Genomic DNA, 51,725 nt, shown 5'->3' with positions numbered 1-51,725 from the left:
ATCCCGTACCAGATCCGCCGTGTTGTTGGATCTGCTGCCAGGTCTTGGCTAAATTTTGGGAATTTTGTTGCCATAAGTCCTTACTTTCTGTTGCGGGGACTTGGAAATTTAGGGTTTTGAATTTGACACCAACTGGTATCAAACCCAAAACCCAGAAATCGTTACTCGCTAACCACTCACAGAGATGATGCGAGCCAGGAAGAATGCCCAAGTTGTAGCAATTCCTCCCAAGAGGTAGTGGGCTACCCCCACAGCGCGACCCTGAGTGATGCTCAGAGCGCGGGGCTGAATAGAAGGAGCAACTTTCAGCTTGTTGTGTGCCCAGACAATAGACTCGATCAACTCTTGCCAGTAGCCGCGACCGCTGAACAAGAACATCAAGCTAAAGGCCCAAACAAAGTGAGCGCCCAGGAACAACAAACCGTAAGCAGACAGAGCCGAACCGTAGGACTGGATCACCTGAGAAGCTTGTGCCCACAGGAAGTCACGCAACCAACCGTTAATCGTGATCGCACTTTGAGCAAAGTTACCGCCGGTGATGTGGCTGATGGAACCATCAGGCTCCACCGTACCCCACACATCCGACTGCATCTTCCAGCTAAAGTGGAAAATCACAATCGAGATAGAGTTGTACATCCAGAACAGACCCAAGAACACATGATCCCAACCAGACACCTGACAGGTGCCGCCGCGACCAGGGCCATCGCAAGGGAAGCGGAAGCCCAAATTCGCTTTATCAGGAATCAGGCGAGAGTTGCGAGCGAACAAAACGCCCTTCAACAGAATCAGAACCGTGACGTGGATGGTAAAGGCATGGATGTGGTGAATCATGAAATCGGCTGTACCCAGCGCGATTGGCATAATGGCCACCTTGCCACCCACTGCGACCACATCACCGCCGAAGACATAACTAGCCGGAGCCAGAGCATTCGGAGCAGTGTTGCCTGCAGCTAAAGTGTGGATATTTTGTACCCACTGTGCGAACACCGGCTGTAGCTGAATACCGGTATCCGAGAACATATCTTGCGGACGGCCAAAAGCCCGCATCGTATCGTTGTGGACGTATAGCCCGAAGCTGTGGAAGCCCAGGAACATACACACCCAGTTCAGGTGAGAGATAATTGCGTCGCGGTGACGGATCATCCGATCCAGCAAGTTATTGACGTTCTTCGCTGGATCATAATCACGCACCATGAAGATCGCGCCGTGAGCACCGGCACCCACAATTAAGAAGCCGCCAATCCACATATGGTGGGTAAACAACGACAACTGCGTGGGGTAGTCTGTGGCGATGTAAGGATAGGGAGGCATCGAGTACATGTGGTGAGCCACGATGATGCTCAATGAACCCATCATTGCCAAGTTAATCGCCAATTGGGCGTGCCAAGAAGTTGTCAGGATATCGTATAAACCCTTGTGGCCTTCTCCCGTGAACGGGCCTTTGTGGTTGTCCAAGATTTCCTTCATACTGTGGCCGATGCCCCAGTTTGTCCGATACATATGGCCGGCAACGATAAACAGCACTGCCAAAGCCAAGTGGTGGTGGGCTGTATCAGTTAGCCACAAACCGCCTGTAACCGGGTTCAAACCGCCCTTAAAGGTTAAGAAGTCAGTGTATTGACTCCAATTGAGGGTAAAGAAAGGCATTACACCCTTCATAATTCCCCAATCAACCTTGGGATACAGTTCAGACATCAAGCTGGGGTTCAAAATGAACTCATGGGGCAGCGGAATGTCTGAAATCGAGGCGATTACCTTACCTCCCAGCGTCAGCGGTTTGCCCGCATCAATTGCGTCCATGCAAGCATTGATCGGCAGAGAAACGTGAATTTGTTGCCCTGCGTAACCTAAGCAGCCTAGACCCAGCAAACCTGCCAAGTGGTGATTCATCATCGATTCCACATTCTGGAACCACTCCAATTTAGGAGCGCGTTTGTGATAGTGGAACCAGCCGGCGAACAGCATCAAAGCTGCCATCACCAAGCCACCAATCGCGGTTACATAAAGCTGGTAGGAGTTTGTTATGCCGTTGGCTCGCCACCATTGGAACAGACCCGAAGTGATCTGAATCCCATGGAAACCGCCGCCCACGTCAGCATTTAAAATTTCTTGTCCAACAATCGGCCAAACCACTTGAGCACTAGGTTTAATGCCCGTCGGGTTCGTCAGCCAAGCCTCATAATTCGAGAACTTAGCGCCGTGAAAATAAGCACCACTTATCCAAATGAAGATAACTGCTAAGTGGCCGAAGTGTGCGCTAAAAATTTTGCGCGATACATCTTCTAAGTCACTGGTATGACTGTCGAAATCGTGAGCGTTGGCGTGCAGGTTCCAGATCCACGTTGTGGTCTTTGGCCCGCGAGCCAAGGTGCGATCAAAATGACCGGGTTTGCCCCACTTTTCAAAAGAAGTAGGAACGGGGTCTTTATCAACAACAACCTTGACTTTTGCCTCTCGCTCCGGAGGGCTTATCGTCATGGAGACTCTCCTCTCTCGAGACAAGGAACGAGAAAATACATTCCAATAACCTGAAATTTCTTTCAACTCATTGGTTTATGGGGTTGCCCCCATCGGATAAATTAATTTATCCGTTAAGCTTTGATTCCCGATAAAAGTTTCTTGCTCGGCAATCCATCTTTTGTTAAGTAGGACACCGGCTCTTAGAGAAACTTCAGGCAGGCTTCTTAACTTTTATAGTTTAGTGCAAGCTATCGCTTTGCGCGAACATTTTCGCTTTTTGCTCTTGCTGCTCTTCCCTATCAAGTTTCGGCAGGCAACATCCATTATAAATCCAAATAATTATTTGGACAGGGACATTCAACCTTATCGGGTGGCTGCTGTTGAAGCATTATATGCCTACCTTCGACAAGAGTTTCTATTTACTTAACAATAATTCAAAAACCCAGACCCTTGATGCTATCTTCCTTAGACATCCAAACATTCGCCAAAAGTCAAGAGGTAAACCCTTTAACGTAACAAAACTCAACAAACCGTTACATAAAGTCGTTGAAAGGTAAGCATTACTACCCCTAGTCTCGTTAACTCAAACCACGCTCCTCACAACGTTTTCTAAAGCGCCAAGACCTGGGAATATGGTTATTAGTCTCATTACGAACCAAACCACTACCCCTCACATCATTGAATCTTTCCCTAGGATTCAATTAAAAAATTCAATCACTCGCATAAGGAGGATCGCCTGCGTGTTTATCATCAACTGGCGGGGCACTGCACTCGCAGCACTCTCAACATTAATCGCACTTATTTTAACTATCAGTTTAGTTAGCTGTGGCAATCGAAATGAACCACCAGACCGGCTCAACCAACAAAGCGACACATTAACTCAATCAGCACCAAAAATATCCGAAGTTTCCCCACCCCCACTCATCCAACAACTGCGAGACAACCTCAATATTTATCGCCCTCAAGTGGCCATTTTAAGTCCAAAACCCGAAGAAATCCTAGCAGATACAACCGTCAAAGTCCGCTTACAAGTCCAAGATTTACCAGTTTTCAAAAACTCCGACTTAGGACTTGGCCCCCACCTTCACCTGATCCTCGACAACCAACCCTACATACCCATCTATGACCTCAACCAACCCATTACCCTAGAAAACATCACCCCCGGAACCCACACCCTAAGACTATTTGCCACAACTCCCTGGTACGAAAGTTTTAAAAACGAAGGAGCCTACACCCAAACAACCTTTCACATCCTCAGCAAAACCTTTGAAAACACCCCCGAAGTCAGCCAGCCCCTGCTCACCTACAGCCAACCCCAAGGTAGCTACGGAGCAGAACCAATCATGCTAGACTTCTACCTCACCAACGCCCCCCTACACTTAGTCGCCAACCAAAACCTAAACGATGAAATCGCCGACTGGCGGATTCGCGTCACCGTTAACGGCGAAACCTTCATCTTAGATCGCTGGGACCCCATCTACTTAAAAGGCTTCACCCCAGGCAAAAACTGGGTACAAATCGAATTTCTTGACGAACAAGGCAACCCCATCAAGAACACCTTTAACAACACAGTCCGACTCATCACCTACGACCCCAAAGGCCAAGACACCCTATCAAAACTCCTCAAAGGCGAACTCTCAGCCAGCATGGCCCGCGCCCTAATCGATCCAACCTTCAACCCACCGCCTGAACCCACACCGGCGCCCGAACCCGAACCCCCAACCGTAGAAACCCCAACCCTAGAAACCCCAACCGTAGGAACCCCAACCGTAGAAACCCCAACCGTAGAAACCCCAGCCTTAGAAACTCCAGCCTTAGAAACTCCAACCGTAGAAACCCCAGCCCTAGAAGAAAAAGCAACAGAACCCTCACCCATCCCAGAAGCTGAAGAAACAGCCACAGAAACCGACCCACCCGAACCAACAACCCTCGAACCAGCCGAAACAGAAACCCAAACCTAACAGCCAACATCAAAGGGAACCCTCACTTGATCCCCCCGTCACCAGACTCGAATGGATCAAAAGCCCTCGCAGTGACCATTCATAAATGAGGAGTGAGGAAACATCAAACAGAGGGTAATCTGCGATGCTCGAAAAACTACTACAAGCCGCTATCCTAACGTTCTTGCTCAACTTACTGATGAGCTTGTCATCCCCTTCTGGCAACCACACAACCCGCGTCGCCAAACCAAACCAAACACCAACCCTAACCTTTAATCTTCAGCCAGCCTTAACAAACAAACAAACCCCTCAAATGACAAAGCAACAAGACATTTTTCGCTAAAAAATCATCAACACAGCCTCATCACTCAAAAGCGCAGAGTTGTTAACCCCTCCAAAACATCTGCGCTTTTTTTTTAAACAATCTCAACATCAGCCCCATAGCTGAACTCCCACAAACCTACCCAAACAACCTATTAAACCAGATATTCTGGAGAAACCTAAAACCCATCAACTCAAAAACTCAGGCATCCCCAAAGTGTCTTATCGTTATTTACTCTTTTACAAACCCTACGGCGTTTTAAGCCAATTTACAGAACCCGATCCCCAGAACCCCCGACCAACCCTTAAAGACTATGTGCCGGTGCCATCCGTCTACCCTGCCGGTCGTCTCGATTTTGATAGTGAAGGACTGCTTTTATTAACCAACGACGGCAAACTCCAACACCGACTACTCGATCCCAACTTCGCTCACCCCCGGACCTACTGGGTACAAGTAGAACGCATCCCCGATCAAACAGCCCTTCAACAACTAAGGCAAGGCGTAACCATCCAAAACCAGCAAACCAGACCGGCTCTTGCAGAAATACTGCCGGTCGAACCCCAATTACCCCCACGCAACCCCCCCATCCGCTTTCGCAAAAACGTCCCCACAGCTTGGCTGCAACTCACCCTCACCGAAGGCCGTAACCGGCAAGTAAGACGAATGACCGCCGCCGTAGGCTTCCCCACCCTCCGCCTGCTGCGAGTAGCCATTGGCCCCTTAGAACTAGGAAACCTGCAACCTGAACAGTGGCGAGACTTAACCCCCGCAGAAATTAAACTTCTTCAGCAGCTTGTATCCAAACCGGCACCCTCAAAGCCTGTCGGCGGCGATTTTCTCAAAAAAAAAACCCCAACCTCAACAAGCGCCAAAACACTTCCCCTAAAAGTCGGGGCTGAGTCTCTCGAACGATACAATAAAAACTAATCACTCCGGGGCCGAAATTCCAGCCGTCGAATTGCCGCATATTTTAGAAAAAAGGTGCACGCAGAGGAAAACAAAGGCCAACCGTGACCGGCTCGCACGCTCCAAGCAAGCCGCTGAAAACGGCATTTTTTAATGCCCCGGCTGAAACGCAGTTACAATAATCGCAAAAACACATCCCAAAATGCTTGTCTGCCCTCAGTGTCATTTCCACAACCCGATCACAAACAACTTTTGTCAAAAGTGCGGCACCTCTCTAACTCAAAAAACTTGCCCCACCTGTCAAACAAAAGTGCCGCTAGACGCTCTCGACTGTCAAAGCTGCGGTGAAATGGTTGGAACCGTTTGGCTGGCAGTAATTTCCGGTGCGCCGGTGGCCACCTTTACCCAGCAGTTAGCCCCCGATGTGGCCCCCCTTACCTCTACGCCGGTCTTTATCTCCTTAGATACGGCACCCACCTCCACTCAAGAATTACCCGCCGTCTCTGATGCCGATGAAGTTGAACCGTTTTCGGCCTCGACACTGGAACTCGACAACATAGAACCAACAGCAGAAACCGCACCGCCAGAGGTAGAAACCGAGACTTCCCAAGAGCCGAGCGATTTTGAAGACGAAGAAACCACCGAAATATTAAACTTACCCGTTGTCACCACCGGCCAACCTACAGTCTTTCAACCCCGTTTTGCCGAACCCGAAGAATTCCAACTTCCTCAAACCGAGCCGGTAGAATCATCAGAGACAGAGCCGGTTTCTTCCCCAACCTCACCCTCTATTTTTAAACAAGAATTTTTAGACCCCCAACGGCGTTACAAACTTCTCGAAGTCTTGCCCCCCCAAGATGCCGCCGAATCGGAAATTGAGGTACGGGTTTTAGATTGTAAGCCCTACCTGCTTTCTCCTTTAGCTGCTGTGGTCGCTTCCCGCGTTTCCTTAAACCCATCACAACAACTTGCAAATAGTGTGGAAGTTTGGGCAATTCCGAAACTCGCTCAATCTTATTTATCTGCTTTACCCCAATTACAAAGAAACCTGCCAGTAATTCACGATGCTTGGACAGAGGAAGAAATTACAGTTTTGGTTCTCCAAGATCGCTCCCATTTACCCTTGCTTTCACAGGAGTGGGGCAATGACAAAAATGGGCCAATTAACCTTTTAGGCTGGCTTTATAAAATGATGGATCTTTGGGAGGCGCTTTCCCCCCAACACCGGCAAAGTTTACTCGAAATACAAAATCTCCGAGTCGATGAAGGCGGCAATCTTTGTCTGCAACGTCTGTATCCCGAAAAACCCCATACTGTTTTAACCCTACAAGAATTAGGCGGGTTGTGGGAATGGTTCTTTCAGCAGTCCCAGCGTACACAATTGGGCTCTGTAACAGCATTGCTTGCCGACATGACCGAAGGCAAAGTGCAAGACATTGATACATTGCGAGAAGGGCTTGATGCTATCTCAGATGAACTCGAACATACAGCCCCTCTGGCAATTGACCCTGACGATGATCTCGACGACGATATGCCTACTATTATACTACCATTGCAAGTGGTATCTATAGAAAGTGCTGGAGCTACAGATATAGGAAAGCAGCGCGACCATAACGAGGATTTTTTTGGCATCGAAACACTTATAAATACGTTGCAAACTCCTCAAAAACGCAATATTCACGCTCGCTGTCTTTATATTTTGTGCGACGGTATGGGGGGACACGCCGGGGGTGAAGTCGCAAGCGCAATGGCAACGGAGACTCTCAGAGGCTATTTTCAAGGCCAGTGCGGCGATCAATTCCCCAGCGAAGCGGAAATCAGTCTCGGTGTCAAACAGGCAAACCAGGCTATCTATGAAATTAACCAGAAAGAAATGAGTTCTGGCAGCGGGCGGATGGGAACTACCCTTGTGTTAGCTTTGGTGCAAGATTCTCAGTTAGCGGTGGCTCACGTTGGAGATAGTCGGCTTTATAGCCTAACCCGTCGGCACGGCCTCAAACAATTGACGGTAGATCACGAAGTCGGACAGCGGGAAATTAAACGAGGTGTTGACGCCCAGACGGCTTACTCTCGTCCTGATGCTTACCAACTTACCCAAGCTTTAGGGCCACGCGGAGAAGATTTTGTCCATCCTGATGTCCAGTTTTTTGAATTGCAAGAAGATACTCTGTTGCTTCTTGCTTCTGATGGACTCACGGATAATGATTTATTAGAACAGCACTGGCAAACACACTTGCAACCTTATCTCAGCCCAGATACCAGTCTGGAAACTGGTGTCCGGCAGCTTATTGATCTCGCTAACCAATATAACGGCCACGATAATATCACGGCTATTTTAATTCGGGCGCGAGTTCAGCCAGGGAAAGCTTAAGGTTTGTTTGTCTGGTTTTGGAGACGATAACAAATTAGTACCTTTGGATTGAAATCGGGCGCGTGCGTACTCTAACTCTTTTAGACCGGCCAACACAAAAAGTTATCCAGCAGTGGCATTTTGATAACGAGCCAGTGATTCGTATTGGCCGGTCACCAGATAATCAAGTGGTGATTGATGATTTGCTGGTTTCTCGTTTTCATGCGGAATTACGCCTAACGGAGGATGACAAATGGTTGCTGGTTAATCATGGTACGAACGGTACTTTTATTAATGGCAACCGGGTTTCTCAAAGCGTTGTTTCAGATGGGATTTTGATTGAATTGGCCAAGGGCGGGCCGATTTTGCGCTTGGAAATTAGCAGCCCTGGTTGCACTCATAGCGGCAACCCCCCTGGTAATTTATTTTGCATTCATTGTGGAGCGCCGGTGAAAGTAGAGCGCACCATTCACCAATATTTGATTTTACGAACTTTGGGAAAAGGCGGGATGGGCACTACCTATTTAGCCTGTGAGCGCCCCACCACTAAAGGCAAGCCGCCGCAGTTGTTGGTGGTTAAAGAAATGAATGCCGATATGGCAAAAATTGCCAAAGCCCGCGAACTTTTTGAACGCGAGGCTCGGATTTTGCAAGGGCTTAACCACGCCGGAATCCCTAAGTTTTTTGACTTTTTCGTGGAAGAAAATAAAAAATACCTGGCTATGGAATTAATTCATGGTCAGGATTTAGAAAGAAAAATTTATGAACGCGGGCCGGTTTTGCCGGCAATTGCCATTGAATGGATGATTCAAACCTGTGAGGTATTAGACTACATCCATAGTCAAATTCCCCCCATTATTCACCGCGATATCAAACCGGCAAATTTAATGGTGCGCCACATCGATAATCGCGTTGTGGTTCTTGATTTTGGTGCAGTCAAAGAAATTGGCACTCCTTTAGGGACGCGCATCGGCGCTCCTGATTACAGCGCCCCAGAACAAAACAGAGGTCAACCCCTTACGCAGTCTGATTTATACGCAATTGGCCCGACACTAATTTTTTTACTAACCGGCCAAAGTCCTCACCAGTATTACGGACGGCGAGAACAAGAATATCGGTTTAATGTGGAGAAAGTCCCCACGATTACACCACAACTGCGAAGCGTTATTGACCGCGTAACAGAACCTAAACCTAGCAATCGCTACCAAACAGCCCGCGAACTTTCTAAAGCTTTAGCGGCGTGTTTGTAAAGGCTTAAGCTGTGCAAAGGCTCTGGGCAAGCTTTACTCTTCATCTTCCCAAGTTTCAACCGCCAGCAACATACTAACGGGATCTTGCATAGAGAAGTCAAATTCTTGCAATTCGTTTTTCCAATAGGGCCATTCATCCCCATAGAGTAGAGAAATTTTCCAAAGACTATCCGTTGGCTTCAGAATCTTTTTTTCAACGAGAGAGCGCACCTGACGCTGAAACTTCTCCATCGGGTGAACAACCTGCTGGCTCATAAAAGCTTTAACCATGATTAAATTTTGCAAATACTTTGCAGACGATGCTTCTCAGTTCCACTTTTTGACAATAGCGTAGATGATCCGGTGGTCTGGAAGCTACCTTCTATTCTTTTATCGCAAAAGCTGTACTTTTGGCAAGTGGTTTTTGGTTGGGATACCCGCACAATAACCGAAATACCATAACTTTTGCGCCTCACCCTCTCAGCCAAGAAAAAATTGAGTGCCGCCAAAATAAGCGGAAACCTCAAATCCCCGTTATAGAGGGGGTGGGTTCCAAAACCTGCTAATTAGACTAGAGCAGAAAAAGCAAATCTGCATCTAATTGACTGCCAGGTAACTTATCCCAAACTACAACAAGCATAGCGCTCTCGTAGGCAATGGGGGAGATAGCTAAGGTTGGAGGACAGAAGGTAGCTGGGAGGTAAACTGCCCTAGAGTTGCTGCTCCGTGCAGGCAGGTAAATTAAAGATAAGCTTTTTGCCGGCCTTCGCTATTAGATCAAGATATTAGCATATTATCAAAAATAACTTAGTTTTTGAAACGAGCTCCGGCATAAGTCAGGCATAAAACCCTTGGTAGGGCGGTCTGTGTTCGCTATGATCGGGTAGATTTTTATATTGTGTCTGGGGGATTTGCCTATGGCTCGCTACACTGGTTTGTTTGTGGTTGCGGTTCCGATTGATCGCTTGAGGCAATTAGTCATCGATATTCTTGAATCCTGCCATTGTGGGATTATATACGACACTGGCGACTACCTGATGGCGCGTGAAACCCCCGGCCAAGTGACTTTTTCCAAGCTGGTGACGGTGGAAGTGATCATTGACCGGCCAGTGGATGACAATGAAGCCATAAAGATGAATTTTCTCTTAAAAAACGAAGAATTGCCTTTGCACGCTGACAATCACTGCCGGCAAATGTTTAACCTGATCCAGTACGCTATCGAACATAACCGTCAATGGCATTTGGTCGAAAGTACCGTTAGTTAATCTTTGTAAATTTCTTCGCTCCCTCAAAAGCCCCCCATTTATTTGTAGCTTGTATGCCTTAACCATCAAGCAACAGAAACACAGGGGGCATTGTTGGGGATTTTAGATTTTAGATTTTAAAGTTCAGAAAACGGTTGTGGCTGAGATGCTAGTTCAATTTGAGCGCAAAAACAGAGAATTGCTAACCACACTGACGGAACTAAAGGCCATCAAAGCACCGGCAACCGATGGACTCAGGGAAAAACCAAACATCGGCAAAAGCACACCGGCAGCCACAGGAATCGCCAAAATGTTATAAATCAAGGCCCAGAATAAGTTTTGCCGAATTTTGATCAAAGTACGCCGGCTCAGTTGAATTGATTGCACTACATCCATTAAACAATCTCGCACCAGAACGATCCCAGCGGTGTCTACCGCAACGCCTGTGCCTGAATGTAAAGCGATCCCAACGTGGGCTGCTGCTAAGGCCGGTGCATCATTAATGCCATCTCCAACCATTACCACCCGCCGGCCTTGGGTTTGTAAGTTTTCAATTACGGCGGCTTTACCATCAGGACGAATACCTGCTTTGACTTCTGCCGGTGTTAGCCCTAACTGTAAAGCCAGTTGCAAAGCTACTTCTAAACGGTCGCCGCTGAGCAACATCACGGCTAGTCCCATTTGCTTTAAGGAGTCTACTGTGGTTTTGGCATCGCTTCTGAGTTGATCGCTACAGGCAATCAGGCCGGTGCATTCAGAACCAACGGCTAAATAAACGACGGTTTTGCCTTGTTTGGCTAAATTTTCGGCATTTTTTTCGGTTTGGCTGGAAATTGAAACGCCGTGTTTAGTTAACCAAGCGGCTGTTCCTAAAATGACTGGTTTTTGCTCGACAAATGCGGCTACGCCAAAACCGGCCTGTTCGGAAAAATCGACAGCGTTTAATAAAGGTATTTGCAAATTGCGGGCGGTGTCTAAAATTGCTTGAGCTAAGGGGTGGTTGGCCCCACTTTCGACTGTGGCTGCGAGTTGAAGGAGTTTTAAGTTTTCGGGTGTGGGGAGAAATGAGAGATTGGCGGTAGGAAGGTTTTTTAAGTTTTCGATAAATTCTGGGCTGGGAATTAAATCATCTAAATGGGGGTGAACCGGCCAGATATCGGTGACGGTAAATTGACCGGTGGTGAGAGTGCCGGTTTTGTCAAAAATTACGGTATCGACTTGATGGATTTTTTCTAAAACATCGCCACCGCGTATCAAAAGACCGCGTTCTGCACCGGTGCCGGTGCCAACAAGTATAGCGGTTGGGGTGGCTAGTCCTAAAGCACAGGGACAAGCGATGACTAATACGGCGATGGCTAGTTTTAAACTTAATAAAAGTGGGGAATTGTCAAGGGTGGGGTGTGTGTGGGAAGCGTTAATTTGAGTGGCATGATGGAGAACTTGGGGCCAAATTTTTGTACCGGCCAACTCCCAAAATAGAAAGGTGAGGGAAGCGGTGGCCATGACGGCGTAAGTAAAATAGCCGGCGACGGTATCGGCAAGTTTTTGGACGGGGGCTTTTCGGGTTTGGGCTTCTTCGACTAGCTGAATGATTTGGGCAAGGACTGTATCGGTGCCGGTGTGTGTGGCAACAATGGTAAGGGGAGATCCTTGGTTGAGGGTGCCGGCGGTTACGGTACTTCCTGGTTGTTTGAGGATGGGGAGTGATTCGCCGGTGAGCATTGATTCATTGACGGTGGAGGTGCCGGCTACGACTTGGCCATCAACGGGAATTTTTTCGCCGCTGAGGACTTGTACCCATTCCCCAACGCGAATACGATCAATGGGAATTTCTAGGGTTTCTTGAGTGCTTGTTTGGCTGGGATTGGTAATTAGTCTGGCGGTGGGTGGTTGTAAATTTAAGAGTGATTCAATGGCAGAATTGGCGCGTCTTCGGGCTGTGGCTTCTAGGGTTCGTCCGAGGAGGATAAAACCTAAAAGCATCACCGGCTCGTCAAAAAAGCATTCCCATCCTAATGAGGGAAATAAAAGGGCAATGCAGCTTGCCAGATAGGAGCCGGTGGCCCCTAAACCGACTAGTGTATTCATGTTGGGTGCTTTGCGCCAAATAGCTTTGGCTCCATCCAGCCAGATAGAACGTCCTGGGCCTAAAAGGGTGAGGGTGGCTAGTCCCCAGTGAAACCAGATGTTGTGGAAAAAAGGAATGTTCAGACCAATTGATTGTAAATGGCTGATTCCAGAAAGAAGGATTAGGAAACCGGCGGTTATGAGTTGATAAATTTGTTTTTGTATTTCTTTGCGGGTGCGGTTTTTGGTTTCGGTTTGGCTGGTGTGGGAGTTGGAGAGGCGGGGGTAGCTTTGAAAACCGTTTTGGGTTAGGGTTGCGGCTAAGTTTGTGGGGTCAATGGTGCCGGTGTGGACTTCAACACGGGCAATTTGCATGGCTAGGTTGACGTTGGCCGAAAGGACGCCTGTTTGTTGTGTGAGTTGGCGTTCTACGGCTTTGACGCAGCCGGCGCAGCGCATTCCGCTGACGTCGAGGGTGATAATTTCTGTTTGGTTAAGGTTTGGTTGTTTTGCCGGTTCGGTTTTGAAGGGTGTTTTTATAGAAATTGCCATAATGCTCTAAACGCGCTTGAAGTGAAGATGAAGCGTTGCTATTTAGAGGGTAGGCGATTTATTTGCTGGATTGGTTGGATTGTGGGAGTTTCTTTAGATTTTCTGCCTTTGGGAAGAATTTATGCCAGATCCGATTTAGTGGGGGTTTTTTTGTTGTTTTGCGGTTTGATACCAGATCCAATGGCGATGGGGTCTTTTTCTGGATGGGGGTTTTTTCAACCGCAGCCTTTAGGCAGGCAGGATGCCTGCCCCACTAAAGCGGAACGTTAAATTGGATTTGGTATGAGTGCAAAATTTTCAGAAAAAAGCAAATAAAAACGCGAGAAGCGGCCTTGCTCTCGCGGGGGATGTAGGGGCGGATTCACCGGCCTTTTTGCTGGTTGCACGGTTCTAGGAGAACCCGCTCCTACGATGCTGCGCCAGAGATTAAACTTTGGCAGCGATTTTAGCTTCTTTGGCGGTCAAACGCTCGTAGGTTGCTCGCATTTTCAGGCCGGTGAGCACTTGGAATAGGCCGGTGCCGTTGTTGGAACCCGGATATTCTTTGTGTTGCAGCAACAGGTGGGTCATTTCACCGTAGTATTTGGTGTTGGTGTTGCTGAGGTGGCCTTCAATATAAATGACTTCTTCGAGGTTATCGAATTGACCATCGACTTCGAGCACGGAGACTTCGTGGCCGTAGTAGGCATCGGGGCCGTAGTACATTTTGATACCGGGCCAAGAGCAGGTGAGTTTGCGTCCGCAGGGAGTCCAGTTGATGGTGGAGCCTTCATCAAAGAGGTAGACGGGCTCGAAGCCTTCGACACCAAATTTTTGCAGGAGACGAACGCGGAGGATTTTGCCTTCTTTGTCGTCAGAAATCAGTTGAGTGGGTAACACTTGGATGACGACATCGGCGTGTTCTCTTTGCGGTTCGATGTAGGCGCTGAAGTCGGGCCGGCGGGCGTTGATGGCGGCGAGTACGTCTTCGTAGCGGTGGCCGCGCTCTGCCATGTCGCGCTGGATTTTCCAGGCGATTTTTACGTCGTCGCTGATGTCGAGGTAAACGCTGAAGTCGAGCAAAGAGCGTACCCGTTCGTCATAGAGGGGATGCAGTCCTTCTACGACTACGATGTGGTTGGGTTCTACCACTTCGGGGGGGTCGATTTCGCCGGTTTCGTGATTGTAGATGGGTTTGTTGATGCTTTGACCGTTTTTGAGCGCTTTGATTTGCTCGTACATGAGGTCAAAGTTGTTGGCTCTGGGGTCAAGTGCGGTGATGCCTGTTTCTTTGCGCTGTTTGCGGTCTAGGCTGTGGTAGTCGTCAAGGCAAATGACGGTGACGAGTTCTTCACCAAATAGGTCTGTAATGCGGCGCAAAAATGTGGATTTCCCGCAACCGGAGTCTCCGGCTACGCCAATTAAAACCACGCGATCCGGCTTACTGGTCATAGATTCCCTCTGTCGATAAAGATTATTTCCTAACTTTGTCCCTAGCTCTGCAAGTACGAGTGTCTCTGCTGAGACTCCCGTTCCGCCGGTTGTGCAGCTTTGTTTGCTACAAGCTACGAAAAACTCAACCTTTTGGGATTTGCAGATGCCTATTGCAAGCAACCGCGCTTGAGCGCTATGGCTTTGCTGAAAAGGCTCTACTCTCCGCTAGTTAAGTATTTAATACTAAGTGGTGAGGTTGATTTTACCAGACGGGGGTTACGCCTACAAGGTGTTGGGTTTGTTAGTTATTTGAACTGCTGTAGCTATGGTAAGGTTAATTGCGTCTTAAAAATAATTAAAATTGACTCAATCGTTACATTAACAGAGTGAGTTACCCGTTAAGGTGAGGGAAGAGTAAGCGATGTTTAATCCAAATGCTGTGGGAGCCGCAGCCAATTCTGTGTCTGGTAGCCGCTTCTATGTCTACGAAGTGGTAGGTCTGAGCCAGAATGCGGTGTCGGATAATATGGTTCCCCCTATCCGCCGCAGTGGCAGTGTGTTTATCACTGTGCCTTATGACCGCATGAATCAGGAAATGCGCCGTCTTACTCGGCTGGGTGGCCAGATTGTCAGTATTCGGCCCCTAGGTGCTGTTAGCGAGGGAAATGGTCAATCACAACCGGCATCAAAACCGGCTGTTGAGGCTAATTTGCCAGAGGAAAAAACCAAGCCTATGACTCAAGCGAAGCATAAAGCTGATATTCCTGTTAATCTCTACAAGCCGAACAATCCCTACCTGGGTAAGTGTTTGTCTAATGAGGAGTTGGTTCGTGAGGGTGGGGAAGGTACTGTCCGCCATCTGAAGTTTGACCTCTCTGCTGGAAATTTACGATATTTGGAAGGTCAAAGTATTGGCATTATCCCGGCTGGTACTGATAAAAATGGCAAACCTCACAAGTTAAGGCTGTATTCTATTGCCTCGACTCGTCATGGGGATGATGTGGATGATAAGACGGTTTCTTTGTGTGTCCGTCAGTTGGTGTACAAGCATCCTGAAAGTGGCGAGCCGGTTTATGGGGTTTGTTCTACTTATTTGACAAGCCTTAATGTCGGCGATGAGGTGAAGATTACTGGGCCGGTTGGTAAGGAAATGTTGTTGCCGGAAGACCCGGAAGCTAACATTATTATGATGGCTACTGGCACGGGGATTGCTCCTTTCCGCGCTTTCTTGTGGCGGATGTTTAAGGAACAACACGAGAATTACAAGTTTAAAGGTTTGGCTTGGTTGTTCTTTGGTGTGGCTTATACTCCAAATGTTCTTTATAAGGATGAGTTGGAGGAGTTGCAGTCTAAGTACCCTGATAATTTCCGCTTGACTTATGCGATTAGCCGCGAACAAAAGAATGCTCAAGGCGGTAAGATGTATCTGCAAAATCGCATTCAAGAAAATGCTGATGAGTTGTGGCAGTTAATTCAAAAGCCGAATACTCATGTCTATATCTGCGGTTTGAAGGGTATGGAAGGCGGTATCGATGAAGGTTTATCGAATGCTGCTGGTAAGTTTGATGTGAATTGGTTGGATTACCAAAAACAAATGCGGAAGGCTGAACGTTGGCACGTTGAAACTTACTAAGTAAGTTTTTTGTTGATGTTTAGTTTTTGAGTTTTTAGAGCGGGGTTTTTTATGCCTCGCTCTTTGTTTGTTGGGGTATGTATGAAAGAGCGCTGAAGCGCAACTACATACTGTCTACCGGCGCTATTCCTGCCATGTCTAATATTTCTGGGATTAAGTCTTCGCGTTTAATTACCATCAAATGTACGCCTTGACAAAGTTGTTTTGCCATTTGTATTTGTTCGGCGGCTATTTTCATGCCTTCTCGGAGGGGATCTTGGGCTTGAGCTAGGCGATCTATGATGTCTTGGGGTATGCTGATACCGGGGACGTTTTTGTTTAAAAATTGGGCGTTTTTTGCGGATTTAATTAAGAAGATGCCGGCTAAAATTGGTTTGTCTGAACCGGCTGCTATGTAATTCATAAATTTTTCGAGCCGGTCAAAGTCACAAACTAATTGACTTTGGAAAAATTGGGCACCGGCTGTTATTTTTTTCTCAAACCGGCCTTTTAATCCTGACCAACTTGGACTTTGTGGATCGATGGCGGCACCGGCAAATAAATCTAGGTTTCCATCAGGCAGGATTTTATCGTTGCTATCAAAGCCTTGATTGAGTTTATCTATTAATTTTAATAAACGCACTGATTCTAATTCAAAAACAGGTCTAGCATCGGGATGATCTCCTGCTTTTACGGGGTCGCCGGTGAGGGCTAATATGTTGCGAATTCCTAAAGCATGGGCGCCCATTAAGTCGGCTTGTAATGCAATTTTATTGCGGTCACGGCAGGCAAATTGACAGATGGGTTCGATGCCGTGTTGATGTAAAATCGCGCAGGCGGCGAGGGAAGACATCCGCATGACTGCCCGGCTTCCGTCGGTGATATTGACGGCATGGACGCGATTTTTGAGGGGTTTGGCGACGGTTATTGTATGGGAAAAGTCGCCGCCTTTTGGGGGGGTAATTTCGGCGGTAATCAGGAATTCTTTGTTGCGGATGGCTTGACGAAATCGATTTGTGGGTGCCGGTGGTGTTTGTATCATGGAAATTTTAGGTTTTTTTACGGTATAGGGATTTTACCGAGTTTTGGTTCAACGAAACTTACAGACGTTGAAATCATAAACGGGGTTTCTTTGTAGATTTCTGTTAGATATTTCCAAAAAAGCCGATCAAAGGCAGGCAAGATGCCTCAATCAAAGGCAGGCAAGATGCCTCAATCAAAGGCAGGCAAGATGCCTGCCCCACTTTGGTTTTTTGGGTTACACCGGCAAGGAATATCCCATTGCTTTTTTGACTTTGGTTAGGGTTGCGTTGGCGACTTCGGCGGCTTTTTCTCTGCCTTCTTTTAAGATGTTTTCCAGATAGCCTTTTTCGTCCATTACTTCTTTATATTTCTGCCGAATTGGTTGGAGGGCTTGGATGGTGGTTTCTGTTAGTAATGGTTTGAATTGTCCCCATCCCATGTCTGCACATTCGGCGCTTACTTCCTCTTTTGTTTTGCCAGACAATATCATGTATAATGTTAGTAGGTTTCTCGCTTCGGGCCGGTCTGGGTCATCGAAGGTTAAGCCGCGTATGGGGTCGGTTTTGCAGCGTTTAATTTTTTTGGCGATTTCGTCGGGCGTGTCGAGTAAGTTGATGCGGCTTTGTTCGGAAGGATCGGATTTTGACATTTTTTTGGTGCCGTCTGTTAAACTCATTACTCGTGCGCCGTCTTTGCGTATTAAGGCGTCGGGTGATTTTAAAACGGGTTCTTTTGGGGTGGCGAATAAATGGTTAAATCTGTCTACAATATCGCGGGTTAATTCGATGTGTTGTTTTTGATCTTCTCCAACCGGCACTTTATCGGGTTCATATAATAGTATATCAGCGGCCATTAAGACGGGATAATCTAGGAGGCCGGTGTTTACGTTTTGCCCTTGTTTGATGGCTTTTTCTTTGAATTGGATCATGTCTTCCAGCCAGTTGATGGGGGTGATGCAGTTGAATAGCCAGGTTAGTTCTGCGTGGGCTGGAATGTGGGATTGTATGAATATGGTGGAGTGTTGTAAATCGATGCCACAGGCGAGGTATAGGGCGGCGATGGTGTAGGTGTCGCTGGCGAGGGTGGCGGGGTTGTGGGGGGCGGTGATGGCGTGTAAGTCTACGACGCAGAAGTAGTTGTCGTACTGGTTTTGTCCGTCTACCCAGTTGCGGATGGCGCCGAGGTAGTTGCCTAAATGTAAGTTGCCGGTGGGTTGTACGCCGGAGAGTACACGCTGTTTTGCCATTGTTGTTTGTTTCTGGTTTTTTCGTTTTTTTAGTATATCAATAATGGGACATTGGGAATTTCGCGGGGGGTTTTAATTGCAAGGAAAAATGTTGCCGGTTTTAACCTGCTGATATTCACCCCGGCTTTTATCTGATATCTGGGTATTTTGAATATTTAAAATTCGGGAATTTCTAGGGTAAAGTTGGGGAGGGTTTCTTCTCCTGATAAAGTTGTGGGTAATTGGCGAATTTCGGTTTGAGTGTTGGGGCGATAAATTTCTACTTGTTGCTGTTGAGGATTGATTAGCCAGCCTAGTTTTAAGCCGCTGTTTAGGTATTCTTGCATTTTTTCTTGGAGGGGTTTAAGGCTGTCGGTTTTTGAGCGTAATTCTATGACAAAATCGGGGCATATTGGGGGGAAGCTTTCTTGTTGTTGGGGGGTTAAGGTTTGCCATCTTTCTAGGGATATCCAAGCGCAATCGGGGGAACGATCACCGCCTTTTGGTAAGCGAAATATGGTGGAGGAACTGAAAACAATTCCTAGTTTTGTTTGGTCATTCCATAACCATAATTTTGCTATAAAACCGGCTTCTCTTCCGCCGCTAATTCCGCCTACGGGTGACATGATGATGATTTCTCCTTTTGCTGTGCGTTCGAGTTTCCAGTTTTCGTTGTTTCGGCAGATTTTGTAAAATTGTTCGTCGGTTAATTCGACGTTTTCTAGGTTGAGGATAACTGGGTTCATGGTGGTTTTGGTTGGGGTATTTTTAAATAAAAGCTAGAATCGGCATTTACACGATAACAACCACCGACACAAATCGGCAAACCCCCACCGGCATCTATACGATAACAACCACCGGCACAAACCGGCATCTACACGAAAAACCCACCCCAAAAACTCAACTTATGCAATAATTAATATCATCCTGGTGCCGGTGTCACTATGAACAACAGTGAAGAATATCTTATATTGATTGCAGACTTGCTGGAATGCCAAAGCGGAGAAGGAGAAAAACAGCTTTTGCAGTCAAAACCAGAATTGCTAGATACCGATTTTTTGCAAGCAATGAAAGCAGTAGCTCAACTGATGGAAAACCGGGGAAATACAAATGAGGCAATTAGGTTAAGAAATTTAGCAGGGCAATTAAATAATTATACTCCCGTATCGGTGGAGGATAAGTTTAACTTTTTGATGCAGGTATGGCAGACAACTTTAGATAGTAGTGGAGATAGTAGTGACAATCGGCGGCAAATTGTCTATCCTATACTGAAGGCAAATTTGGATAAATTAGATTGGGTTTTACTGAAGATTTGGCGCTCGTGGAGTCAGGAAACACTAGGCAAGGAGGAGCAAAATAAAGCGGTATTAACTGCTGTATATATTTTGAATTTTAGTACCTTAATTGACCAATTCCCGCTAGGCAACCGAGCTATTAATTTAGAGATAGCAATTGCCGGGTATGAAAATGCTTTAACGGTTTTTAGCCGCGAAGCCTATCCTGTACTGTGGGCAATGACGCACTGTAATTTGGCGGGTGCTTACATTGACAGAATAGAAGGCAAGCGCAGTGAGAATCTCGAAGAGGCTAGAAAATGCTGTCAAGCTGCTTTGGAACTCTACACCCGTGATGCCTATCCTGAAAATTGGGCAAATACGCAAATTATTTTGGGAGCTGCTTACAGTTACAGAATAGAAGGCAAGCGAAGTGAGAATCTCGAAGAGGCTAGAAAATGCTGTCAAGCTGCTTTGGAAGTCTACACCCGTGATGCCTATCCTATACTGTGGGCAATGACGCAAAATAATTTGGCGGGTGCTTACATTGACAGAATAGAAGGCAAGCGCAGTGAGAATCTCGAAGAGGCTAGAAAATGCTGTCAAGCTGCTTTGGAACTCTACACCCGTGATGCCTATCCTGAAAATTGGGCAAATACGCAAATTATTTTGGGAGCTGCTTACAGTTACACAATAGAAGACAAGCGAAGTGAGAATCTCGAAGAGGCTAGAAAATGCTATCAAGCTGCTTTGGAAGTCTACACCCGTGATGCCTATCCTGAAAAGTGGGCAATGACGCAACATAATTTGGGAGCTGCTTACAGAAACAGAATAGAAGGCAAGCGCAGTGAGAATCTCGAAGAGGCTAGAAAATGCTATCAAGCTGCTTTGGAAGTCTGCACCCGTCATGCTTATCCTCAAAACTGGGCAATGACACAACAGAATTTGGGAAATGCTTATAGAGATAGAATAGAAGGCAAGCGCAGTGAGAATCTTCAAGAGGCTAGAAAATGCTATCAAGCTGCTTTGGAAGTACGCACCCCTCATGCCTATCCTGAAGATTGGGCAATTACTCAAGAAAATTTAGCATATACTTATGGATATTTAGGAAAAATTGACTTACTAATTCGTGGCTTACACTCAGCCCTAGAAATCTTCACCCCCATCGGCTATCCTCTTGATTGCCTCAGAGTAGGGCGAAATTTAGGAAACACCGGCTTTGAAAATCAACGCTGGGAAGATGCCATAAAAGGTTACGGCGATGCCATAGAAGCCGTTGAAATTCTCCGTAATTGGGAAAAAACAGAACAAGATAAACAGAAATTTTTAGAAGATTCCCTCTATATCTATAACAACATGATTCAAGCCTGCATCAATGCAGGTAAAATAGAACTAGCCATCGAAACTATTGAACGCAACAAAGCTCGCAGTTTAGTTGAATTACTTGTTAACCGCGACGTTTACCCCAGAGGCGACTTTTCACCAGAAATCCTCAAAAAACTCGACAACTTACGCGGGCAAATTGTCAGTGAGCAACAGCGACTCAGCCAAACTTTCCGCACAGAATTATCAAACCCCACCACAGACGAAAATAACCCCACCGGCAGCCGGCAACTCAGCGCTACCACGCCACAACAAACCGAAAATCCCCAACAAATTTTAGTTGCCCTCCAACAAGAATTACAAGACTTTATCCAGCAAGAAATCACCCCAAAAGATCCTGAATTTATCCTCACCCAAAAAGTCGCCCATATCAAGTTTGCAGACATCACCGCTTTACTGGATGATTCCACAGTGATTTTAGAATGGCATCTCAGCAATGAAAGTTTTCACGTTTTCATCATTACCAAAAACCACGCACCCCGTCACTGGCACTCATCCACTGAAGAATTACAAGCCTTAAATGCCTTTAAAGATGAGTATCTCGACGCTTACAAAAAAGATAAAAAACAATGGCTTAACAATTTAGATCAACGCCTGGAAACCCTCGCCAAAACTATCTGCATAGACGAGATTTTAGCCGAGATTCCAGAAGAAAACCCGCAAAAACCCAAATACACCCAAGTTATTTTAGTGTGCGACAGTTTCATAAATATGTTTCCGTTGCACGCCTTAAAACTTGCCAACAAAAACACCGCAGAAAATAAAATAACTTACTTGATAGATCGTTTCCCGCAGGGAGTACGCTATGCACCAAGCTGTCAAATTTTGGCTGTCAGAATCAAAAACCAAAAACAGCAAAATCAAACTCAAAATTTTGCCCTACAAAACTTATTTGGCATTGCTAACCCCACAGAAGATTTAGACTATACGGAGGTAGAAGTAAGCGCCATTCAAAGCAAATTTACGCCCAGAGAAGTGCTATTGCGGAAAGATGCCACAAAAAAAGCGATAACAAGGGATCGTTTAAAAGATAAAGAGTGGCTGCATTTTTCTTGTCACGGCAGTTTTAGCTTTGAAAACTGGCAAACTGCGATTATTTTAGCCGGTGCCGTTTTGCGAGCCGGTGGGGGTGGCTTAAAATCAAGTGAACACCGGTTTATGGAGTGGCGAGATGGCACAACAGTTGACTTAGAAAAATGTATCCGTCTCTGGGAATTGTTTAACTATGACTTGCGAAAATGCAATTTAGTGATGCTTTCTGCCTGTGAAACCGGCTTAGGTGATTTTAGCTCTAAAACCCAAGGATACATTAGTTTAGCCACAGGTTTTTTATATGCCGGTTCTGGTAGTGTTGTCAATACTTTATGGGCGGTTTATGATTTTTCTTCAGCGATTTTAGCTATCAGGTTTTACGATGATTTGGAGAAAAACCAAGGTAATAAGCCGGTTAATTTGGTAATGAATGAGGCGCAGAAATGGCTAAGGGATGTGGAGACAAAAGATTTTTTGGAATGGTTAGAGAGGGTAGATATAAATCCTGAAATCAAAAATCCTATGATAGACAAACTCTATCGGAACTCTGACACTTACAAGCCTTTTAGTAAATCCCAATATTGGGCTCCTTTTTGTGCCGTTGGCTAAAACATCCCCGCATCGGCACTTCAACCAGAGGAGCCGGTGCTTGTTTGGTAAAAATGATATAATTAAAATCAAAGACTTCTAGTTTTTTCCAACTATGAACCCCAGAACCCAAGCCGTCATCAAACAGTTTTTACAATTACTGTTAGCCGAACCCCCTATTTTAACCTCGGAAGAATTACAATCATTAAAAGCCTTATTTCAAGAAATTGCCGTTTTATCTGTCAACGATATCGACAATGCTGTAACAAAAATTCAACAATGGAATGATAATCATGGTGATATTTGGGCTAAGTTTGATGGTTTAAGGGACATAACAACACCGGCACCAGACGAAAAAGAAGCAACACAATTCCCCAATTTTAACATAACAGCACCGGCACCAGACAAAGCTGCCGAAATTCAACCTTTAAACTCAGCAGAATCAACGCCTAAACCTATCATCACCTACTTGAAAGAAGCCCTAGAAAAAATCATCAAAACCCTAGAATATGAATAAAGTTTCTGCACCCAACCTCCATTTATTTGCCTATCAACTGCGAGACAGCCTCACCGCAGAAAATAAACCTGTTGAGGGTGCAGAAAATTTGTGGCATAAATGCAATGAAATTTTAAACAAACTAAAAACAAACCTAACTCGTCTAAGAATTTATGGCTATGAAGAAGAAGCGGCAGATAGCCCCCTCAAAAATATCTACATTCCTAGAAATGAACCAGAAGGCGATATCATTAACCTTCATAAAAAAGAACTTATTGGATTTGAAAAAAAGGTAGAAATTGAAGAGGAAAACAGCGAGAAAAAACCCATAAAAATCACGGCTATCATTCAGCCACGCCGCATCTATGACAGTTATTTGCTTTACTTTAATATCCGCCGGCCCGAAAAAGATGGAAATACGCCCATTTCAATCTTTGAAAAACTTAATCCAGACGGAATTTTTCTCTCTGAAAATATCCAAAGTACCCTTGGGCAAACTCTGCTGATCACCGCCGACATCCCCAGCGAAGAAAAAGCAGAAGACATCGCCAAACTCTGCCTAGAAAACCTCATTTCCGCCCCCGAAAAACGCCCACCTTTAAAACATAAAGGCAGATTATTCGGAAGCCTAATTTTTGAATACGAAAGCCTCAACCCCCGCGAACATATTTTAATCTGGCTATTTTCCGACATCAACCACCGGAAAAAGTTTGAGGAATGTTACGGAAAATTCCAAAAATTATTTTGCTACCGAAACAAAATCATCACCAGCTTTAAGCAATATCAAAAACATTACGAAGCAACTTATAAAAACTACGGAGAAATAGAAAACACTATTACAGAAATTAATAAATTACTAAGCCCGAACAAAGGTGAAATAGAAAAGGCTATCCCACAGAGTAATAAGTTGGTAGCCCCGAACAACAGAAACACCAATTTATCGGAAAATCTGCTATCCGGCTTAAAAGAAAAAGTAAAAAGCTTACCAAAATTGGCGCTAGAACAAGCACAAAACCTGCGGGATTTAGAACACGAAAAAAACACAATAATTATTAATACAAAAAACTACCTCCTAACCCTAGAAGAAATCCGCAAAATGCTGCCGGAAAACACATTTTACACCGATTTAAGTTTTTTAGAAACCTTTGGCAAAGAAACCGCACCCTACTACCAACAAAGAATCCAATACAAAAGCGATTATTTTGTACATGGAAAAAGCTTACTAGATCAATCCCTGGCCTCAATTCGTGGTATCGTAGAAATAGAAGAAGCCGAAAGAGATAAAAGCCTACAAAACCAAATTCAAGCCTTAGCAGCCGGTATTGGTGTTGCTTCTACAATTGCCGGTAGTTCAGGACATTTACCCATAGATAAACCAGTTATAATCCCAGTTTTAAATACTCCTTTAAGATATCCTTTTCTCCCTAAACCTATCCATCCCTTTGTTAACTCAGTGATGATTAGTTTACTAGCCGGCTGGTTAACTTATTTGGCAGTTTCGCGTATAATTAACAAAAAAAATAGACCTAAAAAATGAAATTTATCGGCCTAGATTTCGGATGGACAACCGGCCCCACCGGCCTATGTTCCCTAACATTCCAAGCACAAACCCTGCAAATAATAGACATCACCAGAATAGCAGAAATCGAGAATATCTTAACATGGATAGACACCCAAACCCCCACACCAGAACCCGCCCTAATAGCAGTAGACGCCCCCACATTAATCTACAATCAAACAGGGATGAGACAAGCCGATAAACTAGCCCATAAACACTTCGGAAAATATCACGCCGGCTGCTATCCAGCGAACTTAAATAGCCGTTTCGCCACCCGCACAATAGCCCTAGGAATAGCCCTAGAAAACAGAGGATTTATACACGCCCCAACCATAGAACCACAAAAACCAGGCCGGTATCAAATCGAAGTCTACCCCCACCCAGCCATAGTCAACTTATTTGGATTAAACAAAATCTTAAAATACAAAAAAGGAATCCTAGAAGAACGCAAAAAAGAATTGACAAAACTGCAAAATCATGTATTAAAAACCTTACCAACATTAGAACCAAAACTCGACCTAAACCAAACAACAAACCCCCTAGAAATCTTCAGCGACCTGACCAAACAAACCGGCCCAAAACTCAAAGCCATAGAAGACCAACTAGACGCCCTAATCTGCGCCTACATAGCCGCCTATTGGTGGTACTGGGGACACCAAAAAAACCTCATATTAGGCGATCAAACCACCGGCTACATAGTCATCCCAAACCCAAACAACCAAACCAACCCCTAACAAAAAAAACCACAGACAAACACAAAAGAACCATCCGCGTTCATCTGCGTTCATCTGCGGTTTAAAAACCTACTCAATCAAACTAAGCCCACAAAATCAACCCCATTTCAAAAGGATTACTCAAAAGAGGATTGTGAGGCAAAACGCGCAGAGAAAGACCCTGCAAACCCGACGAAGTATAAGTAACATTCGCCGTATAAATTCCCAAGCCACTATTATCCTTACCTTGGAAATTCATCACAACCGGCACCCCATGTACAATTTGACCAGAAGCATCAATAGCCCCCTGATACAACTGCACCTCCAGATCATTAGGAGTCAAACCGGCCAAATTAATCCGCGCCTTAACCGGAATAGTTTGGTTAACCAGTAAATCGCCCGGTTCAGCAATATCGATATCCTCAATCTTGAGATCATACCATTGCTCAAACACACGCTTCTTCCACTTCGCCAACTCTTGAGCAGATTGATATTGATTTTCAACAATTGCCCCATAGCGATCACTAGCCGCAAAATAAGCACGTTCCGCATATTCTCGCACCATACGAGCCGTATTAAAATGCGGACAATTTAAACGAACAGCATCCTTACTTCTTGCCACCCACTTACGAGGAATACCCTCCTCATCGCGGTCATAAAACAGAGGAATAACCTCTTGCTCTAGCAAATCATAAAGCGCATTCGCCTCAATTTCATCCTGATAATTCGGGTCATCATAAACCTCACCATTCCCAATAGGCCAGCCGGTGCGAACATAATCCGCCTCATCCCACCAACCATCAAGAATACTAAGATTTAACAACCCATTCATCGAAGCTTTCATACCCGAAGTACCAGAAGCTTCACGAGGCCGGCGTGGCGTATTCAACCAAACATCACAACCCGAAACCATCATCCGCGAAACATTAATATCATAGTTCGGGATAAACACAATATGCCGGCCTAACTTATGTTCCCGAACAAAATGAATAATCTCGCGGATCACCTTCTTACCAGGGTCATCTTTCGGGTGAGCTTTCCCCGCAATCACAAACTGAACCATCCGTTTTTTATGACCCAGCATCCCCCCCTTCAGGCGGTCATTATGGAAATCCATTAAAATGCGAGTAATACGCTCAACATCCCGCAAAAACAACGTCCCGCGCTTATAAGTTGCAAACCGGCGAGCAAAACCAATCGTCAAAACCCCCGGATCTAAAACCTCTTGCGCTTCCGTAATTTCTGCCGGTGAAGCACCACGTTCCCGCAGATATTTTTGCAACCGTTCCCGCACAAAAACAATCAACTCAGACCGGCAACGGTCGTGATTCCGCCAAATTTCCTCATCAGGAATTGAATCAAGACGACTCCACACAGAACTTTCAGAACGAGCACTAGACCAAGTGGGGCCCAAATAACGGTCATACAACTCTTGCGTAGGTTTAGATACACAACTGCGAGCATGAACGCCATTAGTAATAGAAGTCACCGGCACCTCAGTTACAGGCAAACCCGGCCACATATTCTGAAACAACTCCCGCGAAACCACCCCATGCAATTTTGCCACCCCATTAACAAAACCGGCCATTTTAATTGCCAGAGTTGCCATATTAAAAGGAGCTTGTAACTCGCCGGTGCTTTCGCGTCCTAAAGCCAGAAACTCTTCACGAGACAAACCGAAAACATTAGCATAGTAGCCGACATAATACATAATTTTGTCAGCCGGGAATAAATCAAAACCAGCCGGCACAGGGGTATGCGTCGTAAAAATATTACTAGCCTTCACAACCTGCACAGCATCGTTATAACTTAACCCCTTTTCCTGCATTAATTCGCGGATACGTTCAAGAGCCAAAAACGCCGAGTGACCCTCATTCATGTGATAAGCAGTCGGTTGATATCCCAACGCCTTCAACATTTTTGCACCACCAATTCCCAGCATAATTTCTTGGTGCATCCGCATATCAAGATCACCGCCATAAAGTTGATCAGTGATATCTTGGTCGTAGGCATTATTTGGCTCAATATTCGTATCCAGCAAATAAAGCGGCACGATTCCCACCTGTACACGCCAGACCCGCGCATAAACCTGCCGGCCCGGATAATCCACCGCAATTCGCAATTCCTGACCCTTCGCATCGCGTTCAAGATGCAAAGGCATATTGTAGAAATCATTAAGTGGGTAACGTTCTTGTTGCCAGCCATCGGCATTGAGATATTGAGAGAAATAACCCTCTTGATACAATAAACCAATACCAACCAAAGGCAAACCCAAGTCAGAAGCAGACTTGAGGTGATCACCGGCCAACACCCCCAAACCACCAGAATAAACTGGCAAACATTCCGTTAAGCCAAACTCCATCGAAAAATAAGCGTAACATTCGGGCACAGGAGGATTAGGCCGGTGTTTGCGATACCAAGTGCGCTCCTTGAGATAATTATCTAACTGGTTAGCGGCGCGCTCCATGTGAGCCAAAAACCCATCATCCTCAGCCACCTCTTGCAAACGTTCTTGAGAAATCGTTCCCAACATCAAAACCGGATTATGCTTCGTAGACTCCCACAAATCGCGGTCAAGCCGGCGGAAAAGGTCTTTGGTTTCTACGTTCCAGTCCCAATGAAGATTATAAGCAAGCGTGCGTAGAGGTTCCAGTTGCTTAGGTAAAGACGGGGAAACGTTAAAAGTGCGAATTGGCTGCATCAGCCGAGCCTCCTTTGGACTAAAAAACTAGAATAAGCGTTCCGTAGGGCCAATAAACCCGACGTTTCGGCAATCCTCTCGTTTAGGTTAGTTTATTTTCTCTTGTGTCATCCAAAAATTCCGATCCTCTTAATACAAGTTTTCGGATTTAGCCGCTGAGTTTGTCCCAACGTTTGAGGGCCATCATCATTTTTTACCTGATTTGAGAACTTTTCGGGGTTTTTTTCGGCTTGGGCTGGCAAAGGCTAGGATCAATTGAAAAGCTTTGCAGGGCCAGGGTGTTAGACTAGATAAGAAAATCGTGGGACTTTACCGAACATTCCTCGACTTACTCCGCCAAAATTTTGCAGGCCATCTCCATAAAAAAATTATGATAGTCGTCGAAAAGTATTACCTAAACCGGCACCATTTGTATTTTAAACAGTTTGGTAGCTTATTTTTCCTATCTCAAATCCTCTACAATCAAGCTTTTTCTCACATCATGCAACACTTTTTAAAATTTGACTGTCCTGGCAAGAATAATTAAATTTTGTGAACATAGAAACAAATGCTGGAGCAGATTAGGCAAAAATTAGAAACCGAGCAACGATTTCGGGCGTTGCTGGAAAATGGCACAGATTTAATTGTTGTTTTAAATACCGATTGGGTTTGCCGGTATGCCAGTCCTTCTTTAAGGCGGATTTTGGGGTTTGAACTTAACGAAGTCCTGGGCAAAACCCTATTTGAACTGACACACCCAGAAGATTTGAAAATTATTTTACCTGTGTTTGAGAAAGCCAAACAAACTCCACGAGTGAGAATACCGTTACCAGAGTACAGGATACGTCATTCTACGGGAGAGTGGTGTATTTTTGAATCGGTGATTACAAATTTATTAGAGCATCCGGCGGTCAAAGGTTTTGTCCTAAATTGCCATGAAATTACAGAGAGAAAACAGTCAGAAGCCGCTTTAAAAAAAGCAAAAATTGCCGCCGAAGCCGCCAGTAAAGCCAAAAGTGCTTTTTTAGCAAACATGAGTCACGAATTGCGAACACCCCTCAGCGTCATTATCGGCTACAGCGATATGCTTTTGGAAGAAGCACAAGCCTCTGGAAATAGCGACTCAGTTGATGATTTAGCCCAAATAAAAACCGCCGGCACCCATTTATTGAGTTTAATTAATGATCTGCTGGAAATTTCTAAACTAGAAGCCGGTCAAATGAAATTTTACAGAGAAACTATAAATATTTCTCTATTGGTTAATGACATCGTAAAAACTATCAAGCCGGTCTTAGAAACAAATGGCAATATTTTAAAAGTTGAATTAGATTGCCCGACAGAATCTATCACGGCTGACCCCTCAAAACTCCGCCAAATCTTGATAAACTTGCTCACTAATGCCAGCAAATTTACTCAAGAAGGAACCATTTTATTAAAAGTTGAAAAAATAGAAAAAGAAGATTTTAACCTTAAAGAAAAACAAAACTTAAATTCCTTAGAGTCTCCCTTTTTCGTTTTTTCAGTCGCCGACACCGGCATCGGTATTCCCGCCGAACACCTACCCTATTTATTTGAAGCTTTTACCCAGGTTGATGATTCCATGACGCGCCTCTACAGCGGAATTGGTTTAGGTTTAGCAATTTGCCGCCGGCTTAGTGAAATAATGCACGGCACAATAACGGTGGAAAGTCAAGTAGGAATTGGTTCAAAATTTAGCGTTTATTTGCCGGTAAATGTGCCCGATTTTGGGCCGGCAATAAGTAGCGAAGATTTAGACGATCTCGAATAAGGCCGGTGTCTTAAAAAAACCTTTAATTAACCGCTTCTTCTAACAATTGTCCGTAATGATTGACCGTCACAATGCGGTTATTTTCATCAACTAAAACCACCGTTGGCGAGTGTTCTTTCAACTCCTCCGCAGTGAATTGTGCGTAAGTCATAATTATTAGCGTATCGCCTTTCATCCCCAGCCGCGCCGCCGCGCCGTTGAGTTCGATGGCTCCACTATTGGCCGGTGCCGGTATAGCATAAGTAATCAAACGTTCACCATTTGCCTTATTCACCACCTGCACCTGCTCAAAAGGTAAAATGCCGGCGGCATCCATTAATGTGCGGTCAATACTAATGCTGCCAATGTAATCTAAATTGGCTGCCGTAAGCGTGCAATTATGAATTTTGGCTAAAAGAAACGTTCGCTGCATGAGAGCACCAAAGTGATTATTTATATGGTAAGGCTTAATTTGTTAAAAGTCATTTGTCACAAGTCCTTTGTCATTAGTCAAGAATCCGGCCTGTACTTTATCGCTTGACCCTTAACTCTTGACAAAGGACTTTTAAGAGTCAGTTGTCATTACTGGTTTATTGTTCCGAATAACCAATAACCACTGGCTTTTGACAAATGACTGCTGGCTATTTATTTATATGCTGCTATGCACTTTTCGACTAAAGGCATAACTTGGTCAACATCCAGCCAGCCGCGAATTTCTGTGACTTTTTTCTCTAGGTTTTTGTAAGTCTTGAAAAATTCGGCGATTTCATCGAGGCGATGTTGAGATACATCCTTTAACGATTTGATGTTTGCATAGCGGGGGTCTTTGTCGGGCACGCAGAGAATTTTTTCGTCTCGATCTCCGCCATCGATCATTTCCAGCATACCAATCGGACGCGCTGCAATGACGCAACCAGGGAAGGTTGGCTGATCCATCATCACCATTCCATCGAGAGGATCGCCATCATCGCCTAGAGTGTTGGGTACAAATCCATAATCACAAGGATATTGTACCGATGAATACAGCACCCGGTCGAGGGCGAAAGCTTGCATATCTTTGTCAAACTCGTATTTGTTTTTGCTGCCTTTGGGAATTTCAATCAAAACGTTGATTAAACCCTGTTTAGGTTGTGCAGGAATCCTCGATAAATCCACTTCGCGTTTTCTCCAAGCTAACAATAAGGGAATGCCTTTTAGCGGCTTTGTCCCGAATAGCATTTTAGGGGATTCTAGCGACACATTGATTATTTTTTCTTGAGCAGGGGTTGTTTGTGCTCACCAATTCCCAGCCTGGGGCGCAGCCCAGGGCAGATACCCTAAACCGGCCCCCACTCAAGAGTTGCTATTTTCGTAATATTTGCATTGGTTGAGCCACCGGCGCAGCGACTTTGAGACTGCTTGAAGAGTAAGATCCGATGATCCACAAAGGTACAATCAGGGTGAATAATGCAATTAAAGTTCCGACCCTATTTCCCCAAATCTGGGGAGGGGGTTCAGAAGAATTAGCTGGTTGAATACTACCAGAGTCCATGAGTCAGTTTGTTTGATAGAGTAGGTCGCGGTCATTTTCACCAGGGAAAAAATTTTTATCCCTGATAATATCATTTTAACGATTTCACCAGGGAATGCTGTTATCTATTAAACAATTGCAACCCAAGATAGATTTTTTTGGCAATGTTAAGAGAAATTAGGAGTTATGCCCGGTATTTTTACTCATCTCTCCAGGCTTAAGACTTCAATTTCCGGGCCAGCAGCCGTCCCACTCTACATCGTCTGGGGGTGGAGTTTTGAGCCAGTGCTGGCAGCGTTTTAGCTGAATAGCGGCGGCTTTATCATTGCTTTCGAGTTCCATCACTTTGGCAAATTCTCCCATCGCCAGGGCAAATTTTCGATTAAGATAGTGTTCTCTGCCTTTTTGATAATGTTTTAATGCTGCTTGTTTGTGGTCAGAAATGGTGTCTGAATCTAACCCCAAATATTCATAAATTGTCACCGGCCTAATTTCGCCCGGTAAGCGGATAAAATCCAATTCTCTAACTCGGATTTTTTCTTTACAAAGTTGGTAGGTTTTTTCACTAATAACAATATTACAGCCATATTGCTTACAGATTCCTTCGAGGCGGTAGCCAACATGAACATCGGCACCAATTGCCATAAAATCCATGCCTTTTGTGGCGGATAAGTTGCGAGAAGGAACGCTGTCGGAATGAATGCCGATGCCGATTTTAATGGCCGGTTTATTGCTGGCGAGGAGGTTGTTTTTAAATTCTCCTACCCGCCGGCTCATTTGATTAGCGGTTTGCATCGCTAACCAGGCATGGTCTTCTAACTGTAAAGGAGAACCAAACACAACAATAATGCGGTTGCCAATACAAGCAGATAAAATTTGATGCTCGCGGTTTTCTTTAAACTTAGAAACTGTTTCTCCCATCATCTCGAAATATTCATTCAGCAAGGCGCTGAGATCAGAGGCGCTTAATTTTTCGGTTAAGGTGTTGTAGCCGCTGATATCACAAAACAAAACTGAAACATATCTACGTTCATCTAGGCTGCCCACTTCCATAATCCCCAGCAAACTTTAATTGATTGTGGTGCAAAAAGTCAAAAGGGTGAGTTGCGGGTATTGCCACTTCTGCCTTTTGACTTCTGAGTTCAGCATACTACTTTTCTGTAAGTACCCAGACACCATTCCAGTCATCGGGGGGTGGACTATCGAGAAAATGCGTACAGCGTTCGATGTGCAAAATTGCTGCTTTGTTTTTCTTGTCAATTTCTTGGACTTGTCCAAACTCAGCCAAGGCTTGAGCGAATTGCCGGTTGCGGTAACATTCGCGGCCTTTGTTATAGTGCTCCATGATTGAGAGTTTGCTGTCTTCGATGGGTTCATCGCGCAAGCCAACCAATTCGTAGATGACAACCGGCTCGCTTTTGCCTTTAACGGTGATAAAGTCGAGTTCCCGTGCATATACCTTATCTCGGCAAGGTTCGTAGGTTTTATCGCTGATTACGATATCGGTGCCGTACATTTTGCTGGTGCCTTCTAAACGCGAACCCAGGTTTACACCGTCACCAATGGAGGTTAACTCCATGCGTTTGCTAGAACCGATGTTTCCGCTGACGACTTCATCGGAGTGGATACCTATGCCGATGTTAATTGCTTTTTTGCCAATTTCAAGGCGCTCTTTGTTAAAACTGGTGAGCCGGTGGCGCATTTCGACGGCGGTTTGGACGGCGCACCATTCGTGATCGGCCAGAGGTAAGGGTGAGCCAAATACGGCCATGATGGCGTCGCCGATGTATTTGTCGAGAGTGCCTTTGTATTTAAACACGGCATCGACCATGCGCTCGAAATAATCGTTAAGCATTTCGACGACTTCTTCAGCAGTCATGCCTTCACTGAGGGTTGTGTAGCTGCGAATATCGGAAAATAGCACGGAGACTTTTTTGCGTTTACCACCGAGGCCGGTGTCACCAGAGGCAAGCAACTGTTCAGCGACTTCTTGAGTCATGTAGCGGTACATAGTGCTCTTGAGTCGTTTTTCGTTGCTGATGTCTTCCATGACAACCAAAACGCCGTTGACGGTGTTGTGGTCGATGGCATCGGCCATAGTGTTGATCGATAAGTTAATGCTGTGCTGTTCTTCTTTGGTGGAAATGAGGGTTTGTTCTGGGTAATATTGTTCTCTTGATTTGGGGTTTTGACCGGCCAGGCCATCGCTGAGCCATTTACAGAAGTCGCCTTTTTCTAGTAGCACCAAGTCTTTAATATCTTTGCCTTCTATTTTTTGTTCTTCTGCGAGGCCGAGTAATTTTCTGGCACTTTCGTTGGCGGCGATGATATGACCGCTTTTATCGGTAGAAATAATCGCGTTTGAAATACTCCGCAAAATGTCTTTTTGCATTTGTTCTTGCTGTTTAACTTCGGCAAAAAGTTTGGCATTTTGCAAAGCTACTCCAGCTTGAATATTAAACGCTCTCATAAATTCCAAGTCGGCGCGGTTAAAGCTGGCTTTCCAACATTCGGGAGCATTCGGCCATTCTTCGGGGTTATAGGCGGGGTAATCTCCTTGTTTTTTCTTATTAATTAATTGTGTGACTCCGATTAAGTGACCATCGGCATTAAACACTGGCATACATAACATACTGCAAGTGCGGTAGCCGGTTTTTTGGTCAGTTTTTTTGGCTTGTTCTGAGCCGGCTTGTTCGTAGGCATCAAAAGGAATTAACAGGGGTTCGTGAGATTCTGCTACCTGGCCGGCAAAGCCGCCGGTACGGGGAATGCGAATTTCTGTTAATTTGCCTTGAATGGGAATTTTTGTCCACAGTTGGTCTTTTTCGTGGTCGAGTAACCAAAGGGTACTGCGGTCTGCATTCATCAATGTTTTTGCCTCGTCCATCACCTTTGAAAGGGTGTCTTCGAGGTCTAAACTGCTTTTTGACAGCGATTCGATGGCTGCCATTAAGGCGGAGGCGGCGCGTTGTTTTTGAGTTGCTTTATAAAATGAGCGTGACGATTCGAGAATTAACCGAATTGAGGGGGCAAAATCGGCAAATACGGCTTCATCTTCTTGTGTAAAACCTCTTGTATCAATTCGTTCTATGAGTGCGGCTTCTGGGTCGTTGACTTTTTTTAATTTATTGATTAACTGAACTACTGCAACTAAATCGCCGTCTTCAGTGAGCAAAGGTAGCACCAACATTGTGAAGGTGCGATATTTGTTTTTCTCATCGAATTTTTTAGCGGCGGTTGAGCGGGGATCGTCGTAAAAATCAAAGGCAATATTAACGATTTTTTTTGTGGTGGCGACTTCACCGGCAATGCCTACAGTAGAAGGAAATCGTAGTTCGAGGTTATTGCCTTTTTCGTCTTTGGCGACGATAGACCACAGTTCGTTTTTTTCTTCGTCAAGTAAATAAATGGTGCTGCGATCTGCGTTGAGCAGTTCCCCGGTTTTGAGGGTGATCGAGCGCAACATCTCGTTCAAAATTGAGTCAAACCCTTGGGAGTCCAGCATACTATCGAGCATGGACAGGGTTTGATTGACAACCTCAAGTTTTTTTTCTACATCGGTGACTACCTGTTTAAAGGTGTCTTTCGTCAAGGGCGCGAGGAACTCGGAGAAGGTTCCTTTGGTTTGAACGATGGCAGTGTTAGAGGATGAGTTCTGGGGACTGTTCGATGCACTGGTTAAAGTTACAGGCTTGGATGGGGGTGTTTTTTTACCCTCAACCTGGGGGGTGACGTCTATCACCTGGCCCGTTTCCCAATTTGGTTTGTGAGATGCCGCTGTCATAGCTCTTTTCTCTTTGAAGATGCCTGGAGTCAGGGAACGACTTCGACTGTGTGAGTATCTTGAGGGGCAAGGTGTCAGGGATGTGTTGCATCCTTGGTGCGCCGGTTCAAGATTACTACTCAAGTTTACTCTGTTGTTTGGTTGAGGACTTTGATTTTATGTTGTTGATGTTAAATTGATAGCACGTTTTGAGGGGTGGTAGGTTTTGGTTGTTTGGGGGGGTGCTCGGATGCTAATGGCCCTTTTCTAGTTTTCCACATTTTCTTAGGAAATATTTGTACCCATTTCTACCAATTTTTGCTTTTTTTAGTGATGGGGGAGATAACGGGGATGTGGGGGGGGCTAGGGATGGCTGTTTGGGGGAGGTAAAATTTTTTTTGGGAAATTTTTCACTTTTTATTTTTTACTTAAGGTCTGTTTCTGACGCTTTTGGCTGTTGTTGGCAGTTTTTTTTGTCTGAGGCTGGCTGCTTGGACGAGCAGGGAGTCGGCAAAGGCGATGGATTGTTGGGCTGATTGTCCACCGGCCAGGGTGGCGAGTTCTTCTCTTCTTTCTGTGGTATTTAGGGGGCTGACGCGGACGACGGTTCGCACGTCTGAGGAAAATTCTTCTTGACTTTTTCCGGTTTGTGTGCTTTGCAGTTCGAGGTCTGGGTTAATGACAAATTTGCTGACGCGGTAATGATGGTCTGCCATTGCGGCGACGAGGGGTTGGTGGGTGACGCAGAGGACTTGATGGTGGTGGGAGAGTTGGTTGAGTTTTTCGGCGATGGCTTGGGCGACTCTTCCTGAGACTCCAACATCGATTTCGTCAAATACGAGGGTGTCGGTGTCGTCTAGGTCGGCAAAGCAGGCTTTGAGGGCGAGCAGAAAGCGGCTCATTTCGCCGCCGGAGGCGGTTTCGTTGAGGGGTTGGAGGGGTTCACCGGCATTGGGGCTAAAGAGGAATGTGATGCGATCTGAGCCGGTGGCTGTGGGTGTTGTTGGGGCAATTTCGACTTGAAATTGCACTTTTTCCATTGCTAGGGGTTTGAGTTCTTCGATGAGTTTTTGTTCGAGGGTGGTTGCTGCTTTTGCGCGCAGGTTTGTGAGTATTTGACAGGCTTTTTCAAGTTCGCTATAAGCAATTTTATAGGCTTTTTCGAGGGTTTCTAGGGATTGTCCGCCGCCGTTGAGTTCTTCTAGTTCTATTTGGATTTTTTCGTAATAGTTAATGGCGTCGGCTAGGGTGGGGCCGTATTTTCGGCAGATTTGTTTGAGGAGGTGGATGCGTTCTTCTACTTCTTCGAGGCGTTCGGGATCTGATTCTAAACTGGCGCCGTAGTTGGATATTTCTCGACCGGCTTCTGTGATGTGGGCGATGGCGTTGCTGACTAATTCTAGGATGGGTTGCAGTTGGCTGTCGAATTTCACCATGTCGGTGAGGATGGTTTCGGCTTTGCCAAGTAGATCGGCGGCGGCTTGGGCGTCGTTGTCGTTTTGGTAGATGATTTGATAGACGTTGTAACTTTGTTGTTGGAGTTCGACTGTGTGGCTGAGGCGGATGCGTTCTTGTTCGAGTTGGGTTTGTTCGTCTGGCTCTTGGAGGCTGGCGCTGCTGAGTTCTTTGAGTTGGTATTCTATGAGGTCTAGTCTTTGGAGGCGTTGTTGTTCTCCTTGTTTTTTTTGTTCGAGGGCTTGTTGGGCTTGTTGGGCTGTTGTGTAGGCGCTGGCGACGATTTGCCGTTGTTGGATGATGGGGTTTCCGCCAAAGGCGTCTAGCCAGTGTCGCTGGCGGGCCTGCTGACCGAGGTGGACTGTTTGGCCTTGGGCGGTGATTTCGACGATGAGTTCGCGTAGTTGATCCATGAGTTGCCGGTTGACTAGGATTCCGTTGAGGCGGGAACGGGATCTAAGGCTGTTTTGACCGGCGGTGAGTTCGCGGCTGGCGATGAGGGTGTTGCTGTCGAGGGGGTCTATTTCTTGGGTTTTTAGCCAGTTTAGGACGGGTGGGGTGAGGTGAAAGGTGGCTTCGATGAGGGAACGGGTTGTGCCGGTGCGGATGGCTCTGCTGCTGAGTTTGCCTCCGAGGGCGGCGTCTAGGGCGTCGAGGATGATTGATTTGCCGGCGCCGGTTTCGCCGGTGAGTACGTTGAGGCCGGTGCCGAATTGGAGTTCTAGTTTGTCTATGAGGGCGAAGTTTTCAATGCTTAAGGATAGCAGCATGGAGTGTGGGGGTGAGGGTTGGGAATATGCTACCGCTTAATCATTATAGGCAACGGGTGCCGGTGGGTTGGTTGAAGTTTGGTTAAGTTTGGGGGTGGATGGGTGCGGTTGATGGGTGGTGGTTGATGGGTGGACAGGAAAAAAAGCCCATCGGGGGTTATAAAACGGCTTTATTTAGTCACCGGTTAAAACCGGCGCTACAAGAAAAAAACCCCTCCGGGGTTAGGAAAGGGTTGTATTTAGTCCGTAGGACTTTATTCGTGTAGCTGCCGGTTTTAACCGGCAGATTTTTATCGTTTAGCCGCTATTTAACCGGCACCGAATTAACCGGCCCCAAATTAACCGGCACCGAATTAACCGGCCCCGAATTAACCGGCAGATGCTTTTATTCTAAATAAACCTTTGCCCAAGCATAAACAAACGAGTCTTTTTTGACTAAATACTCTGCTGCTTTGCGTTGTTTATTTTTGTCTTTAATTCTCTTGACGTAGCGCTGAATTTCTTCCTCAATTTCATCAACTTTTGCGCCTCGTTCCCTGGCTTTTTCATACCAATCATCCCCCTCTGGATAACGCCCGCATTCATAACAAATTGCTCCCATTAAAGTGCAAGGTTGATGAGTATCAGGCTGGCATTCAAAGGCAATTAAAGCATATTTTTCTGCCTGTTGTAAGTCACCAATATCTCGGAAAGCCCCACCTCGTGTAACGCAAATTCGTGATTTTAGCCGTTTGTCTTTAATTTCAGCAAGATTGGCTTTTTGAGTAATTGCTAATGCCTTTTGTGGTTCTTGAGCTTTTCGCCATTCACTACTTATCGTAGGCAAAAGATAGATGTCTTTTGTTTGCTCATATTCTTTTTCGTGAAATTGGGCTTCTTGCCGGTAATGGGCTTTGGCAATTTCTCCCTCCCTCGACAGCATTTTCTCTGCCATTAATTTTGTTACCAATAATTCATCAAGCCTTTCTCCTTTTTCCAATTTACACATGATTTCGTAAAAAGGATCAAATGGTAAATTGGGGTCAACTATTCGATACTTAGATTTAAGAGAGTTAAAGTGACGAACTAGAATTATTTGGGCAATACTTTTGACAGTTTCACTCAAATTCTGTTCCTCCAACCACTCAATATCAGCAGCGGTTATTTGAGATTTTTGGTCAAAGTTTACCAAAATTTGATACAACCGGCTCTCTAGGGAGTAATCTTCATAGTCTGCGGCTTTATACTTGGTTTTCAGCTTGGTAAACTTGCTGATATTTGTAGCAATTTCAGCGGTTTTATTGAGCCGGCGCATTTTCAACCAATTGATATCAGTTTCACAGAGTTGATGTTCTGAATCAAGTTGCCGCAGAATAGAATACAAATAATTATTTAGCGAACTTTCTGCTGGAGTATCGGCTTGATATTTTTGTTTGAGTTGGACAAAATGAGATATTTTTTTGGCTTCATTTGCAGTTTCCAATAAATCGGCATCTTTGAGAAACTTCATTTCTTCGGATTTTAATTCTTCCTGACAAGATTTGAGTTTCTTCAAAATGTCATAAAGTGGGCTATAAGGGCATTGATCTTGATATGAACTCGCTAGGAATTTATCTTTTAACTGGCTAAATTCCTGCTTTTGTTCTTGATACTCAGCCAGTTGAGCCGTAGCACTGCCATTTTGCTTTAACCAGTTTTGATCCTCAGCGCTTAAAACGGTGTCTTTTTCCAATTTTTTGAGAATCAAATAAAGTGGTGAATCTGACGAATTCTCAGGATGTTGTGTGATGTGATACTTTTCTTTTAGCTGGGTAAATTCAATATCTTTCGCTGCTTCTTGTTGCCAACAAATTTCTAAGGTTTCGAGCAAGCCGTTTTCTAAAAGCCAGGTTGTTTCTTCGTCAGTTAATGCTTTTTCTGCATCTAGTTGTTTGAGGATATGATACAACCGGCTGTCGGGGAAACATTCTTGATATTGTGTGCTGCAATACTTAACTTTTAAGCCGGCAAATTCTTTAATTTGTTCGACAAGTTGAAGAGTTGCATCAAGTTGGTTTTGCTGGAGGTAGTTGATTTCTCGTTGTTTGAGGGTTTCCCCGGCTTCTAGTTTCCATAAAATCGAAGATAATCGATTGTCACTGTCACACTTAAACGCGGCAGGGACTTTATATTTTGTTTTGAGGACGCTTAATTCTTTTTCTAGGCGGTTTTTCTCTTGAGATTGATATTGTTTAAGGGCCAGACAATTTAATGTGGAGAAAAGCTGCTTTTCTTTTAACCAATATAGCTCAAAACTGTTAATTTCGAGGTCAAGATCGGCTTTGCGTAAAATTAGATAAAGCAGACTTGCGGGGGAAGAATCTTGATAGCTGTTGGCATCATACTTGTTTTTAAGAATCGCAAAATATTGGGCATGACTTATGTCATTAAAGAGGAAAATCTCGGTGGTTTTCGTATTATCGTATTTGATTTTTCTGTGAGAGTTGTCTGTCATATTTTTTTTTGAGAAAAGAAAAAAGGTGATAATTGTTCTTTAACTAGACTAACCAATCACCAGAAGCCTTGGCAAGAGTTTTTTGCTTTTTTTATAGGCTTAATTCGTATTTTTTAGTTGCCAATCACCAATCCCCACCCATCCCTATCGGGAAAACCACCTACCCCATCGCCGGCAAATTGTTACAATACGTTAAGGTCACTTCTAATATATAGCGAGCCAATGCAAACCAAAACTGCCTCCCCCAACTTATCTGAGCAGAATACCCTAGCTACAGTCACGGTAGAAAGCCAGCTTTTGCCTACCGTAGAGGCAACAACGGAATATCTACCGGCCCCCGAAAGCGACGCCTTGCGTTATGATCCGGTGGCGATTGCCGAATATTACAAAAACCGGCCGGTGCAAGTTTGGGGCCGGGCTTTAGGAATTGTGCGGAGATTTGCTAGTTTTGGTTTGGGTATTTTGTGGGATCAAAAAACCGGCCAAACCGTCAAAAATCAGCCGAAACGTGCCGAACAAATCCGGCAATTACTAACAGAATTAGGCCCAGCTTTTATTAAAGTCGGGCAGGCGCTTTCAACTAGACCTGATTTAGTGCCGCCAAGTTATTTAGAAGAATTAACCAAACTACAAGATCAATTACCACCTTTTCCCAATCAGTTAGCCTATCAATTTATTGAGGAAGAATTAGGTGCACCGCCGCAAGAAATTTATGCAGAATTAACAGCGATGCCGGTGGCGGCGGCCTCGTTGGGGCAAGTTTATAAAGGCAAACTGAAAACCGGCGAAACGGTAGCAGTAAAAGTTCAGCGACCAGGTTTAGCAGAGAGCATCACTTTAGATGTTTATATTTTACGGAAATTATCAGCTTGGGTGCAAAATAATGTGAAGCAAGTTCGCAGCAATTTAGTAGAAATTACTGATGAATTTGCGGCCCGGATTTTTGAAGAAATGGACTATAGCCAAGAAGGCCGAAATGCTGAACGCTTTGCCGAACTTTACGGCCATTTAAAAGATATTTATGTGCCGCAAATTTACTGGCAATACACAAATACTCGTGTGTTGACAATGGAGTGGATTAATGGCACAAAATTAACAAATATTGAGGCACTTCGTCAGCAAGGAATTGATGCAGCTTATTTAATAGAAGTCGGCGTGCAGTGTTCTTTACGGCAGTTATTAGAACACGGATTTTTTCACGCTGATCCGCACCCCGGAAATTTATTAGCCACCACAGACGGACAATTGGCTTATCTGGATTTTGGCATGATGAGTCAAGTTAAACCTTATCAGCGGTATGGCTTAATTGAGGCCGTTGTTCACTTGGTAAACCGCGATTTTGAAGGCTTGGCAAGAGATTATGTGAGTTTAGAGTTTTTGACTCCTGACACTGATTTAACGCCGATTATTCCGGCGCTGGCGGGGGTTTTTAATAATGCTTTGGGGGCTTCTGTTGCGGAGTTAAATTTCAAGAGTATTACCGATCAACTTTCTGAGGTGATGTATGAGTATCCGTTTAGGGTGCCGGCGTATTATGCCTTAATTATTCGCTCGTTGGTGACGCTTGAAGGGATTGCGATAAATGTTGATCCGAATTTTAAAGTTTTGAGCAAAGCTTATCCTTATGTGGCGAAAAGGTTGTTAACAGATCCGTCGCCGGAGTTGCGTGCTTCTTTGCGAGATTTGTTATTTAAAGAAGGTAGTTTTCGCTGGAATCGTTTGGAGAATTTGCTCAAGAATGCACAGAGTAGCGATGATTATGATATCAGTCAGGCTTTGAATCAAGCGCTGGAGTTTCTGTTTTCCGAACGTGGGGATTTTATTAGGGATTATTTGGTTGATGAGATTGTGAAAAGTGTGGATACTTTATCACGTCAAAGTTTACAAAATGCGACGGCGGTGGTGAGTGAATGGTTTGGTTTGCACGTTGAACAACCGGCGGTTTCTGTGGCTGATCAGCAAAAACTCGAAAATATTAAACGCATAATTGCAATTTTGCAAGAAACGAGGGGTTTTGATCCGCTGAAAGTGGCGACGGCTATTCCTCAGTTAATTGCTAAACCTGAAACCCAAAAAATGGGTCAACAAATTGCGGGCCGGCTTGCTCAACGTTTAGTAGCGCGGTTTATTCGGGATGTGTTTTTAAAAAATGAGCCGGTGGATGTTTATGAGCCGGTTAACCCTGCTCTTTCTTTGCCGGCTTCAAGATAGAGATATAAGCTCTTAAAACGCAGAATCTCGCAGGGTAAGTCTCTGCGAGATTCTTTTTTTTAGAAAAACTTATTGAGTGATGCTACCGGCTTTTTTTAAGCTAAAAACGGCAATAATAATGCCAACAATGGCAAGCACACCAGTGACATAAAATGCAAAAGTGTAACTGCCAAACAAGTCGCGTATTCTACCGGCTACGATAGTTCCTAATAATGCACCCACTCCGTAAGCGGTGAAAACAACGCCGTAGTTTTTGGTGTAATCTTCGGGTTTAAAGAGGGTAATAGTGGCGGTGGGAGCGATGGCTAACCAGCCGCCAAGGGAGAGCCAAAATAGGCAAAAGGCGATGAGGTAGGTGGCGATGTTTCCTTCACCGGCACTGCTCATTAAAATTGAGGCGATGAGGATTAAAACGTAGTTGGCAACGGCGGCTAATTTGGGTTTTAATCTATCAGTTACCCAGCCAAAAGTAGGACGCGCTACGCCGTTACAAATGGCAAATAAAGAAACGGCAATTGCAGCAGTACCGGCATCGAGTTTAATGATTTCTTGAGCGACTGTGCTGGAAATTCCTATGGCTGCTAAACCGCAAAAAGTTCCAATGGTATAGCAGATCCATAAGGCATAAAAACTGGGGGTTTTTAAGAGGGGTGTTTCGCCGGTTTTTAAGGAAACATTTATGGCTTCTTTTGGTGTCCACCCTGCCGGTGTCCACCCTGCCGGTGGAATTTGAATGAGGGTAGAAATTGGCAGGATTAAGAGGATAAAACCAATGCCTAATATGGCAAATGTTCTGGGTACTTCAAAAATTTGAATGAGGCTATTGGCGATGGGTGCTGTTACAAGGGGTGATAAGCCGAAACCTATCACAGTTAAGCCAAGTGCTAAGCCTTTTTTGTCGGGAAACCATTTTGCAGAAACCGCTAAGGGTACTCCGTAGGCTATGCCAACGCCGGCACCTCCAATGATGCCATAAGTGATTACTAAAACGGTAATGTTTGGTGCAAAACTTGAAAGAAGATAGCCTAACCCTGTCAAAGCCCCGCCAATAGCTATCGTTTTGCGAACGCCAATTTTATCGATATAAAAGCCGGTAATTGGCATTAATATTGCATATACAACAAGCATCACCGTGAAAGGCAAAAGGCTTTCTGTAGCGCTGATGCTGAGCATTTTTTCTAAGGGTTTTCGGAATATACTCCATGAATATACTGTGCCCAGACACAGCATGACGGCTATTCCTAAAGGGATCATTAACCACCGGCCTTTCTCGGCTGGTAATCCAAAAATTTTGACGTCTTTCATTTGCTAAAACAGGGGATGCTTACTGATTCTTTCTGATGACTTTTTTGCAGGCGCATCTATTTGGTATAAATTTTTACGCTTTTGATGCCCTAGCTTTCTGAGTCTATGTAATTTTATCTAATTTTGCCTGGATATTTTATTAAGTTTTTTAGCTAATTTCGTTGATAAATGCCAGAGTTGGCTGGAAAATTTCCGTATTTTTACTGTTGTCAATTAAATGCTTATTCTTATTTTAGCCGCCTCTTCTTTTTTTCCTGCCAGCAATTTCAGGAATTCTTGATATAACTATTTCTTTCTTGGAGGAAAATAAATAATTGCAGGAGGCCGGCCCCTTCTTAGTAAGCCGGCCCCAACAAATTACTCCGTCAAACCTTGCAATCTTTCACGCAAAATTTCAGCTTGTTTTTGTGCTTCCGCCAGCGCATCTTTTGCACCTTGCACGACTTCCGGTTTGGCATTTTCCACAAAAGTCGGTTTTGCTAAACGCGCCGACAAACTGTTAATATCAGCGTCAACTTTTGCCAGTTTTTTCTCTAGTTTAGCGCGGAGTGCAACAACATCAACCACCCCCGCCAAAGGCATCAAAACTTGCACAGTTCCCACAACTCCCGCCATTGTTTGCTGTGGTTGGTTTTCCAAAACGGCGGTAATTGTCAATTCTTCAACTTTAGCTAAATCTTGAATATAAGACTTTGCTGCTGTTAAAATTTGCTGTTCCCGTTCGCTTTCGCTTTGCAAAATTGCTTTAACTTTTTGCGAAGGTTTCACATCTGCACTTGCTCGCAAATTACGAATTGTCCGAATTGTCTCAAACAACAATTCAAACTGTGATTCTAATTCGCTATCAATGAAACCGGCATCAACTTCTGGATAACTTTGCAAAGCCAAAGTATCATTTTCTCCCGCCTGTGTCAAAGTATGCCAAATTTCTGCCGTAATATGCGGCATAAAAGGATGCAGCAATTTCAGCACACCTTCTAACACAGATGCTAAGGTTTGTTGTGCGACTCGACGGGTGTTTTTTTCTTCTCCTTGTAAGCGAGTTTTGACTAATTCAATGTACCAATCACAAAACTCACCCCAGAAAAACTCATACAGTCCTTTTGCTGCTTCTCCTAGGCCATAATTGTCGATAGAATTGCCGGTTTGTTGCACAACTTGATGGAATCGTGACAAAATCCACCGGTCGGCTAATTCTAAACTTTCTTTATCAGGATTACCCAATTGTTGCGGTGTCATTCCATCCAAATTCATCATCACGAACCGCGCCGCATTCCACATTTTATTAGTGAAATTTCTCGCCGCTTCAACGGTTGCTGATTCATCGGTTTTGCGATTGTATTCTAAGCGGATATCTTGACCGGCACCCACAACTTCTTTTATCAAAGCATACCGCAAAGCATCGGTACCATATTTTGTAATTAATACTCGCGGATCAATGCCATTACCGGCAGATTTTGATTGTTTGCGTCCGTTTTCATCAAGTACCAACCCGTGAATGTAAACGTCTTTAAATGGCATTTGGCCGGTGAAATGTCCCGCCATCATTGTCATCCGCGCCACCCAGAAAAAGATAATATCAAAGCCGGTGACAAGAGTTGCGTTTGGATAATATGTCTCTAAATCTAGGGTTTTTTCCGGCCATCCTAATGTAGAAAACGGCCACAAACCAGACGAAAACCAAGTATCCAAAACATCGGCATCTTGTTGAAGTTTGACATTTTCTCCAAATTGCAATTTGGCTTTTTCTTCGGCTTCTGCTTCGTTGCGCGCTACGATAAACGGAGTGTTATCTTTTATTTCGCCATTGGTTTCACTCACCACATACCAAGCCGGGATTTGATGACCCCACCAAAGTTGCCGAGAAATACACCAATCTTTTAATTTTACCAGCCAATCTCGATAAACTTTTTCCCAACGTTGCGGCACAAAATTGGGCGAATTTTGATTATCTAAAAATTCCAGGCATCTGTCAGCTAAGGGGCGAATTTTGACAAACCATTGTGTTGAGAGGAGGGGTTCCACCGGCACCTTACCCCTGTCACTATAAGGAACGCTATGTTTATAGTTTTCAATTTTAACTAAAAACCCTTCTTCCTCAAGCCGCTTTACAACATTTTTACGAGCATCAAAGCGTTTTTGGCCGGCAAAATCCCCCGCATTTTCATTTAAAGTGCCGTCTTTGTTCATAATATTAATAAACGGCAAATTGTGGCGTTTACCCATTTCAAAATCGTTGGGATCGTGCGCGGGGGTAACTTTGACGCAGCCGGTGCCAAATTCCGGGTCTACTAATTCATCGGCAATGATGGGGATTTGCCGGTTCATTATCGGCAGAGTTAAGGTTTTTCCTACTAAATGTTTATAGCGTTCATCATTAGGATTTACCGCCACTCCTGTATCTCCCAGCATTGTTTCCGGGCGAGTTGTAGCGACTTCTAAATAACCAGAATTATCGCTGAGGGGGTAACGAAAATGCCATAAATTGCCGTCTACTTCTTTATTTTCTACTTCTAAATCAGAAACCGCAGATTGTGTTTCTGGGCACCAGTTTACTAAGTATTCGCCGCGATAAATTAAGCCTTGTTCATAGAGTTGAATAAAGGCTTCTAAAACGGCTTTCGATAAGCCTTCATCCATTGTGAAACGTTCGCGTGTCCAGTCAACAGAAACACCAAGCCGGCGTAGTTGATTGACTATTGTTCCGCCCGATTCTGCTTTCCATTTCCAGGCGCGTTCAAGGAATTTTTCTCGCCCTAAATCGTAACGCGAAACGCCTTCTGCTTTGAGTTGTTTGTCAAGGATTGTTTGGACTGCAATGCTGGCATGATCGGTGCCGGGTACCCAGAGGGTATTGTAGCCTTTCATGCGATGGTAGCGGATTAAGGTATCGATGAGAGAGGCTTCAAAGGCGTGCCCCATGTGGAGACTGCCGGTGACGTTTGGGGGTGGAATGACGATGCAGTAGGTTTTACCGCCTTTTTCTGGGGAGGCTTTGAAAATTTGGTTTTCTTCCCAGTATTTTTGCCATTTGGCTTCTGTGGTGGAGGCTTCGTATTGACTGGCTAGGGTTGGTATAGTTGCGGTCATGGAGAATTTAATTGTTAATCTTATTTAATATTTTGCCACTATGGGGGAAGAATGAAACGCTGAGTGGATTTGGGTGCAGGCGGGCGGTTAGCCTCTGCGAGGACTCTGGCCTTTGCGGGGGTTTAGGTAGCAAAACAAATCAAAATCCTAGGACAGACCAGAGTTAAAAGCAAAGTTTTAAGAGAAAATAAGATTATTTATGCGTTTTTATCAAAGTATGTCAAATTCTACCCGGATTTTATGGCAACGATACGGTTTTGCGGTTTTAGCTGTCCTGCTAGGATTGGCGCTAAATCTGGTTTTAAAAGCTATTTTTGGCATGACAAGTGGCGTGTTTTTGATTTTGTTGGTGCCGGTGACTTGTAGTGCATTGTATGGGGGACTAGAAGGAGGATTATTTGCTACTTTTTTAAGTGTGTTGGCGGTTGTTTTGTTGCCTGCTTCGGTGTTGTCGGTAGTTGGCGACGATAAAAATTTTCAGCTAATTTTATTTATTTTACAAAGTTTTTTGACTACGGGAATTATTGTTAAGTTGCAGAAGGGACAGCAGCGCAATCAAGTAAATTTTGAGCAACTGCAAATCAGAGAACAAGAATTAAAATTAGCAAGGGAAGACGGCCAAGAACTTGAGGGAGATTTAAAACAAGCCACGCAGCGAGTTAGTAATATTATTGAGAGGATGACTGATGCGTTTGTGGCGCTGGATCAAGACTGGCGTATTACTTGTGTTAATAAAATAACGGCTGAAATCAATAACCAAAAACCTGAAGAAATTATAGGTAAAACTCACTGGGAACAATGGCCCTGGTCTGCCGGCACTATTGTAGAGCAAAATTATCGGCGTGCAATGGCGGAACAGGTAGCGGTGCATTTTGAGGTGGTGTACGAACCGTTAAATATCTGGTTAGAAATTCATGCTTATCCTTCGCCTGAAGGGCTGGAGATTTATTTTAGAGATATTTCTGAGGCGAAAAGTTTTGAGGTTAATATGCAAAAGAATCTCAATCTTTACCGTACTCTCAGTGAAGCGATCCCGGAATTGGTGTGGTCAGTTTTACCGAATGGAACGATGGATTTTGCTAATGAAAAGTGGCATGAATACACCGGCATGAGTTTAAAAGAAGTGAACCAAGAAGGTTGGATAAAAATTATCCACCCAGACGATGTACCCCGCGCTGAGGAACTTTGGCAAAGGGCTTTAGAAACGGGAACACCTCAGCAACTAGAGTTTCGGTTTAAAGATAAAAATGGCAATTATCGGTGGTTTTTGGGCCGGAATGTACCTCTCAAAGATGAACAAAAAAATGTTATTAAATGGCTGGGTACGAGTATAGAAATTGACGAAATTAAACGTACCGAGGCGGCTTTAATTGAAAGTGAAACGCGCTTGCGGTTGGCTTTGGAGGCGGCTGATTTGGGTTTGTGGGATTATGATATAGTTTCGGGCCGGCAAACGTGGTCAGATCGCTGTAAAGAAATGTTTGGCATAGAACGGCAAAATCCCGAATTAGATTTTGATGATTTTATTAATTCTATTCATCCAGAAGACCAGGATCGAGTTGCGAATACGCAAAAACAAGCTATTGCCAATAAAAGTTATTACAACACAGAATATCGCATTACAAAACCAAATGGTTCTTTGGCCTGGATGATATCTTTTGGCCGTGCGTTTTATGATGGGGAGGGGAACGCTTGCCGGATGCTAGGGGTGGTGATGGATATCACCGAACGTAGAAGCGCCGAAGAATGGCTACAGAATCAGCAAAAATGGTTAGAAAATGTGATTAATTCCATGCCGGTGCCGGTGTTATTTGTGGAACCAGGAACGGCAAAAGTTACTTTTGCAAACCGCACTGCTGATGAACTGGCTGGGGGTGAGTTTCCTAAAGAAAAACCGGCTGAAGAATACCATAATATTTATTATTGTACTGATGGGCAAGGCAATCGCATTCCTGATGAAAGAATGCCTGGAGTTCGGGTGGCAAGAGGGGAACAATTAAACGGGTTTGAGATGGATTGGCATACGCCGCTTGGAGTGCGTTCGCTTATTGTTTATGGGGATATGCTGCCGGCAATGCACGGTCATCCAGCAACGGGTGTACTGATTTTTCAAGATATTAACCAGCTTAAGAAAATTCAAGAAGCATTGCGGCAAAATCAGCAATGGTTGCACACAATAGTCGAAAATGCTTCGGCGGGAATTTATGTGAAAGATATTGAAGGCCGGTATCTTTTGTTTAACCGCAAAAGTGAAGAAATTGCTAAAATGAGTCGGGATAAAATTTTGGGAAAAACTGATTTTGAAGTATTCCCCCGTGAGTTTGCCGAGGGGTATGTGGAAAACGATAAAAAGGTGATCGAGTCCGGGATGCCGATGGAAGCGGAAGAGGTAGGAGAATTTGATGGAAAAAGAACGGTTTTGCTGTCTTTTAAATGCCCGCTTTACGATGCAAATGGTGTACCCTATGCAATTTGCGGAATTTCTACAAATATTACGGAACGCAAAGAAACTGAAAAAGCAATTCAAGAGAGCAATAATCGCCTTAATTTGTTGTTTGAAACGGCCAGAGATTTGTTGTCTAGTAATAGGCCAGTGGCACTGATTGAAAGCTTGTTTATTAAGCTGCAAAGTATGATGGATATCGATGTTTTATTCAATTATTTGGCTGATGAAAAAGGCGCAGGAATTTCCTTAAAAAGCTACTTTGGGATCAGTGATGCGGTGGCTAAGGGCATTGAATGGTTACCTCTTGGGGAAGAAATATGCGGAACGGTGGCGGAAGAACGCCGTCAAATTACAGTGAGTAATATTGGTAAATTAACGGATAAAAAAACTGATTTTCTACGCTTGGTTGGGCTTTCTGCTTATTCTTGTCAGCCGCTTATTGCTGGGGATAAGCTATTGGGTACAATATCTTTTGGAAGCCGCACCCGGAACTCATTTACCCCGGATGAAGTGGCACTCATGCAGGCAGTTTGCGATCAAATAGCGGTGGCAATGGAACGAGCGAATTTATTAGATTATTTACACCGGCAAACCGAAGAACTCACCCAAGCAAATCGCATGAAAGATGAGTTTTTAGCTGTAGTTTCCCATGAATTAAGGTCGCCTTTGAATGCTATTTTAGGTTGGGCAACTATGTTGCGGGGAAGACAGTTAAATGAAAGCACAAAGGCGAAAGCTTTGGAGACAATAGAGCGAAATGCTAAGTCCCAAAAACAGTTAATTGAAGATTTGTTAGATGTCTCACGAATTATTACCGGCAAGTTGCGTTTAAAGGTGTTGCCGGTGCAATTACCACCGATTATTGAGGCCGTTTTGGATACGGTTAGACCGGCAGCAGAAGCGAAAACAATTGCTATAGAATCGGCGCTTGATTGGCAAATTGGGCCGGTTTTGGGAGATGCAGATCGTTTGCAGCAAATTATCTGGAATTTGTTATCAAATGCCATCAAATTTACGCCAAATGGCGGACGGGTGGATGTGCTTTTGCAAAGCTTTATTGAGCCGATGGGGTCAAATATTATTGCTTACGCCCAAATAGAAGTAAGGGATACCGGCATTGGTATTGAACCTGAATTTTTACCTTATGTTTTTGACCGTTTTCGTCAAGCAGATAGCTCTTCTACTCGCTCTTATGGAGGTTTAGGTTTAGGGTTATCTATTGTTCGTCAGTTGGTAGAAATGCACGGGGGAACTGTTGGGGTAGAAAGTCTGGGCAAGGGAGAGGGAACAACATTTTGGGTGAAGTTGCCTTTGAGAGAAAATCCTCCTCTAAAACCAGAAAATATCACCGAAAAATCTCTTAATTTTGGGGATGAGGATTCAAGTTTGGCTTTGCAAGGAGTACGCATTTTAGTGGTAGATGATGAGCCGGATACGCGAGAAGTTGTCAAGATATTTTTGGAGTCTTGTGGTGCAGTTGTGAAGGAGGCGATGTCAGCACAACAAGCTTTAAAAATTTTGCAAGAATGGCAGCCAGATATTTTATTAAGTGATATTGGGATGCCTTTAGAAAATGGTTATGATTTGCTTTCTAAAGTGCGAGCATTACCTTTAGAAAAAGGTGGTGGTGTGCCGGCGGTGGCATTAACAGCCTATGCGTCTGGGGATGATCAAAAACGCGCTCTTGATGCAGGGTTTCAAAAGCATTTGCCGAAGCCGGTAAACCCGATTGATTTGGCGGCTGTTGTGGCTTCTTTGGTGGGCCGGTGATGTTTTTAACTCTAGGGCAAAAGTGCAGCTAGAAACCGGCTTTTTCACCAGTATTCCAGCCTAAAATTTTGGCTCATCCTAAAAAAATCGGTTTCTGCTCTTAATATCTTCTCTGAATTTACCCACCGGCCCCTATTACAAACTCATCAAATTTAATCACATTTGACTCTGGTTTTCGCGTATCAAAATAATAACTGCTCACCGTCCTTTTCCCCGTATCAAAAATACTAAAAACCGTTAAATCATTACTACCAATAAAAGCCTGTGCTTTCCCATCTTCCCCCAAAACACTCGAAATCGAAGGCAAAACCGGCTCCAAACCATTTGGATTACCAACCGCCGCGTATTCTTCCTCATAACCCACCGGCACCGGACGCGGATTTTTTGCCACCGCCGCCCCATAAGAATTACCCACATTAGAAGACTCCAAAAAGTGCATCCCCGTTTTCCCCACAAACCGATTCCAAATATGAGAATGACCATAAAAAACCAACTGCACCCCCGCCTTTTCTAAAAGCGGCACAAGATCCCGAATAATATAATCATTTTCCAACGGATACTCATAACGAATTGACTCAATTTCTTTCTGCTCATTCCGCACAATCACCGCTACCGGATCAGTAAACGCCGGCACAATATTTGCCCCCAAAGAATGCGCTGGATGATGCAGCATCACCACCTTAAACTTTGCCTTTTTAAACTCATCACTGTTTAACTCATTTTCCAGCCATTCATATTGCTTACTCCCCTTATCAATAGGCTCAAAAATATGCTGTCCATACCCCCACGCCTCCGGTTTTTTTAAATCAGCCTTTCTTTCCCGATATTTCCCCCTCGCGTCATCATCTAAATTAAAAGTCCGCCAAATATTCGTCACATACAAAGACACCAAACGTACATCCCCAAACGTCAACGCATAATAATTTTCCCCACCATCTCCGCTGTCTGGCAAAGAAAAAATCTCCTGATAAGTATCCGTATTAAAAGAATTCGCCTTTATCCACGCTTCCCGCAACAAAGGATCATTATTTGGGTTTATCTGCTGAGCAATTTTGTTATAAAAATCAACCGCAACTTGACGAGGAATTGCATCATTA

33 protein-coding genes (1 of these 33 running past the window's edge) are annotated in these 51,725 nt (G+C 44.7%); 15 read left to right on the top strand and 18 right to left on the bottom strand.

Features of this window, described 5'->3' with window-relative positions:
• Positions 1-168: 168 nt before the first annotated feature.
• Positions 169-2,478: a photosystem I core protein PsaA gene (gene psaA, locus NG798_RS14085; RefSeq protein ID WP_261223915.1), complete on the bottom strand. Its 2,310-nt coding sequence runs from the start codon at positions 2,476-2,478 to the stop codon at positions 169-171.
• 722 nt (positions 2,479-3,200) lie between these two features.
• On the opposite strand from psaA, the gene NG798_RS14080 reads away from it, so the two are divergent.
• From NG798_RS14080 to NG798_RS14060, 5 genes are all read left to right on the top strand, one after another.
• Positions 3,201-4,421 (top strand): hypothetical protein, encoded by a 1,221-nt coding sequence (locus NG798_RS14080; protein WP_261223913.1) that lies wholly within the window; start codon positions 3,201-3,203, stop codon positions 4,419-4,421.
• A gap of 124 nt (positions 4,422-4,545) precedes the next feature.
• Positions 4,546-4,743, top strand: a complete 198-nt coding sequence (locus tag NG798_RS14075) for a hypothetical protein (protein WP_261223911.1) — start codon at positions 4,546-4,548, stop codon at positions 4,741-4,743.
• A gap of 195 nt (positions 4,744-4,938) precedes the next feature.
• Complete coding sequence (locus NG798_RS14070; protein WP_317619598.1) at positions 4,939-5,649, top strand: pseudouridine synthase; 711 nt, start codon at positions 4,939-4,941, stop codon at positions 5,647-5,649.
• A 181-nt stretch (positions 5,650-5,830) separates the two neighbouring features.
• Positions 5,831-7,999, top strand: coding sequence for a serine/threonine phosphatase (locus tag NG798_RS14065; protein ID WP_261223909.1), 2,169 nt, complete (start codon positions 5,831-5,833; stop codon positions 7,997-7,999).
• A gap of 53 nt (positions 8,000-8,052) precedes the next feature.
• Positions 8,053-9,228, top strand: a complete 1,176-nt coding sequence (locus tag NG798_RS14060; RefSeq protein WP_261223954.1) for a serine/threonine-protein kinase — start codon at positions 8,053-8,055, stop codon at positions 9,226-9,228.
• Between the two features lie 33 nt (positions 9,229-9,261).
• On the opposite strand, the gene NG798_RS14055 is transcribed toward NG798_RS14060, so the two are convergent.
• Positions 9,262-9,483 carry a DUF4327 family protein gene (locus tag NG798_RS14055; protein ID WP_261223952.1) on the bottom strand — a complete coding sequence of 74 codons (222 nt, stop codon included), beginning with the start codon at positions 9,481-9,483 and terminating at the stop codon, positions 9,262-9,264.
• 641 nt (positions 9,484-10,124) lie between these two features.
• On the opposite strand from NG798_RS14055, the gene NG798_RS14050 reads away from it, so the two are divergent.
• Positions 10,125-10,472 carry a hypothetical protein gene (locus NG798_RS14050; protein WP_261223907.1) on the top strand — a complete coding sequence of 116 codons (348 nt, stop codon included), beginning with the start codon at positions 10,125-10,127 and terminating at the stop codon, positions 10,470-10,472.
• A gap of 153 nt (positions 10,473-10,625) precedes the next feature.
• On the opposite strand, the gene NG798_RS14045 is transcribed toward NG798_RS14050, so the two are convergent.
• Entirely contained in the window at positions 10,626-13,070 is a 2,445-nt protein-coding gene (locus tag NG798_RS14045) for a cation-translocating P-type ATPase (protein ID WP_261223905.1), read from the bottom strand.
• A 27-nt stretch (positions 13,071-13,097) separates the two neighbouring features.
• Between NG798_RS14045 and NG798_RS14040 the strand changes: the two genes are divergently transcribed.
• Entirely contained in the window at positions 13,098-13,340 is a 243-nt protein-coding gene (locus tag NG798_RS14040) for a hypothetical protein (RefSeq protein WP_261223903.1), read from the top strand.
• Positions 13,341-13,496: 156 nt separating this feature from the next.
• On the opposite strand, the gene NG798_RS14035 is transcribed toward NG798_RS14040, so the two are convergent.
• Positions 13,497-14,501, bottom strand: coding sequence for a phosphoribulokinase (locus NG798_RS14035; RefSeq protein ID WP_261223900.1), 1,005 nt, complete (start codon positions 14,499-14,501; stop codon positions 13,497-13,499).
• 403 nt (positions 14,502-14,904) lie between these two features.
• Here NG798_RS14035 and petH point away from each other — a divergent pair, with 403 nt between their 5' ends.
• Positions 14,905-16,116: a ferredoxin--NADP reductase gene (gene petH, locus NG798_RS14030; RefSeq protein ID WP_261223898.1), complete on the top strand. Its 1,212-nt coding sequence runs from the start codon at positions 14,905-14,907 to the stop codon at positions 16,114-16,116.
• 103 nt (positions 16,117-16,219) lie between these two features.
• Here petH and NG798_RS14025 read toward each other — a convergent pair whose 3' ends face one another.
• The 3 genes from NG798_RS14025 to NG798_RS14015 all read right to left on the bottom strand — a co-directional run bounded on the left by NG798_RS14025 (position 16,220) and on the right by NG798_RS14015 (position 19,089).
• Complete coding sequence (locus NG798_RS14025) at positions 16,220-17,137, bottom strand: methylenetetrahydrofolate reductase (RefSeq protein ID WP_261223896.1); 918 nt, start codon at positions 17,135-17,137, stop codon at positions 16,220-16,222.
• Positions 17,138-17,353: 216 nt separating this feature from the next.
• Positions 17,354-18,364 (bottom strand): tryptophan--tRNA ligase, encoded by a 1,011-nt coding sequence (gene trpS / locus NG798_RS14020; protein ID WP_261223894.1) that lies wholly within the window; start codon positions 18,362-18,364, stop codon positions 17,354-17,356.
• Between the two features lie 155 nt (positions 18,365-18,519).
• On the bottom strand, positions 18,520-19,089 hold the full coding sequence (locus NG798_RS14015) for a Uma2 family endonuclease (RefSeq protein ID WP_261223892.1): 570 nt from the start codon (positions 19,087-19,089) through the stop codon (positions 18,520-18,522).
• Between the two features lie 198 nt (positions 19,090-19,287).
• Here NG798_RS14015 and NG798_RS14010 point away from each other — a divergent pair, with 198 nt between their 5' ends.
• The 4 genes from NG798_RS14010 (at position 19,288) to NG798_RS13995 (ending at position 25,408) form a co-directional block, all read left to right on the top strand.
• Complete coding sequence (locus tag NG798_RS14010; RefSeq protein WP_261223890.1) at positions 19,288-22,641, top strand: CHAT domain-containing protein; 3,354 nt, start codon at positions 19,288-19,290, stop codon at positions 22,639-22,641.
• A 94-nt stretch (positions 22,642-22,735) separates the two neighbouring features.
• Complete coding sequence (locus NG798_RS14005; protein WP_261223888.1) at positions 22,736-23,137, top strand: hypothetical protein; 402 nt, start codon at positions 22,736-22,738, stop codon at positions 23,135-23,137.
• Entirely contained in the window at positions 23,130-24,653 is a 1,524-nt protein-coding gene (locus NG798_RS14000; protein WP_261223886.1) for a hypothetical protein, read from the top strand. Before NG798_RS14005 ends, NG798_RS14000 begins: the two co-directional genes overlap by 8 nt.
• On the top strand, positions 24,650-25,408 hold the full coding sequence (locus NG798_RS13995) for a DUF429 domain-containing protein (protein WP_261223884.1): 759 nt from the start codon (positions 24,650-24,652) through the stop codon (positions 25,406-25,408). The genes NG798_RS14000 and NG798_RS13995 overlap by 4 nt, the downstream gene beginning before the upstream one ends.
• Before the next feature lie 82 nt (positions 25,409-25,490).
• Here NG798_RS13995 and glgP read toward each other — a convergent pair whose 3' ends face one another.
• Positions 25,491-28,088, bottom strand: a complete 2,598-nt coding sequence (gene glgP / locus NG798_RS13990; RefSeq protein ID WP_261223882.1) for an alpha-glucan family phosphorylase — start codon at positions 28,086-28,088, stop codon at positions 25,491-25,493.
• Between the two features lie 547 nt (positions 28,089-28,635).
• Between glgP and NG798_RS13985 the strand changes: the two genes are divergently transcribed.
• The gene (locus tag NG798_RS13985) at positions 28,636-29,856 is read left to right on the top strand and encodes a PAS domain-containing sensor histidine kinase (protein WP_261223880.1); all 1,221 of its coding nucleotides are present in this window, start codon (positions 28,636-28,638) and stop codon (positions 29,854-29,856) included.
• A 22-nt stretch (positions 29,857-29,878) separates the two neighbouring features.
• On the opposite strand, the gene panD is transcribed toward NG798_RS13985, so the two are convergent.
• The 7 genes from panD to NG798_RS13950 form a co-directional block, all read right to left on the bottom strand.
• Entirely contained in the window at positions 29,879-30,268 is a 390-nt protein-coding gene (panD, locus tag NG798_RS13980) for an aspartate 1-decarboxylase (protein WP_261223878.1), read from the bottom strand.
• A gap of 212 nt (positions 30,269-30,480) precedes the next feature.
• A complete protein-coding gene (locus tag NG798_RS13975) occupies positions 30,481-30,990 on the bottom strand; it encodes an inorganic diphosphatase (RefSeq protein ID WP_261223949.1) in 510 nt (169 codons plus the stop codon).
• A 187-nt stretch (positions 30,991-31,177) separates the two neighbouring features.
• The gene (locus NG798_RS13970; protein WP_261223868.1) at positions 31,178-31,366 is read right to left on the bottom strand and encodes a hypothetical protein; all 189 of its coding nucleotides are present in this window, start codon (positions 31,364-31,366) and stop codon (positions 31,178-31,180) included.
• 204 nt (positions 31,367-31,570) lie between these two features.
• A complete protein-coding gene (locus tag NG798_RS13965) occupies positions 31,571-32,398 on the bottom strand; it encodes an adenylate/guanylate cyclase domain-containing protein (protein ID WP_261223866.1) in 828 nt (275 codons plus the stop codon).
• 97 nt (positions 32,399-32,495) lie between these two features.
• Positions 32,496-35,129, bottom strand: a complete 2,634-nt coding sequence (locus NG798_RS13960; protein ID WP_261223864.1) for an adenylate/guanylate cyclase domain-containing protein — start codon at positions 35,127-35,129, stop codon at positions 32,496-32,498.
• Positions 35,130-35,536: 407 nt separating this feature from the next.
• Positions 35,537-37,333 (bottom strand): DNA repair protein RecN, encoded by a 1,797-nt coding sequence (recN, locus tag NG798_RS13955; RefSeq protein ID WP_261223862.1) that lies wholly within the window; start codon positions 37,331-37,333, stop codon positions 35,537-35,539.
• 385 nt (positions 37,334-37,718) lie between these two features.
• Entirely contained in the window at positions 37,719-39,806 is a 2,088-nt protein-coding gene (locus NG798_RS13950) for a hypothetical protein (RefSeq protein WP_261223859.1), read from the bottom strand.
• A 222-nt stretch (positions 39,807-40,028) separates the two neighbouring features.
• Here NG798_RS13950 and NG798_RS13945 point away from each other — a divergent pair, with 222 nt between their 5' ends.
• On the top strand, positions 40,029-42,017 hold the full coding sequence (locus NG798_RS13945; protein ID WP_261223857.1) for an AarF/ABC1/UbiB kinase family protein: 1,989 nt from the start codon (positions 40,029-40,031) through the stop codon (positions 42,015-42,017).
• Positions 42,018-42,086: 69 nt separating this feature from the next.
• On the opposite strand, the gene NG798_RS13940 is transcribed toward NG798_RS13945, so the two are convergent.
• The gene (locus NG798_RS13940; RefSeq protein WP_261223856.1) at positions 42,087-43,322 is read right to left on the bottom strand and encodes an OFA family MFS transporter; all 1,236 of its coding nucleotides are present in this window, start codon (positions 43,320-43,322) and stop codon (positions 42,087-42,089) included.
• Positions 43,323-43,679: 357 nt separating this feature from the next.
• Positions 43,680-46,412, bottom strand: a complete 2,733-nt coding sequence (locus NG798_RS13935) for a valine--tRNA ligase (RefSeq protein WP_261223855.1) — start codon at positions 46,410-46,412, stop codon at positions 43,680-43,682.
• 217 nt (positions 46,413-46,629) lie between these two features.
• Here NG798_RS13935 and NG798_RS13930 point away from each other — a divergent pair, with 217 nt between their 5' ends.
• Positions 46,630-50,628, top strand: a complete 3,999-nt coding sequence (locus NG798_RS13930; protein WP_261223842.1) for a PAS domain S-box protein — start codon at positions 46,630-46,632, stop codon at positions 50,626-50,628.
• 118 nt (positions 50,629-50,746) lie between these two features.
• On the opposite strand, the gene NG798_RS13925 is transcribed toward NG798_RS13930, so the two are convergent.
• Positions 50,747-51,725: the 3' portion of a metallophosphoesterase family protein gene (locus tag NG798_RS13925; protein ID WP_375338964.1), read on the bottom strand. The gene runs 824 nt beyond the window's last position; the window shows 979 of its 1,803 coding nt (coding positions 825-1,803); the start codon falls outside the window, past its right edge — the gene reads right to left on this strand; its stop codon occupies positions 50,747-50,749.

It is taken from the genome of Ancylothrix sp. D3o (genome assembly GCF_025370775.1).
In the GTDB taxonomy this organism is placed as follows: domain Bacteria; phylum Cyanobacteriota; class Cyanobacteriia; order Cyanobacteriales; family Oscillatoriaceae; genus Ancylothrix.
Note: the sequence above shows the minus strand (reverse complement) of the source record. Positions and strands in the feature narration are given on the sequence as shown.

Coding starts and splice junctions, on each gene's coding strand:
- NG798_RS13930 (WP_261223842.1), top strand. CDS start 46,630: ATGTCAAATTCTACCCGGATTTTATGGCAACGATACGGTTTTGCGGTT.
- NG798_RS13940 (WP_261223856.1), bottom strand. CDS start 43,322: ATGAAAGACGTCAAAATTTTTGGATTACCAGCCGAGAAAGGCCGGTGG.
- glgP (WP_261223882.1), bottom strand. CDS start 28,088: ATGCAGCCAATTCGCACTTTTAACGTTTCCCCGTCTTTACCTAAGCAA.
- NG798_RS13995 (WP_261223884.1), top strand. CDS start 24,650: ATGAAATTTATCGGCCTAGATTTCGGATGGACAACCGGCCCCACCGGC.
- NG798_RS13960 (WP_261223864.1), bottom strand. CDS start 35,129: ATGACAGCGGCATCTCACAAACCAAATTGGGAAACGGGCCAGGTGATA.
- NG798_RS14075 (WP_261223911.1), top strand. CDS start 4,546: ATGCTCGAAAAACTACTACAAGCCGCTATCCTAACGTTCTTGCTCAAC.
- NG798_RS14050 (WP_261223907.1), top strand. CDS start 10,125: ATGGCTCGCTACACTGGTTTGTTTGTGGTTGCGGTTCCGATTGATCGC.
- panD (WP_261223878.1), bottom strand. CDS start 30,268: ATGCAGCGAACGTTTCTTTTAGCCAAAATTCATAATTGCACGCTTACG.
- NG798_RS14065 (WP_261223909.1), top strand. CDS start 5,831: ATGCTTGTCTGCCCTCAGTGTCATTTCCACAACCCGATCACAAACAAC.
- NG798_RS14000 (WP_261223886.1), top strand. CDS start 23,130: ATGAATAAAGTTTCTGCACCCAACCTCCATTTATTTGCCTATCAACTG.
- NG798_RS13950 (WP_261223859.1), bottom strand. CDS start 39,806: ATGACAGACAACTCTCACAGAAAAATCAAATACGATAATACGAAAACC.
- NG798_RS14035 (WP_261223900.1), bottom strand. CDS start 14,501: ATGACCAGTAAGCCGGATCGCGTGGTTTTAATTGGCGTAGCCGGAGAC.
- NG798_RS14055 (WP_261223952.1), bottom strand. CDS start 9,483: ATGAGCCAGCAGGTTGTTCACCCGATGGAGAAGTTTCAGCGTCAGGTG.
- NG798_RS14015 (WP_261223892.1), bottom strand. CDS start 19,089: ATGAACCCAGTTATCCTCAACCTAGAAAACGTCGAATTAACCGACGAA.
- NG798_RS13965 (WP_261223866.1), bottom strand. CDS start 32,398: ATGGAAGTGGGCAGCCTAGATGAACGTAGATATGTTTCAGTTTTGTTT.
- recN (WP_261223862.1), bottom strand. CDS start 37,333: ATGCTGCTATCCTTAAGCATTGAAAACTTCGCCCTCATAGACAAACTA.
- NG798_RS14045 (WP_261223905.1), bottom strand. CDS start 13,070: ATGGCAATTTCTATAAAAACACCCTTCAAAACCGAACCGGCAAAACAA.
- NG798_RS13985 (WP_261223880.1), top strand. CDS start 28,636: ATGCTGGAGCAGATTAGGCAAAAATTAGAAACCGAGCAACGATTTCGG.
- petH (WP_261223898.1), top strand. CDS start 14,905: ATGTTTAATCCAAATGCTGTGGGAGCCGCAGCCAATTCTGTGTCTGGT.
- NG798_RS14005 (WP_261223888.1), top strand. CDS start 22,736: ATGAACCCCAGAACCCAAGCCGTCATCAAACAGTTTTTACAATTACTG.
- NG798_RS14040 (WP_261223903.1), top strand. CDS start 13,098: ATGAAGCGTTGCTATTTAGAGGGTAGGCGATTTATTTGCTGGATTGGT.
- NG798_RS13945 (WP_261223857.1), top strand. CDS start 40,029: ATGCAAACCAAAACTGCCTCCCCCAACTTATCTGAGCAGAATACCCTA.
- trpS (WP_261223894.1), bottom strand. CDS start 18,364: ATGGCAAAACAGCGTGTACTCTCCGGCGTACAACCCACCGGCAACTTA.
- NG798_RS14025 (WP_261223896.1), bottom strand. CDS start 17,137: ATGATACAAACACCACCGGCACCCACAAATCGATTTCGTCAAGCCATC.
- psaA (WP_261223915.1), bottom strand. CDS start 2,478: ATGACGATAAGCCCTCCGGAGCGAGAGGCAAAAGTCAAGGTTGTTGTT.
- NG798_RS13935 (WP_261223855.1), bottom strand. CDS start 46,412: ATGACCGCAACTATACCAACCCTAGCCAGTCAATACGAAGCCTCCACC.
- NG798_RS13970 (WP_261223868.1), bottom strand. CDS start 31,366: ATGGACTCTGGTAGTATTCAACCAGCTAATTCTTCTGAACCCCCTCCC.
- NG798_RS14010 (WP_261223890.1), top strand. CDS start 19,288: ATGAACAACAGTGAAGAATATCTTATATTGATTGCAGACTTGCTGGAA.